The organism is Methanomassiliicoccus sp. (genome assembly GCA_012719175.1).
In the GTDB taxonomy this organism is placed as follows: domain Archaea; phylum Thermoplasmatota; class Thermoplasmata; order Methanomassiliicoccales; family Methanomassiliicoccaceae; genus UBA6.
In genome coordinates this window covers 57,672-100,453 of sequence record JAAYAX010000006.1, presented here as the reverse complement: position 1 = coordinate 100,453, position 42,782 = coordinate 57,672, and the positions used below count along the sequence as shown (strand labels likewise).

The following is a 42,782-nucleotide window of genomic DNA, read 5'->3' as shown; positions in this document are numbered from 1 at the left end:
TGGAGTCGCTCACTCCAACGTTGCTCAGTGGGACATCACCGGTGTTGGTCACGTTGAAGTGATAGGTGATGGTCTCGCCGATCTCCGCTTCCGCGGGACCTTCCTTGACTACGTTGATGCCGGGTGTATAAACGATTATCACACTATCTGCACCGTCATCGTCAACAGTGTCGCCATCGAGGTCGGTTCCACTGATGGACACAGTGTTGGCGAAGGTGTCGCCGGTATTGGGTACGGTGGCATCTAGCCACATGGTCCAGGTCTCTCCGTCCTCCAGGATGTTGTCGCCATCGCCGCCAGCCTTAGTGAAGTCCTCGGCGGTGAGGGTGTAGCCGGCATCGGTCACTGTGGTGATGGTCACCGGGCTGAGGTCGCCGCTTAGGGTCATGACGATCTTCCACTTCATGGCAGATCCGGCCGTGGCCTGATCTATCTCGATGGTGCCATCGGCATTATATGCTACCTTATCGACGATTATTTCGGGTGCATGTAATAGTGGAGCCACGTAGAGGGGCTCACTATCGGCCGCACTGGTCGAGCCAGCATATGTTGAGTCGCCATAGTATACTGCCCTGAACCAATACTGGCCTGCAGTGGCAGGGGTATAGTTTGAGGAAGTTGCCTGACCACTTGAAAGGCCGACTGGGCTACCGAAATTTGTCCATACCCCATCGCCCAACTTGACTTGGAATTGAACAGTGCCTGTAGGTGTTGATGGGCCTGGGTTTCCGGTAACGGTGACGGTATCGTATACGCTCTCGCCCAGTATGACAGAGGCAGTAGGTTGGTCGGTAGCCCTGTTATACAGCTGCGTTGTTGTGATTGAACCGGCCTTTACTGTTACAAAGGCATCATCCTCTGCAGTTAGTGCCCCATAGGCGGTCATTCCCGTCGCGATCGCCACATTTCTGTTGGGATCTACCTGATCGGCCTCTGACGTGGCGATCGCATCGAACGTTATCGTTAAAGATTCACCGGGGCTCAGGTCCCAGAAGGAATCTCCGCCGTCATCCCAGGTTAGGATCTGGCCGGAGCTGACGGTACCAGTGACGGTTGGCTGATAGGGCGATGCGCTTCCGGTAACGAACTGGAATCCAGGCGGGAGCTTATCGATCAGATCTATGTCATTGACGGACGAGCCGGAGCCTGTAGGAACACTGACCACAATGGTGAATGTGGTCTCTCCCCCAACATTCACGTTCTCAGGGTCTGCGTTCTTGTCGACGTTCAGCAGGACGTCAATCCATTCTATCGGCAGGGGAAGGGTAGTATATCCCATGTCCAGGTAGGGGGTCCCTGTCGTCGATTGATAGGGGCTTTCTCCCCACGCTACGGCAACAGGGGCGGTGCTTACAATGTGCATCCCGGTCTGGTCGAAATCTGTGGTATCGTAGACCTCAATACTCTGCAGCCTGTTCAGAGTGTAGGATGTGTCGAATATCCCGTCATTGTTGAAATCGACTTGAACGTAGGTGTTACCATAAATCGCTGTGATGTACGCTGGAGATCCTGTACTAGTCGGCGGTTGATCACTTGTTCCCGGTGCCCAGCTTAGATAGTTCTCTGTACCAAGGAACTCTACTGGGATCAGTGCATAACCCCAGTCCCTATCGTCATCGCCGCTATCACATACGGCTATTCCCCAGACCTCGTTCGTCGCACTGAGATACACTCCTGAGTTAGTAGGCACATAATGGCCCGCGCCATTCTGGTATGACCTTGTTGATTTGGCAGGTATTGTGAACGAGCCAGTTATTCCACCATATTCCTCCCATGTGATTGTCACGGGAGAATCGTTAGGATTGAAGATGTAAAGGTCCGTGGGGATCGTGCTCGAAGACAAGGCCCAACTAGGAACTGGACCATAGTATTCAGTACCCCAATAAGAACGAGGCGTTATCGTGTATCCACGCATCTCAAATTGACTGTCTGGATCACCTGTGATGATCTGCACCTGGATATCGCTGGTACCTACAATCCTGCTCCCGACATCGCTTATGGTCCAGGTGTAGGACTTACCACGATCGATGGTCTGCTGTCCTATTTGAGTTCCTGCGGAATCATAGACGGTTACGACGTTACCATCGGTTGAGGACATTACCTGAGCGCAAACCCTGTAGAAATTGGGGTATGTCCCACCGCCAGTGGATAGCTCTGTCCCTACAGGTATCAGGTATTCTGTTTCCCACGCCTGGATGGGATAAACTTCCCAGGAATCGGCGAACACCGTTCCGGGGCTAGTTGGCCAGGTGGCGATGACCAGTTGGAGTAGGCTTCCCGTTACGAAGATCCTGTCGCCGCCATCGTACTTTGTCTCCGGGGCACCCTCCATTGTTATTTCAATGCGGACCCAATCCAGCCGGATGGTCTCTACTCCCGAACCGTCCTGATCGTGGATCAATCTGGTGCCTATGTCGTTAATTTCTGATGCTGTCCATCCGCCTGTGGACCATGAGGTGACGTCCTTCCAATAGGTTGATTCAGTAGTAGTTAATGATTGTTCATAAGTAGAACCATCGGTAGGCGTTGTACTCCATGCAGAACCGTCCGTAACTTGAAGGAAAATGTCATCGCCTTCACTGCTTGTGGAAGTACGCCAAGCATCAAATCCTACACGTACCTTGGTAATCACTGTATCAGATGGTAGTGATAAACCATAGTAGTAGTCCACGTACTCATTGGCAGCGTTGGACTCTGCGTTAGTACCACTATCTGTATGTGCTCCATCTGGGTTGGTCCATCCTCCTGCGATTCCCGAGTTAGAAGTAGGTGAATAGATCGTCGAGGTCACTGTACCTCGGGGAGATGTGGGCACATCGTTGCTCCTGAAGTAGTGTGTTTCTCCCTTCGAGAGGTCCACTTTCTCATCATAAGTGGTACCGGTCCCCAATCCATTCTCCCAATGATCATAATAAAGAACGGTATTATCTGCGCTAGCAGTGACTCCTACAACATATGTGAAAGGATTGGTTAGAGTCCAACCACCGGAGTCAACGTAAGCAAAATCAGCTGCCGTCTGGGCAGCGGTCATGGGAAGATAGAACTCCTGTGTGCCCGCAGGCAAGGCATTTGTGCTTGTAGACGCAAGTGGTACCAAGGTACTTGCGAGCATTAGCATGCAGACGATCAGCGCTAACAATCTGGACCTATTCATCATTATCCCGTTCCGATCTCCCCCCATTTCTTCAATACCGGACCAATCGTTGTTTAGAGCTTACGCTGCCGACACAACTTCTCCTCCGGCCCCCGTCTCTAATGCGCCCTCCCTTGGTTCATCTTTTCCAATGGGCGCGACAATAAGGACAACCCCTCTACGGTCATCCTTATCATTATAGATATTGATATTGATTCGGTAATGGCTATATATGTATTTATATTTGCAGACTGATTTTTCAATATAAATTTTATTGTATATTTATTAGATGCTGGCACGGTCTGTTAAGAGGGAGTATTTTAAAAAATAAGAATTCATGATTTACTTGGATAATGAAAAATATATTAAAATTTATTATCATAATGTAAATGAATAGGTTTAAACAATTGACAAATGAAAGAGGGCTGGCGAGAGCGAGAAAAGGGATTTTTATAATATAAATTATTAATTAATAAGCTTTTAGAGTGCTAATTCTATATTCGAAAAATTTTGTAGGATAACGATGTTATAGTTCGTAGGTCTGCATCCTCGTATACGATTGTAAATATATTTCATTTCTAATCGGAGAAAGAATAGAAGAAAAATGTCGCTAAAGTCGCGACATTATTCCTTTTTAGAACGCCTCTGCCGCTGCGTGCACCTGTATACCTCGGTTGCTTATGGTGTACGGCTTCACACGGCGGGAGTGGGTCGTCCGCCGCATCTTCATGACCCTTACGGTCAGCTGGACCTCGGCCTTCTCCTTGCTCTCGTCGTAGCGTAACGCTATCACGCCGTCCGCGGCGTACTCCACCAGTCCGTCACGCGAGGAGTTGGGGTTGTCATCATTAACCTCGGCGGTCATGATGCAGGTGGCGCCGGTGCGCTTGATCATCTGGATCAGGGCGAACAGGTTCGACCTCTTCTCGTGGTCAGCATCGAACAGTAGGTTGAGCAGCGATACCGAATCGATGACGATACGCGTGGCCCCGAAGCTCTTTATGAACTCCGGCAGCTCGCTCTTCACCCTGGTGATGGTGGTCTTGGCGTCGGTCGGCTCCAGTTTCACGATGGATAGCTTCTTCTGCTCGATGTACGGCTGCAGCTCCCACCCGAAGGAGCGGGCATTGGCGATGACCGATTCCTGGTCCTCCTCCAGGCTGATGAATATGCCCTTCTCCCCTTCCTTCAGCCCCTGCTGGATGTACTGCAGCGCGAAGGTGGTCTTCCCTGTACCGAAGGAGCCCAGTACCGCCACCGCATGTGATCTGGGGAGACCTCCCTCAAGCATCTCGTCAAGGCCCTCGATCCCGGTCTTTACACGATCCATATAAATCATCCGATCCTTTCCGTATCGATAACCACCAGCCCGCTCTGCGCCGTGACCACGGTGGCGAACCTGGCGATGCGTTCCTTGTCCAGGTGAGGGAGCAAGGATATGAACTTCTCCACGTACATGTAACGCTGCCGCTTGGACGAGTTCTGGTAACGGCTCCACTCAAAGATCAGGGACCCGTCCACCGAGTCCATGATCATCTTCTGCTTGCGCTCCTCGAGCACGTTGTTTGTGAGAACCAGGTACACCACCCCGCCCCACTTCTTGGACACTCTCTGCATGCCCCTCAGCACCGCCACCAGGTCAGCGATCTCGATGTTGGCGCTGACCACCAGGTCGGTGAGGGAGTCGATTATTATCATTGACCCGGGCGCGTTCTCGTCCAGGTAGCTGACCAGGCCCTCCAGCACGTTGTCGTTGACGGGATCGCTGGAGAATAGGGAGGCGGACTCGCCGGCCCAGGACCGCGGCACCAGGGTCTTGCGGAAGTAAGCGGAAGAGAAGTCCTTGAACTGCACCGTCCTCTCGAAGGCATTGAAGAAGTCTTCGTTGAACGCCTCCCTGAGCTCGTCCAGGACCTCGTCCCGGGAGCGGGAGAAAGTGATGTAGCATATCTTGTCCGGCAGCCTGGACTCCCGGCCGGCGCCGAGGACGAAGGCGGCGGTATCCGGCCTCTCCTTCACCATCGACAGCTTGGCCGCCGAGGTCAGCGCGAACTCCATCTGGCCCGCGCCTAGCTCACCTACGAGTAATACCACCGAACCGAGGGGGAATCCTCCCTTGATTATGGAGTCGAAATCGGCCACCCCGGAAGGTATGCTCTTCGCTACTGATCGCATCCCATCCACCTGACTCACGCCATATCAGGCCGTTCTATCTTCAATGTTTGCTCCTGACTTCATGAAGGGCGCGGCATCAGGGTGATTCCCATGCTGTCGTAGCTGAGGACCTTGGGTTCGTCCCTGCCCATGACGGCATAAATCTTCATCCTTACATCCAGGTAGAACTCCTCGGGGACGATTATCAAGGCGGTCAGGCCGTGCTTCAGCGTGTCCGTGTACACCCGCGGCCGGTTAGGCCTTAACCACGATGTGTCCGACTCTATGAACTCGTAGCCTTTGAGCTCGGAGCCCATGCTCACCGCGATCAGCCCCCAGTCATCGTTGATGATGGCCCATTCGGTGGACAGCTCCGGGTTGCTCGACCTGAGCATCGATATCCGATTCGCCACAGCCTTCTCCACACGCTCGCTTGCCACCTTAACGCCTCATGGTCTGACCGATGTTGACGGGACCGATGATTCCATGATTCTAATTAGGATATAATAATAACAAAAGAACAGGCGGGCTCCTGCGAACCTTTCTGATCTTCGTCCGAGGAGCCGTCCCTTGTCTTGAACCTCCATCTATGGAAAAGGGAGAAGAGTTCAGGCACCCGAACCACCTCTGGCCTCATTGAGATGCACAGTTGGAAGGATGTTATCGAACCTGGACAAGGAATTATCAAGGACACCTGCTTCGGCCACAGATCAATAGTTGCTCAGACGTTCGATGAGCATGTTAAGAGCGTGTTCCGCCGCTCCCTTCTTGATCTCCGCCCTATCTCCGGGCAGGACCTTGCGTTCGACCGTCACCTCTCCTCCGAGGTCCACGGCGAAGTAGACCAGACCCACTGGCTTGGTGGGAGTGCCCCCTCCCGGCCCCGCAATGCCGGTCACGGCGACGCCCACGTCCGCACCGATGACGCGCCTCGCTCCAGCCGCCATCTCCCTGGCGGTCCTGTCACTGACCGCACCATGCTCCTCCAATGTCACCTCATCGACGCCCAGGAGTGATGTCTTGGAGGCGTTGCTGTACGTTACCAAGCTGGCGAGAAAGTAGTCGGAGGAACCGGGGACATCGGTTATAAGAGAGGCGATGAGACCGCCGGTGCACGATTCCGCCAGAGCCAAGGTGAGGTTGCGCTCGCGCAGCAGCGTCCCGACCCTCTCCTCGGGCGTCAGATGGTGGCCTCCGGGGCATTGTCCTTCATGATCTCCTGCAGCCTCTCGTCGCCCTTGACCTCGTGGATGGTCTCCGCCACGCCCCGGGGCACGAGCTCCTCCCATTCGCCGCCCTCCACGATGCGTCTCCGCACCTCGGAGCCAGAGTACTCGTCGCGATTGAACATGGGGGCCGTACGCACCTCGTACCCGGCCTCGATGAACAGCCGCCGGGTGAGGGGGTTGTTGGAATAGACAGCATCGAATGGAGGCACCAGGGAGGACACGTGGGCCACCCACACCGCATAGCGGTTTATGTCCACGATGGGCACCAGGAAGAAGTTGTGGAGGCCTTCATCGTGCAAGGCCCGGGAGATCATGAGATGCCTCTCGCCGGCGGTGAAGGGATTCTCGAACGTATGTGACAGCTGCGCGCTCCCTATGCCCACGATCAGGCGGTCGCACTCCTTGGCGATGGCCTTCACCACCTCCAGGTGCCCCCGGTGGAAGGGCTGGAACCTGCCGATGAGCAGGGCACTTACCTCCTTTTTCCTCATATGTGCTCTGGGGTAAGAGCGGTAGCTAGGTTATGAAAATTGTGCAAAAATAGAGGTTGGGGAAGGGTTTTCACTGCGGCGCGGCGCGGGAGGGGGTGAGAAGGGTCGGCTTGCCTCCCTTCTCCACCAGTTTGGACAGCTTCATCAGGAGGCCATCCTTGTTGGTGCCGTTCACCAGGGCTTTCTCCAGCACCTCGTTGAGCGTCTCCACGGGGATGATCTCGATCTTCCCGATGTAGCGCTCCTCGAGTACCACGTCCCTGAGGTTGGACCGAGGTATGAGCACGCGCTTCAGCCCGGCCTCGCAGGCGGCCTCGATCTTGGCGGTGACGCCTCCGACCGGTAGGACCTGACCCCTGACGGACAGGGAGCCGGTCATGGCGAGCGTTTGGTCAACAGGAACGTCCTCGAAGGCCGAGATGACAGCGGTGGCCACGCTGATGGACGCGGAGTCGCCCTCAACTCCCTCGTACGTACCAACGAACTGCACGTGGACGTCATGGTTGGAGATGTCCTCCCCGGTGTACTTCTTGATCAGGGCGGAGACGTTCTGCACGGCCTCCTTGGCTATCTCCCCGAGCTTGCCGGTGGCGATGATGCGACCGCCGGACTTGGTCTGGGCGGGAGTGACCTCGGCGACTATGGGCAGCACGATGCCAGAGTACTCGGACATGGAACTCTCGGTGTTGAGCGCCGCCAGTCCGTTGACTATGCCCACCTCATCGCCCTCGGTGGTGAAGGTCTTGTACTCCTTGCGGGACTCCAGGTAGCGGTCCGCGATCTGCTGCTCCAGGCTGCGGGCGATGCGCTTGGCCTCGACCACCATCTCTGCGGTGACCAGGGGCTGATGCTTCTCCCGGGCGATGTCCCCGGCGACCCTGACCAGGCCGCCCAGCTCACGGAGCCTGAGGGTAAGGCGGCCGTGGCGGCCTGCGCGCCTCTGAGCCTCCTTGACGATCTCGCCCACGGCCTTGCGGTCGAAGTGGGGGATCTTCTTGTCCCTGGCGACCTCCTGGGCCACGAAGCGGATGAGCTTCTTGCGGTTCTCATCGGTGTCCGGCATGGTGGAGCGCATGAACACCTCGTAACCGTACCCGCGGATACGGGAACGGAGCGCGGGGTGCATGCCCTGTATGGCGTCCAGGTTCCCGGCGCACACCAGGATGAAGTCGCAGGGCACGGACTCGGACTTGACCATCGCTCCCGAGGAGCGCTCGCTCTGCCCGGTGATGGAGAACTTGCCCTCCTGGAGCGCGGTGAGCAGGCTCTGCTGGCTCTCGATCCGCAGCATGTTGATCTCGTCGATGAAGAGGACGCCCTTGGAAGCCTTGTGGATGGCGCCGACCTCCAGCCTCTCGTGGGCCGGGGTCTCCAGGCCGCCGCTCTGGAACGGATCATGCTTCACGTCCCCCAGCAGCGCTCCGGCATGGGCGCCGGTGGCGTCGATGAAGGGCGGGGCATCTCCATCCTCGTGGGTGACCAGCAGCTTTGGTACCATGTAGTTCTCGGTACGATTGCCGCTGTACCTTGTCGCCAAGAAGATTATCGCTACCAGTATGATGCCGAAGAATAGGACGTTAGGGTTGTAATTGGTGCTTATGAACGCCGCTATCGTGAGCAGCAGCACCATGATGATGAAGAACGTGAACATGGAGGCCTTCTGCTGCTTCTTGGCCTGGGCCTCCTTCTTTTGGGCGGTGACGATCTCCTTGCCCTTTCCGGCAGGGACCACCCTGACCTTAGGCTCATTGGGATCGTCGGGGTTGTGGTAGGCGATGACGTCCTGCAGCTCGCCCTTGGGCAGGTACTCCGTCATCGACTTGGCGAGCATGGACTTCCCTGTACCGGGCTCCCCGATCAGCATGACATGGCGCTTCTGCTCTGCGGCCTTCTTGATGACCTCCACAGCAGCGTCTTGACCTATGACCTGATCGGCGAGCTTGTCAGGGATTTTAATGTCCGCGGTAGTTTGGAAGCCCTGACCTTCGATCCACAGATCGACGTCGAGTCCGTGCTCCGCGACAGAGGATTGGTCACTGCTCATAATTGTTCTTCTCCTAAGATTCCATTGCAACTCATAACGGTGCCACTAAATAAGTGTTTCCCCGAGTTTAAATAATATGGTATTGAGCCAGTATGTTAAAGCATGACCAGATTGAGATGTAGGTCCATTTTGCATTGTTAATATTTATTAAAGAATATTGTACTTGTTTAGGCGAGGGCCCGTGACGTTCATGGAACAGGCCTCATACATCCGGTAAAAGCATCCTCGGGCCGCCGTTGCAAACGTCTAAATGTCAGCATCCTTTTAGTCGGGACCAGAAGGAAGAAGATGAGGATCAGCGAGCTAGATCTCCCGGAAGGCGTGGCCCAGGTCCTGGCGGAGGACGGCATTGAGGAGCTCTATCCCCCTCAGGCCCAGGCCGCCCCCTTGGCCCTGGACGGGAAGAACTTGATGCTCGCCATACCCACCGCCTCGGGCAAGAGCCTCATCGCTTACCTGGCTGCTTTGAAGCACGTCCTGGAGCGCGGAGGGAAGGTATTGTACATCGTCCCCCTGCGGGCTCTGGCATCGGAGAAGTACGAGGACCTGAAGCGCTTCGAGAAACTGGGGATGAAGGTGGAGATGTCGTCAGGGGACCTGGACTCCCCGGACCCACAGCTGGACAACTTCGACGTGGTGGTGGCCACCTCCGAGAAGGCCGACTCCCTCCTCCGGCACCAGGGCCACTGGCTCCGGCATATAACACTGGTGGTAGCGGACGAGGTGCACCTCCTACACGATCCAGGGAGAGGGCCGACCCTGGAGATCACGCTAGCGAAGTTCCGCCGCTTCAACCCTGACCTGCAGGTCATCGCCCTCTCCGCCACCATCGGCAACTCCAAGGAGGTGGCGGACTGGCTCAACGCAGAGCACATATCATCGACCTGGAGGCCGACCCCTCTCAAGGAGGGCGTGTACTATGACGACAAGGTCCACTTCACGGACAACACCTCCCTGGAGGTCGTAGGAGGCAAGGACCCGGTCTGGCCCCTCATCCGCGATTCCATCAAGGGCGGGGGACAGTGCCTGGTCTTCGTGAGCACACGGAAATCGACGGAGACGCTGGCCACCCGCTATGCGCCCCTTATGAAGGAGGTCATGCCGGAGAAGGTCCTGGAGGGAGAGGACCGCATAGTGGAGGACCAGGGGGAGCCGACCACCGTAGGCCGGAGGCTCAGCGGATGCGTGCGCAAGGGCATCGCCTTCCACAATGCCGGGCTGAGCAACGAGCAGCGACGGTTCGTGGAGTCCAACTTCAAGAAGGGCAATATCAAGTGCATCGTGGCCACTCCTACTCTGGCGGCGGGCATAAACCTCCCGGCGCGGCGGGTGATCATCAGGGACCTTCACCGCTTCGAGAACGGCGGCAATGTGTCCATCCCGGTTCTGGAGATCAAACAGATGTGCGGCCGGGCGGGCCGGCCCCGCTACGACCCGTACGGAGAGGCGATCCTCCTGGCCAAGGACATCGACGAGGGGCGGTTCCTCATGGAGAACTACCTCCTCAACACCGCCGAGGACATTTACTCCAAGTTGGGCAGCGAGCCTGTGCTGCGCTCCCACATCTTGGCCACCATCGCCACGGGAACGGCCTCGTCCCGGGACTCGCTCATGGACTTCATGAACTCCACCTTCTTCGCCCACCAGACCACCATGGCCGGCCTGGAGGACGCCGCCGACAACGTCCTGGAGTTCCTGGAGCGGGAGGGCATGGTGCGCTCCGAGCGCGACCACCTGCAAGCCACCTTCTTCGGCCGCAGGGTTTCCGACCTATATATCGATCCACTGACGGCGGTGAAGTTAAGGGACGCCCTGAAGGCGTTCAAGCCCGGTTCCTCCTACTTCGGACTCCTGCACGCGGTGTGCTCCACCCCCGACATGATGACCATGTATCTCAAAAGGAGCGATTACGAATGGGTGGAGGAGGTCCTCCTGCTCCGAGAGGAGGACCTGCTGATCGATCCCCCGGAGGACCTCACGGAGATGGATTTCTACCTCGCCGAGGTGAAGACGGCGTGCTCGCTGGACGACTGGGTCCAGGAGATGGAGGAGGACGATCTCCTCAAGAAGTACGGCATGGGGCCGGGGGACCTCCGCAACAAGGTCGATGTGGGCGAATGGCTGATCTACTCTATGCGGGAGCTGTCCAACATCTTCAGCAAGGACGCCTACCCCATGCTGACGGAGCTGATGATACGCATCCGCTACGGCGTAAAGCCTGAGCTCCTGGACCTGGTGAGGCTGCGCGGTGTTGGTAGAGCAAGGGCCCGGTCCCTGTTCAACCACGGGGTCATGGACGTGGACCAGGTTCGTAGCATGGACGTGGTCCGCCTCGCCCGTATCCCGAGGATAGGGGACGCCATCGCCAAGAACCTCAAGGACCAGGTGACCACCGGAAAGTTCTCCAAGCTCCCCCGGGCAGAGGTGGAGGAGCAGATGGTGGAGGTCGAGAAGGAGATAAAGAAGGAAGAGAGCAAGGGCTCCAAGCAGAGGAGCCTTCTGGACTTTTAATTTGTTATTGACATTCTATAATTATTAAAAGTGAAAAGCATGGACATCATGGGGAAAGGATGTCCATTAACAATGGAGAAGCGAGATCTCGGAGCGCTAGTGACCGCTGGTCGAAGGGTATGAGGCCAGTTTTGACGGGTTTACTGGTCATCGTGGTGATCATACTTGCAACGGTCTCCGTCGCAATGTTGTCTGGTCGACATGGTTCTTCTTTAGAGAACATCGTTCTCCAATCTGAAGACATGGATGACATCACCGGCCATGAAGAAGGATGGGGCCAGAACTTTTTCGGCATCACCGAATCCGAAGATGGTTACCAGGCATGCCTTTCGAACATGGTGCTAGAGAACGATGTTCATATGTTTGTCACGATTTGGGTCTGGGATGTGCGGAACGGTGTGGGGGCTGCTCAGAAATTCCATGAACTGGTGGCCTCAAATCAAAATTTCGATAACATAACACACCTTGAGATCGGTGATGATTGTGTGTTTCAGGGGGCTTTTGTACCGGTTGATGGTCCGTTCACTGGCGCTGTTCTGTGCTTCCACCAGAGCAGGTATTGTGTGCAGATGGTCTTTTCAGGGGAACTGACCACACAGGACCTCTGCATCGGAGTGGCCCAAGCGCAGGCGTCCAGACTCTAGATCTCCCAGGGGCATTCTCAGGAGATGACCCGCCGCACGTCCTCGGCGGTGGGCTTGGCCTTCAGTATCTCCTCGCACGAGTGCATGACGGTGTCGGGGTCCTTGAGCACGTTCCCGGTGCATATGCACACCACCCTCTCGTCCCTGGACACTATGCCGGAGTCCACTAGTTTCAGCAGCCCGGCTATGGACGCGGCCGAGGCCGGCTCCACCCCAACACCCTCGCTCCTGCCCAGAAGCTTTTGAGCGGCGAGGATCTCCTCGTCGGTCACCGATTCCGCGTACCCCTTGGTATCGAAGATGGCCCGCAGCGCTTTCTTCCCCGAGGCGGGGTTCCCTATGCGGATGGCGGTGGCCACGGTCTCGGGATGCTCCTCGGGAACGAAGTCCCTCTTCCCGGAGCGGAACGCCTCCACTATGGGTGCGGAGCCCGAGGCCTGGATGCCGGTGAGCATGGGGATCCTGTCGATCCATCCCAGGGACCGCCACTCCTTGAAGGCCTTGTACACCGCCCAGATGTTGGCGGCGTTGCCCACCGGGAGGATGATGCGGTCGGGGACCTCGAAGTTCAGCTGGTCCACTATCTCGAAGGCCACGGTCTTCTGCCCTTCGGGGCGATAGGGGTTGACGCTGTTAAGCAGGTACAGCTCCCGCTCCCGCGCCAGCTGCTTCACCACCGCCAGGGCGTCATCGAAGTTCCCGTCAACCATGACCACCTTGGCGCCGTAGAACATGGCCTGCGCCAGCTTCCCCGCGGCGACCTTACCTGAGGGCAGGAGCACCACGCACCGCAGTCCCCCCTTGGCAGCATAGGCCGCCAGGGACGCGGAGGTGTTCCCGGTGGAGGCGCACCCCACGGTCTTACAGCCCAGCTCCAGGGCGCGGGACACGCCCACGGTCATGCCGCGGTCCTTGAACGATCCGGTAGGGTTGGCGCCCTCGTACTTGACGTGCAAGCTCTTGATGCCGACCTTACTCACAAGGTTCCGGCAGTCGTACAGCGGTGTGCCGCCCTCCAGGAGGGAGATGGCCTTGGAGGCGTCGACCGGCAGGAAGGGTGCATAGCGCCAGACCCCCAGAGGCCTCTTCCGGAGGTCGTACGGCCGTATCCCCGCCGCAGCGTCCAGATCCAACTCGATGGTCAGCAGGCCCCCGCACTTGGGGCAGGAGTCCAGGAGGGGGTCCTCTACGTCCGCACCGCACTCGTAGCACCTTACCTTATTCATATCACACCCTCCTGCATCCGTCTCCCCAGGTGGTCACCCAGGTATCGCTGTTGATGCCGTGGCGTCCGTACACGTCCCGTACCGCCGCGGCGATGTCCCTTCCCTCTCTTTGCTCCAGATCGTAGATGGCGATGACGCACGGACCCGACCCGCCCAGGAAGACCCCGGCCGCGCCCGCGTCCTTGGCCGCGCTCTCCGCCTCTTGGAGGTGATGGTTCAGGGGAGCGCGGGCGGGCTCAATGACCACGTCCTTCATGCTCCTCCCTATGAGCTCGACGTCCCCGCGGCACATGCCCAGCACCAGTGAGGAGGCGTTGCCCACCTCGTAGATCATGCTTTTCAGGGGCACCTGTGCCGGCAGCACCTTGCGCGCTTCCTTGGTGCTCACCAGGAAGTCGGGCATGGTGACCACCACTCCCAGGTTCCGCGGGGGATCGACCCTCAGGATCTCGAAGGGATCGTAGGACTTGATTATCGTAAAGCCGCCCATCACCGCCGGACCCACGTTGTCGGCGTGGAAGCTGCCCGAGGTGGTCTGCTCGGCCTTGGCCGCGCTGAAGACCAGCTCTTCCGGCCGGAGGGGTTTGTCCAGCAGGAGGTTGGCCGCGCATGCGCCCCCCGCCGCGGAGGCCCCCGAGGAACCTATGCCCGAGGCTGGGCGGATCCCCTTCTTTATCCTTATGGCCACGCCGAAGTCGGCGTTGGCCCGGGCCAGGACGGACATGGCCGCCACTCCTGCAGAGTTCCTCTCCGCAGCAGTGGTTATGCTTTCGGCCCCCCATCCCTCGACCGCCTCGATGACCACATCGTGGCCGGGGATGCACCTCGCTTCGATCTCATCGAACGGCTCGCGAAGCGCCATGCCGAAGACGTCGAAACCGGAACCTAGATTTGATAGGGTTGCCGGGGACCTCACCGTGACCTTGTCCATTACCATCATACCAACCCCGATGCCCCCTGGACATCGATGTCGGCGCCACCTGCTTTGCCTATTATAAACATTTCCTCTTGGCGGTCCCTTCCCTCCATAAAAGCACGATGTTCGAACGAAGGCCGCTTTCGGTGCCGAAATTTTCATTACCCCGGGCAAAGATTCCCATGCAGAATGGTGAAGATTGACATCCTGGGCGTGAGAGGACAGGTTCAGGACACCAAGGTTTTCATATCCGCCCTCCAGTCCATAGGCGGCGGGGAGGGGCTGGCTCTCGATGCTGACATGATATGCGGCCGGGACCATCTGATATCGGCAACGATGCATGCGAAAAGGGCGTTCGAGAGGGGCGTCAACGCCTCCACCAACCTGGCCATGGAAACGATGTTGTACGCATCCGGGGAAAGGCAGATCTCCAAAGCCACTAGGAAAATGGGGCTCAAGGTCGGGTGCGAGCGCATAGCGCTCGTCCTGTTCAACGTCCAGGACCTACAGAAAGTATTACGCGACCACAGTCTGGACAGGGATGACGCCGTCCTCGAGGCCTCGGTGGAGAAGGCCCTGCGGTTCGGCATCTCCCACGAGGAGCTGAGGGCCGTGCCTGCAGACCGCTTCGAGGACCTGGTCCTGGAGAGGGTGGCCTTCGTCGGCCTGCATAAGTGACCTGGGCCTGTTCCCTCCAGGCCTTCCGACACCGTGAAGGTGTCTTGATAGACCGTATTTGATTAATGCCTGTTGCATATAATCCAGTTCGATTCTCACAGCAAAACGCTTAAGCCTAGACCGTAAAATCATTGGGCTTGGCCCGCACGAGGGACGGGACCGGGATCACGGCTTGACCAGCGATTATCTTAAGCAACTCCAGCTCACCAAGCAGCTGGAGCAGAAGGCGAAGGATGCGGCCAAGTTCCGCAAATCGGCAGAGGACAAGCTCGCCGAGGCCGAGAGAGCGGTAGCTTCGGCCGTCTCCATAGGTATTGATGCTAAAGACGCGCAGAAGGCGCTGACCGATGGGCGCACGGCATTTGGCAAGCGGGACTATAACGCGGCCCTTGCCGCCGCTGAGAGCGCCTGCGCCACGGCCGAGAGGCTGCAGGCGGATATGGTCAACGATGTCCTCACCTCTGCCGGTGGCATGCTGGCCATGATAGAGGATAATGGAGAGGAGCGCCAGCGATTGGAGGAGCTGCTGGAGAGCTCCCGCCGGTCTCTGGAAGAGGGCCGGCCCGGGGAGGCCATGACCGAGGCCCGAGACACCTTGGAATCGGTGAAGGCATACGCTGACCGCCGGATATCGGACATGTTCGCCCAGGTGAAGCGCTCCATAGATCTGGCAGAGAGGGAGGGCATCGCCACCGCGGCCAAGAAGCAGGCGCTGGCCAGGGCCGTCAAGATGCATGGCGACGGCAACCTGGAGGAGTCCCTGAACCGGCTCGCCGCATGCTACAAGGGCGTCCATGAATCCTTCTCCAAGCTCATTGGGGACCGCTCCGCTTCCTTGCTGGAAACGGCGGAGCAGGTGGCAGTGGGCGGGGACATGTCCCCCGTCTCCGGGCCGGTGGCCAGGGCCCAGGAGTGCCTTGCTCACGGGCAGTTCGAGGAGGCCATGTTCCTCCTGGGCGAGGGGCAGAAGGCCTTATCCCCTCTGCTTTCGGTCTCGGTCCAGAACCGGCTCGCCGAGCAGGTGCCGCGTTCCTACTGGCTGCGTGAGCAGGGAGCGAACATAGGCCGGTTCGCCACCGCCAGCAAGAAGGCGACGGAGGCAGCGAAAGCCGGGCAGAGCGAGGAGGCCCTGGAGTGGCTGAGGCGGGCCGAGAAGGCCTTGCGCGACGGGGAGGCCGAGGTGGTCCTGAAGGCCATCGAGGGAATGCGTCCCCGCCTGGTCATCGCCCGGCGGTTCAACCTGGATATCACTCCCCTGCTCACCATGCTGGAGGACTCCCGGCAGGAGACGGCCATGGGCAGAGGCCGGGAGGCCCTGGACCTGGTGCGAGACGCCTCGGAGGAGCTGGACAGGCGCCTGGAGGAGATAGCGGAGATGGAGGCGGTGCTGGACCAGACCAAGGAGGTCTTCCTGGAGGCCAGGGCCATGAAGGTGGTGTCCCCTGAGGCGGGGGAGATGGTACAGGCCGCGCGCGAGGCCGCCCTGGCCGGTCGGCTCGCGGACACCCTCGGAGGGCTCACTCAGGCCCGGGAGGTGATCCTGCGCACGGTGCTGGATGGGTTGGGACCGCAGATTCTAGAGAGCGAGCTGAAAGTGGCCGCAGGGCTGTCCATGGGAGCGCCGGTAGAGGACGACTCCGGGGTGCTGGAGGAGATCGAGGAGGACCTCCGGAACGGTTACCTGAAAGGGATCGCAGAGCGTCTCAGCAGCATCAGCACGGCCCTGGAGGCCGCGCTGATGTCCGCAGCGCGGCTGGCCGTGGTGGAGGCGGAGCAGGTCACCTCATCCAACTATGTGGGTGCCAACCTCTCCGAGGTCCGCGATAAGGTCAAGCAGGCCCGGGAGCTCATAGAACAGAGGGAATGGAAGCCGTCCTTCATGCTCGCCCAGGAGGCCGTGGAGGAGGCCAACGCCATAAAGAGGGCGTCCCTGGTCACCTTGAGGGAGCAGACCCTGTCCCTGCTCAGCATCGGAAGGCAGATTGGGATCGACCCCCAGACCATCGACCTGTGGAGCTCCACCATGAGCTCGGACGATTCCGAGCCCTCGGAGGCCTTGAGGTCGCTGGCGGAGACGTACAACCATGCGCGGGTGCAGGTCAAGGAGGAGCTGGCGCGTAACTTCGCACAACTGCAGAGGGCATCGTCGGCCGCCCACCGCAAGGGGGTCACCACGGAGCACGTGGACCAGCTTGCGGAAGAGGGCACCAGGGCCCTGTCGTCCTTCGAGGTGGAGGTGTCCTTCGCCAAGCTCCAGGCGGCGGAGAAGGAGCTGGAGAAGACCACGGCGCTGCATAACGAGGTCTATGACCTCATCGTGCTCCTCTCCCGCCTCACCAGCGAGATACAGATACCGCCCGGGAGCAAGGTCCAGCCTCTTCTGAAGGAGACCAAGAGGCTGTTCGAGGCCGGGCTCTACGATGGGGCCAGGACCTCAGCCCGCAACTGCTACAGGGAGGCCGAGACCATCGGCGCCCACATCCTGGTCCCCCGCAAGGTGCAGGAGGTTCAGCACCTCCTCCCCGTCGCCAGGCAGATCGACCCGGCCATAGAGGGCGAGGAGGAGATGGAGGTCGCGGCCGGTCTGGCGAAAGAGGGCAAGGCGGCAGAGGCCATGTCCCAACTCAAGGATCTCCAGAAGCGGCTTACCGACCTGATCAATGAGGGCATCCAGTCAGAGATCGGGGAGCTTAAGAGCACGCTCGACCAAGAGGACCTGGGGAGGGATGAGGTCAGCACCATGGCGGTGATCGAGAAGGCCGAGAGCCTCCTGGCCGATCAGAGGTACGCGGACGCCCTCCGTGCGATACGCTTCGCCCGCAGCGAGACCGCACAGGTCGTGAACGTCATGCAGGCCTCACAGCAGGAGCTGGGACGGGTCGACGGGGTCCTGGAGGAGATATCTTCCCTGGGTTTCGAGGTAAGGGAGGCCAGGATGCTGCTGGAGCAGGCCCGCAGATACCGTTCCAGCGGTCGCTTCAACCTCGTGACGGAGATGGCGCGGCGGGCGGAGCACAGCGCCAGCATCGCCTTCTGGGAGCAGACCAGGAATAAGGTGGAGGGCGTGGAGAAGGAGGTCGACGTAACCGGCATCACCGGGATCGACCTCGAAGGTCTGAAAGCAAGGGAGAGGCACACCATCTCCGGGTTCGTGGAGCGCCGCCGCTATGCGGAGGTGCCGGGGGCGATCGAGCGGTACCGCGAGCGCATACAGGGCATGAAGGGGCTGAAGGAGAGCTGCGCATCATCCCTGGACAAGGTCCGGGTGCAGCTGTCCACATTGCCCCCAGGCTCCCTCCTGGTCGCCGAGACCATGAAGCTCCTGACCCAGGCCCAGGAGGCACTGGAAGAGGGTTCGTACGAGGGGTGCTGGTCCATCATCATACCCTGCCAAGCTTCGGCCGATGCTGCGGTCCGCTGGCACCAAGGATGCTCCCGCCGCCTCCAAGAGGTGCGGGCAAGGCTGACCGCCAAGGACGCCGTTAGCGGCGCCCCCATCACCTCCCTCCTGGACTCCGCCGGCAAGGGGCTGGCCGAGGGCAGGTACGAGGACATGAACCGTGACCTGCTGCGGGCGGAGCGGATCTTCGAGAGGGAACGGCGGCATGCCGCCAAGCGGAGCCTCTCCGAACTGGTCAACCTTGCCCGCCTCTATCCATTCCTGGGGCTCACCCTGAAGGACATTCCCGGGGAGGCCCTGCCGCTCCTGGACCGCCACCTCTGCGACCTGGAGGCCGGGGTGGGCGCGAGCGGGGCCATCGCCGCCATGAGGACCAAGGTGAACAAGGCCATCATCGCCAAGGGCAACAAGGCCAAGGCCATCGCCGGCAAGAAGGGCAGCTTGGAGGCGGTCAACGCCCTGCTGAAGGATGCCGAGAGGTACCTGGCCGAAGGGAAGTTGGACCGGGCCGCCTGCCTGGTCCGCGAGGCCGAGGTGCTCTCCGAGGCCACCGTGGCGGAGGTAACGGAGCTTCGGGAGCTGTACCGCCGCTACGAGCAGCTGGAGCCCTTCGCTGAGAGCTTGGGCGCAGACGGCGGATGGTCCCAGGAGTTCCGCGCTTCATTTTCATCCAAGAGCACCGCCGGTGCGCTGAAGCACATGCGGCAGGCGGCGTCCCTGCTCGACCGGGCCACCGCCGACCACATGCCGCGCCTGGAGCTGAGGTCGGCGGAGATCTCCAACACCGGGGCGTCCCCCGCCCTGGGCGTGGTGCTGGACGGAGGCTCCCGTTCCGAGGAGACCGGCCTGGCCGCGGTCCTGTGGCCCCAGGGGTCGGTGCCGCTGCCCACGAAGGACAATGGAGGCAGGGTGTCGCTCAGCTACCGTGTGCTGTTCGTGCCCCAGCCCTTCGCCGCGGAGCTGGAACCGGACAGTTAGAAAAATGGATCAAGAAGGGGTTTGATCACCGCAGGGGCATGAACTTGTACCCATAGTGGATGATGCCCGATGCTCCCTCCTCACCGACCTTGCGGATAGTGGCCTGGACCTTCATGCCTATGGTCACGTCCGCGGGATCGCAGTCGATGATCTGACCGGTGAGGCGGATGCCCTCGTCCATCATTATTATGGCGATGACGTACGGCTTCTGCAGCTCGAACTGCGAGGGGGCGTCATGGACGATGGAGAAGGACAGGACCTCTCCCTTTCCATCCAGATGGAAGTGCTCCATCTTCCCCAAGCTCTTGCGGTGGCATACCGGGCACACCGACCGCGGCGGGAAGTACAGCCGCCCGCAGTTGCCGCACTTCGTCCCGATGAGGTTGTACCGGGACTCGTTCTCCCTCCAGAACCTGGCGACGGTCATTTAGTTCACCCTCCCCAGGATGGTGACGATGGCCGTGGCCCCGGTCCCTCCGACATTGTGGGCAAGGCCGCGCTCGGCCCCGGCGACCTGCCGCTTGCCCGCCTGCCCCCGCAGCTGGTACACCAGCTCCACGACCTGGGCGATGCCGGTGGCCCCGATGGGGTCGCCGCGCGCCTTGAGCCCGCCGGAGGTGTTGACGGCGATCTTCGCTCCCAGCGCGGTCTGCCCCTCGGCCGTGGCCTTGCCCCCTTCCCCCTTGGGGAAGAAGCCCAGGTCCTCCACGGCCAGGATCTCGGAGATGGTGAAGTTGTCATGCACCTCCGCCACCTGGATGCCCGAAGCGTCGGTGTCCGCCTGCTTGAAGGCCCTTTGCGCCGCCACGGTGGTGGCGTCGAAGCGGGTGATGCTCTCGCGGTGCGCCAGCGCCAGCGTGTCCGAGGCCTGCCCGGAGGCGAGCACCTTCACCGGCGTGTCGGTGTACTTCCGCGCCTTGTCCATGCAGCACAGCACCACCGCGGCCGCGCCGTCGGATATGGGTGCGCAGTCGAACATCCCCAGGGGCTCGGCCACCGGAGGGGATTTCAGGACGGCGTCCAGCTTGATCTCCTTCTGGTACTGCGCCTTGGGGTTGAGGGAACCGTGCTTGTGGTTCTTCACCGCCACCATGCCCATCTGCTCCCTGGTGGTGCCGTACTCGTGCATGTGCCGTCGGGCGATGAGGGCGTGCAAGGAGGGGAAGGTGGCCCCGAAGGCCGTCTCCCACTGCTGGTCCGCCGCCGTGGCCTGGATCTCCGTGGACAGCACGTCGCCGACGTCGGTCATCTTCTCGGCCCCGCCGACGACCACTATGTCGTGCATGCCCGAGGCCACTGCCAGATACCCCTGACGGAACGCCAGGGCCCCCGACGCGCCGGCCGCCTCCACCCTGGTGGCGGGGATGTGGTCCCGCGCCAGGCCAGAGTAGTCGGCTATGAGCGCCCCGATGTGCTCCTGCTCGATGAACTTCCCCGCGGACATGTTGCCCACGTACAGCGCGTCTATCTCCTCGCCCGACAGGTTGGCATCCCCCACCGCGGACAGCCCCGCCTGTATGCCCAGGTCACGGAAGGACTGGTCCCACAGCTCCCCGAACTTGGTGTCCCCGATGCCGATGATCGCTACCTCTCTCATTCTGCTCCCTCCTTCATCCTGATCTTGCCCCGATACTTGGCGTAGGTGGCGTAGTCCAGGAACTTCTTCCTCTCCACCAGCTCCTTGACCGTGGGCGCCCTCTCCCGACGCAGCTCCTTTATCTCGTCCGTCACGGTGATGTCGAAGGCGTCCGAGCCCGCCCCGGAACCGTAGGCCACAGCGAAGATGCGCTGCCCCGGCTCGGCAACGTCCAGAACGGACGCCAGACCAAGGGGCACGGCGCCGGAGTAGGTGTTGCCGATGAACGGCGTCAGGAGCCCCACCTCGATCTGCTGTTCGGTGAAACCGAGCTGCTTGGCGACCCTCACCGGGAACTTGCCGTTGGGCTGGTGGAACACCGCGTACTGATAGTCGGTAGGCTTGGTGCCCATGACACCGAAGAGGTTCTTGGCCGCGGCCAGTATGTGCTTGAAGTAGGCCGGCTCGCCGGTGAAGCGGCCACCGTGGGAGGGGTAGCACTGCCCCTCTCGGCGCCAGAAGTCCGGCGTGTCCGTGGTGTAGGAGCAGGTCTTGTTTATCCGGGCGATCACCTTCTCGGAGCCGATGAGGTACGCAGCCCCGCCGGCCGAGGCGGAGAACTCCAGGGCGTCCCCGGGCGCTCCCTGGGAGGTGTCGGCGCCGATGGCCACGCCGTACTTGATCATGCCCGAACCGACCAGGCCCATGCAGGTCTGGATGGCGGCCGTGCCGGCCTTGCAGGCGAACTCATAGTCCGCCACCGTGAGGTTGGGGCCGGCCCCGATGGCCTCGGCCACCACGGTCCCGGTGGGCTTGACCGCATAGGGATGCGACTCCGAGCCGACATAAATCGCACCGATGTCCTGGGGGTTGACCTCGCAGCGCCGCAACATGTTCCTGGCCGCCTCGATGGAGATGGTTATGACGTCCTCGTCAGGCGAGGGGACGGATTTGGAGAGGATCAGCAGGTTCTTGCTCATCTGCTCTCCGTCGGTCCCCCACACCCTGCCTATCTCCTGCGGGGTGATCCTGTACCGGGGCAGGTACGCCCCGTAGCTGACAATGCCTACTTCCATTGCATTCCTCCTAAATGAGCTTCTTGAGACGGTCGATCATGGTGTTGACCGGCATCTCCGTCTTGATAAGCGGTATCCCCTCGAGGGTCGCCAGCTTGATGGCCAGCTCGTCCACGTGCTCCGGGCGGTGGTAACCGACCATGCTCGGCTTCAGCGGATGGGCGCGAATGGCGATCATGGGGGAGCGGCCGAACTTGACCCCGGTGAAGATCAGGGCCCGCTCGCTCGACCATCCATAGATCTTGAGGTAGTCGAACGAGGACAGCGAGGTTATGGCCTTGATGGAGTCGATGATGGTGTAACCGTGAATGTGGCGTTCCAGGGAGATGCCCTCGTTGAGGGTATCGGCCTCGATGATGTCCATGAACTCCGACGCGGCCAGGCTGGTGCGGAACTCGTTGATGCTGATGATGCAGTCGTGCTTCTCCCCGAGGTCGTACTTCTTCAGCACCCTCCCCCCGGAGCGCTCGTCCAGGTCTATGAGCCCGTCGACCATGCGCCGGATGATGGCGATGCCCGGCGATTTTCTGCGTCCAGACTCATAGTCGCTGATGACCGACGGCGATATTCCCAGGTTCCGCGCCATCTCCTGCTGGGAGATGCCGAACTCCTCCCTCCACTTGCGGATGGTCTTCCCCGCGTCCGCAGAGAGCGTGATCTCCCCTGCGATCTTCTCCCGCAGCTGCTCCCTCATCGCGTCCGGGAGTAACTGGCTGTGTATTTATAAGTGTCGTAGGAGCTATACGACAAAAGATGTAAGACTGGATGTTCGGGGCAGGCCGAGGCCTTGTCAAATCTATCAGCCTAACTGTACTGGACATCGTCATCGTGGGATGTGCCGATAAGCGGTCGTGATGCGCACGGTGAGGCTGAAGCTCGTCCTGACGGAGGAGCAGAAGGGCTCGCTGCTCAGGACCATGGAGGAGTACACCCGGGCGTTCGACCACGCGGCGCGGTGGGGGTATGAGCATCACTGCTGGGACAAGCGCAGGCTCCAGTACGAGATATATTATGATACCAGGGCAGCGGTACCCAAGTTGGGCGCTGGACTTATCCAGAGTTCCAAGGACGTTGCCTGTGAGGCGCTGAAGAGATGTAAGTGTAGGGCGGTTCCAAAAAGGAGGACGTATGCTGCTGTGAGGTACCCCTGGAAGGAAGCCAAGGTCTACTTCAGCTCAGGAACGGTGAGCTTATATTCCATTGAAGGAAGAATTCATGCTCCGGTAGTCTTGTACGCCTATCTGGAAAAGTACAAGGACTGGAAGTGTAAAATATCCAATCTGGTCTGGAACAAGATCACCAAGCTGTTCTTTCTCAACGTCGTTGTCGAGAATCGTGAAGTATTAGCTCAGAGCAAAGGTGATATCCTGGGTATAGATCGTGGTTTGAAGAACGTGGCTGTTTGCTCCAATAACATGTTCTTCAATTCCTCTCAGATCAATGCCACAAGGGGAAGGTATGCGAAGAACAAAGCGGAGCTGCAGGCGGTAGGCACTCGCTCGGCGATAAGAAGGTTAAGAAAGCAGTCCGGGCGAGAGAGACGGTTTGTGACCTGCGAGAACCATCGTATCTCTAAGATTATTGCGAGCACGGAGTTTGCGGTGTTCGCCCTGGAGGATCTGGCCAACATCAATATGTGTAGGTGGCTGGACCGGAGGACAAGGGGGAGGCTTCGCAGCTGGGCGTATCATCAGCTGGAGGTCTTTCTTCGATACAAAGCCGAGGAAATGGGAAAGGCGGTCGTCCTTGTCGACCCAACCTGCACATCACAATGGTGTTCCAGGTGCGGGTGGATCGACAAGAAGAGCCGGAAGGGAAACGAGTTCCACTGTGTGAAGTGCGGCTTCCAACTCAACGCTGATCTCAATGCCTCCAGGATCATTGCTCGCCTTGGCAGGTCTGATGCGAGCAGGCTGTTGATCTACCAGCCACATGCAGCGGGCGATGAGGGGGACGTTTCGGGCGTCCATAGCAAATGACCGAACCCAGCTGCGAGCTTAAGTCTGACTTGAGTTGTAGATACTCCAAGCCGCGTTAGAGTGCAGGGATCACTAAGTGCGGTACTGAGATAAGATGGCTCTCATTCACATAAATTCCCAGCTTGACGATAGCTATTTAACATGAGTCATTATTAGCCCATCCTACTCACGGGGCCGTAGGCTAGCTTGGCATAACTAGGGCGTTCGGGACGCCTTGTCTCCGGTTCAAATCCGGACGGCCCCACCATTTTTGAATATCTAATATAAAAAAAATCCAATATTAAAGCTCAGTCCATTGTTATCTAAAAAATGCTCTTGCTAGGCGTCGGTGTTTTGGGGGCGGCCGGGGTGTGGTCCCTGGCATTGTTCAAATATCTAAGATGGATACTGGATACGGAGAAGGGGGAGACTCATACCAATGCTCTGTGAGAACTGTGGGTCCGCCATCGACGATGTTGCGGTTTTTGCGAGAACTGTGTCGTTCGGCCACGTTTGGTGGTCGGGGGAATGGGGGTGAGAGGATAATAGGCAACATCGTCAAGGACCAGAACGGTACGCTGACCTGGGTGTATGAGCTATCGTTCTGGAAGAACCCGGTCATATTGATCACCGTGGCCAAGGTGCTCATGCTCTCCCTGGCCGTGCCCGTGGTGCTGGCCTTCGTCCTGGGCCTGGAGAACGGCATCGCTGAGGCGGGGACCCTGGCGCTCACCGTGCTGGCGATATGCGGCGCCATCCTCGGCGTCCTCCTGGTGGTGGCGTACCTGATGATCGGCATCATCTATGGTGGAAAGTACCAGGTGCTGTTCAGAATGGACGACAAGGGCGTACACCACATCCAGCTGAAGAGGCAGTACGACCGGGCCAAAGCGATGGGTCTGCTCACCGCGCTGGCCGGACTGGCCGGCGGGAACCTCACCGCGGCCGGGGCGGGCCTCCTGGCAGCGAGCCGGCAGAGCATGTACACCAGGTTCTCCGAGGTCCGGTCGATAAGGTTCAGCCCGAAGAGAGATACGATATACCTGAACGGAAGCCTGTCGCGCAACCAGGTGTACGCTCCGATAGAGGACCTCCCCCTCGTCCGGGACCACATCCTGTCCCGCTGCCGCAAGGACGTCAAGGTGCGGTAGACGTCCTGTGCACCTTTATCCTTCCCGGATGGTCACGTTCTCCCCGGCCTCGGGTCTGCAGGTCGAGGAGGTCCTGGATGGCAGCGAGACCGGCCATGAGCATGTGTCGCTCTGAACATCTGGGTGCCTATGAGATGACGGTCAAGGGGTAATGTGACCGGCATCGCCGCCGGATAGCACAGCGTCCTTACCGTCCGTTGAGTGGGCGCAGCCCTGTCCGGCATTTGCCCTGGAGCCGACGAGCCCCTGCTTGATGGCATACGACAGCTCCTCCAGCTGGTACGGCTTGGGCAGTACGCCTACGAAGCCATAGTGCCGGAAGTCGGACATGACCGGATCGTTGGAGTATCCAGAGGAGACCAGGGCCCGGGCCTGGGGGTCGAGCTTCAACAGCAACGCGATCGCCTCCTTGCCTCCTAAGCCCCGGGGGTTGGTCAGGTCCATTATGACCAGATCGTACCTCTTGCCCGAATCGAGGGCCCGCTGGTACTCCTCCAACGCTTCGCTGCCATCGTGAGCCGTCCCCACCTCGTAGCCCAGCGCCCTGATCATCTCGCCCATGACGTCCAGTATGTACTCCTCATCGTCCATCACCAGGACCTTCCCTTCTCCACTGGCCATGGTTATATCGGGTCCAGGCGCCACCTTCGCCGCTCCCTGGGCCACTGGGAGGTAGATGCGGAATACGGTCCCCTTCCCCACTCTCGAGGTGACCTCGATATTGCCGTGGTGCCGGGTGATGGTGGCGTAGACCACCGACAGCCCTATGCCGAAGCCCTTGCTCTTGGTCGTGAAGTAAGGCTCGAAGATCTTCGGGAGCACGTCCTGGGGGATGCCTGTCCCGGTGTCCTTGATCTCGACCAGGATGTACTCACCGGGCGTCAGGCCGTGCGGGGCGCTCACCCCCTCGTGATGACTGGACACCGTGACGTCCACCTGACCGCCGTTGGGCATGGCATCCTTGGCGTTTATGAACAGGTTGGTGAACACCCTCCCCATCTGCCCCTGGTCCACCATGGCCAGCCACTCTCCCGGCGGTATGTGAATTTGACATTGGATGTTGCTGTTCAGGTAGGGATGGTTGGAGGTGACCCGCAGCAGCTCCGGAATGGACACGGGCTTGCATATGGGCGCGCCCCCCTTGGCCAGCGACAGCAGCTCCTGCGCTACCTCCTTGGCCTGGATGATGGTCATCTCCGCCTCCGTCAGCTCCCGGTGGTTCTCGGTGCCCGGCTGGCTGCGCATCTTGATCAGGGACACATATCCCAGCACGCTGGTCAAGAGGTTGTTGAAGTCGTGGGCTATGCCCCCCGCCAGTGTTCCGATGGCCTCCAGCTTCCCGATCCGCTCCTTTATTATCTCGGCCTGCCTCCGCTCGGTTATGTTCCGCCCGATGATGCACATCGCTCTCCTGCCCCCGTACCTGAAGGGGCTGGCCACGACCTCGATGTTCATGACATTGCCGTCTGGAAGGAGGGAAGTGGTCTCGAAGGAGAAGCGGCGGCCGTTCTTGACCTCGCTCTGAATGTCTCCCTTAAAAGAGTGATCGATCATGGATATGGACTGGATGTTCAGGGACGTGACCTCATCAGGAGGGATGCCGAAGTGGGTGCAGAAAGCTTGGTTCGCCTGGAGCAACGAGCCGTCCTCGATGTCCACCACCATGATGGTACCATCGAACTGGTCGAAGATGGCCCGGTAGCGCTCTTCGCTCTCCCTGAGCGCGTCCTGGGTGAGCTTGCTTTCGGTGACATCATGCATAATGATGACACGTCCCATCATGGTTCCCCCGTCCACGACCTCATCGACCTGAGAGTCGTAGTATCTTTTTCCGGAGGGCGACTCCAGCACCATGGTTCGACGGCCCTTGCTGCCGCCGTCCACAAGCTCGGACATGCCCTTCATGTCCTGGAAGAGGGACCGCGCTTCCTTGCCCAGGTCATTATCGCGGAGATCGAAGAGCTGGGAGGCCGCAGGGTTGAGGTCCACCACCTTGCCCTGACGGTCCAGGATGATGGTGGGGTCCGAGGAGATGTCGATGATGACGCTCCGGGCCACGGGCATTATCCTCAGCAGCTGGAACCGGAAGAGGGCGAAGGCCAGGGACAGGCCGGTCACGACGAACAAAATGGGCGTGATGTCCAAGCCCCGGGAGCTGCCGGAGATCACCAGGGCGTTGCCTACGAAGGGGATGGAGAATCCTATCATGACCAGGATGTCCCTCCACTGGTACACCCGCGTTGTCCTGAACAGATGCCACAGAAGGAGAAGAAGGGTGGAGATGACTATGATGTAGGAGTATATGGTATGGATCAGGAAACCTGGCCCATATTGAAGGGCCAGCGTCTGATATCCCATGACCTCGATGACCTCATAGCCGGTGATGAACCACGACGTCAGGCCGTTGGTGGCATTGACCGCTATGCTCAGAGCGGGCAAGGCGAGGAGAGCGGCCAGCCTGCCCCTGGTGACCTGTTCCTGCAGGCCCACGAGATATATTATGGTGACCAGGCAGCTGATCGGCACCACTGCGACTATGCCCAGGACCACCTGGAACAGCGCGAGCATGGTCCCGGGGTCGTCCACCACCCCGCTGAGAGCGAAGAGGAGGCACCAGGCGGCATTTAGGTACATCATCCAGGCGAATGGTCTCCTGGCCGCCACGGTCTGGAACCGGGCGGAGTACAGCCCCAGGGCTGTAAGGATAAGACCGGAGATCACCAGCAGGGCGAGCACAACGCTTATCATGATGTCACTGGCTCGACACCACTATATTTATAGAGCCGTTTATTAAATAATATATATTATTTTAAAGCTCACCTGTCAGGAAATCAATGGTAATAATGACACGAAGATTGCGGGACGATCGCAAAGCTCAGGAATGGCACGGTCGCCCGGCCGCAATTTTTGCTCAGAGGGCGTGTGCCCCTTCCCTCGCCAGAGCCTTCGTTCTCGCCAGCCCCTCTTCCAGCAGCCTTAGGGTCCCGCACCGGCATTCGTGTCGCAGGTGCAGGTCGGTCGCGAACTGCCTCGACATGTCTATCAGGGGCTCGATGCCCCCCAGGCCGTCATCTATGAACAGCACCCGTGAGTACCCGTCGAAGAGCTTACCCAGGTACCAGTCCATATCGATCCCCAGCTCCTCGTAGTTGGGCATCTGCTCCCTCATCTTCCGCTCGAACCACTCCTTGTTCATCTTGGCGAAGTAGGGGGTGTGGTACATGGTGCCGGCACAGACCTTGCGCTCCCTCTCGTACTCCTCCGGGGTGATCAGCACCCCGATGCAGTCGTCGCCCACCAGCTGGACAGTGGGAACCTTCATCTGGCTGGTGATGCCCTCGAGGGAGTTGCAGATGCCGTAGCCCAGGAGGACCGCGTCCACCTTGCCTTCCAGGGAGTTGACCTTATCCACCACCGTCCGCTTCAGGACCTGGGGGAACTCGTGCAGCCCGAACTCCATGTACTCCTTGTACGCAATGTCGGGATCGTCCTTGATCAATTTCTCAAGGCCTCGCTCGAAGGTCTCGCAGGCGATGATGCCGATCTTCATCCAATAACCTCTTTTACACCGCCCTCGCCTCTCGGCCGGGCTTGATCATACTAAGGTCTATGGTAATATTAAAGTATTTCTTAGTAATATAATTCTATTACTGAGATGCGATGAGGAACGAGGAGCTGAGGAAGCAGATCGAGGCCCTGCGCTTCGAGGTAAGGGCGATGGGCGATTCCTTCATGAGCCTGCGCCAGGACGATGTGCGGTCGGCGATGGTGAGGCAGATACGCCCTGTGCTGTTGGAGATGATGGACCGGGAGCTTGACGAGGATGAGTTCCTGGCCATGCCTCGCTCGGAGCTTGTCGTCCTCCGGAGAGACATCATTCGATGGCTGGAAGGTGCTCTGGAAGCGTTCGGTCGGGAGAACAGCACCGGGGGCATGGAGTACCTCCGGGTGCATCGGTCAAGGAAGGTGGTGGAGGACCTGGGCATCGATCGGGCGATCGACCTCATGGCTTCGTTGGAGGCCCAGCTCACCTCATATTTCAACACGTACACGACCGCGCTGCAGGTCGGTAACGCTGGTTCCGCGGAGATGACACCGGCGAGGGAAGCGACCCTTTCCCCTGCTTCCGCCGAGGCCGCCCTGGGGCCGCTGTCCAGCTCCATCCGCATAAGCATACTCCAGCGCCTGTCCGCCGAGGATGACGGCCTCGCCGCCTTGAGCAGGCACCTGAACATGAAGAAGGGGCATCTGCAGTTCCACCTCAAGGTGCTCGTTGATGCCGGTTACATCGACTATGATCGCAAGAGCCGCCTCTACTTCATCAGCGGCCGGGGGAGGGTGGCCCTGGATAGCATCTCGAGGATGCTGGAGGCGCTTGCGGACGCTTGAACCTGCCCATCGGGACGCTCCGGACGGGTCCGTTTTTCATCTCGCTTTCATCTTTTACGGCGCGCTGCCTCGCCATCGATGGTGGCGAGGAGCATGACCAGGCGTTTCCCCTTGAGCCTTAGCTCCTGCTCGGTCACGCTCCCACCCTGAGGGCACAGTCCGTCGATGAAGGCCTCCCCGTCCTGGTCCAGGTTCACCGGGTAGAGGGCGCAGCCCAGCGGCCGGGAGGCGTACTCGCGGCATCGCTTTTGCTCGGGATCGTAGAAGAAGCACCACGTGCCCTCGTTGCGGAGCCGGGGGATGTCATCCACACCGATATAGCTGAAGTCCTGGCGCTGGTATCCCCGACGCTCCAGACGTACGATGTCCGTTTCCGAGAGCTCCATCATGGTCTCGCGGCAGCACTTCTGGCAGTGGGTGCAGCGCATCGCACCCCCCAAGGCTCGGGCAGGTCTTAATCTTAATCGGAACGAAGGAGGCGTGCGTTGATCGCCACCACGATCGTGGAGAGGCTCATGAGCACCGCCCCCACTGCCGGGCTGAGGACGATGCCCTGAGATGCCAGAACCCCTGCGGCCAGGGGTATGGCCACGGCATTGTATCCGGTCGCATAGACGAGGTTCTGCACCATCTTGGAATATGTCCTCCGGGACAGGTCCAACATCCGGGACACGTCCCGCGGGTCGTTGCGGACCAGGATGATGTCCGCAGATCCTATCGCCACATCGGTACCGGCGCCGATGGCCACCCCCACGTCAGCCTGCACCAGGGCGGGGGCATCGTTGATCCCGTCCCCCACCATGGCCACGATGTGACCGTCCTGAAGCTCCTGGATGGCGGCGGCCTTCCCCGCTGGGGGCACAGAGGCGCGGTGATCGTCCATCCCCAGCTCCGCGGACACGGCCTTGGCGACCTCTGCACTGTCCCCTGTGAGCATGACCGTGCGTATGCCTCTCCGCCGCAGATCGGCCACGGCCTCCGCCGACTCGCTCCTGGTCCTGTCCCCCAGGGAGATCGCGGCCAGCGCCCGGTCCCCTCGGGCCAGGACGACGACGGTTCGGCCGTCACGTGAGAGCTTGACGATGTCGGGGATGTTCTTGGTCACCCCCAGCTCCCCCAGGGCCGAGGGGGAGAGCATCATGTGCTCGATCCCTCTCACCGTCGCCCGCGCCCCCTTCCCGGGGATGTTGCGATAGTCCTGCGCCTCTACCACCGTTAGACCGCGCTCCCGGGCGGCGGCCACAATGCCATGGGCGATGGGGTGCTCGGAGGGCGACTCCACCGCCGCGGCGATCATGAGCGCTTCGTTCTCATCGGTCCCTTCCGCCGGGGTCACCGCCACCACGCGGAAGTTGCCCTCGGTCAGGGTCCCGGTCTTGTCGAAGACGACGGTGTCCACGTTCCGGGCCCGCTCGAAGGCGTCCCTCTCCCTTATGATGAAACCGGAGCGTGCCGCCAGGACGGTGGAGATGGCCAGCACCAGGGGGATCGCCAGGCCCAGAGCGTGAGGGCAGCAGATGACCATGACCGTGACCGCCCGCTCCACTGCGTATCCGGAGCTCTGACCCAGCGCTAGCCAACCTCCCAGCGTCGCGGTGCTGCTGACGATGGCGATGATGGTCAGCACCAGGGCGGCCCGGTCCGCGAGGTCCTGGCTATGGGACCGGCTCTCCTGGGCCTTGCGCACCAGTTCGATGACCTGACTGAGATAGGTATCGCTTCCCGTATTCGTCACCACTATGGTGAGGGACCCATCGCCGTTGATGGAGCCACCGATGACCTCCTTGCCGGGGGACTTCAAGATAGGACGTGATTCTCCGGTGAGAAGGGACTCGTTGACATCGCTCTCTCCCTCGACCACCTTCCCATCGGTGGGGACCTTGGACCCGGGGCGGACCAGCACGAGATCGCCGGGCCTCAGGTCCGTTACGGGGACCTTCCTGGTCCCGTCCTTACCGACGAGGTCGGCCTCGGCCGGCAGCACCCGTGCCAGCTCCTCCAGGGCCGTGGATGCTCCCTGCACGGAGCGCATCTCCAGATAATGGCCCAGGAGCATGATGTCTATCAGGGTGGCCAGCTCCCAGAAGAAGGTCGAACCGCGGAGGGTCAGCACCGAGGCCGCACTGTAAATGTACGCCACGCTGATGGCCAGGGCCACCAGGGTCATCATGCCTGGTCGGCGCTTCCTCCCTTCCTCCACCATGCCCGACAGGAACGGCCATCCGCCGTAGAGGAAGACGACCGTGGACAAAAGGAGGAGCGTTAGTTCGGAATAGGGCAGGTCCAAGCGGAAAGAGAGGAGGTCCTGGACCTCCGGGGTGAGAAGGAGGATGGGCACTGTTAGGGCCATGCAGACGAGGAAGCGGGTAAGGAGACCGTGGCCCTTGTTGCCATGAACGCTGGGGACCGGTCCGGGCGCGGGACCGGGATGATGGGCGCCATGATGCTCCATGGTGTTACCATTCTAGCACATGGCACATCAAGCTGTTGACCTCGAGCGCTCAAGGGGCCGTCTCCAACGGCACCTCCTCCACCTCCCGGTCCTCCATGCGGGTGATGACCGGCATGAACGCCGAGCCGAAGGCTGTGATGAGCATTACTATCCCACCTCCTATGAACCAAACCTGTATCCCCACCGCGTCCGACAAGGGGCCGGCCAGCAGCAAGCCCATGGGGCTCATCGCAGTGACCCCCGCCCCCAGGATGGCCAGGACCCGGCCCTGCATGTCCGCGCGGACGCCCCTCTGCATGATGGCCACGATGGTGCCGTTTATGATGGGGAGGGCAAACCCGATGACCAGGCATCCAATGGTGGCGATGATGTATCCGTTCGGCGGCAGGACCCCTATGGTCAGCACCCCCACGCCGCACAGTCCGGTCGCGGCCATGCAGGTCACCACCTTCCTGGAAGAACCTCCCCAGACGCCCAGAACAAGGCCTCCGAGGACCATCCCCAGGCCGGCCATGGACTCCAGGGCTGCGTACTCGAGGACCCCGCCGCCGAAATGCTGGACGGTGAGAAGGGGGAGGAGGGCGAAGGCAGGATTGATGAGGAAGTTGATCAGCATGAAGATCATCATCAGCAGCAGCGCGCCCTTCCACGAGCATAGGTACCGCCATGCGTCCCTGAGCTCGGAGGAGATGGTGGACCTCGTCTCCATTGGGGCCTTCCTCACCTCGGGGATGTACACTGCCAAGAGGGTGACGATGGCTATCAGGGCGGTGATCATGTCCACCGAGAGGACGAGGTACATGGGCAGGGCGGCTATGAGGACCGCTCCCAGGGGGGGCGCGGCGATGGAGGCTATGCCCCTCACCGACTCGTTCAGACCGTTGACGCGGGCCAGGTGGCGCTGGGGGACCATGAGCGAGGTGGAGGCTTGCATGGCGGGCCAGTGGAACCCTGAAAGTATGGAGCGCAGCAGCAGGACCACCATTATGTGGACCACGTCCACGATCCCCAGGGCGAACAACATCATCAGCGCCAGGGTCAGGAGCGCGGTCAGCCCGTCGGCGACGATCATCACCCGACGGCGCTTCCAGCGGTCCACCAGTGCTCCGGCGAAGGGCGTGATGAAAACCTGAGGGGCTATACCCATCACTAAGGCCAAGGTCAAGATCGTGGCCGAGCCTGTCTCCACTGTCAGCCACCAGATCAGGGCGAACTGCACCAACTGGCTTCCCAACAGCGAGAAGGCCTGGCCCGTCCAGACGGTGAAGAACCGCCTGACCCATATGTCCTTCTCCACTATCCTTCCCCCTTCTTCCCCTTATCCTGTTGCCAGGACTAAAAAATGTTTTAAGGTGTGCGCGGCCGTTCCTCCGGCCGTCGCCCCACCCGTCCTTAGATCTTGCCACCACATTCCGAGCAGAAGCGCGCCGCGGGCGGGTTCTGAGCCCCGCACTGAGGGCATTTCGGCATCCCCATGGGAGCGCCGCAGTTGTTGCAGAACTTGCCCTGCCCGGCAGGCTTGCCGCACTTGGGGCAGATAGCCTGGCGCTGGTCGATCTCTCCCGTGAACACCTCGGTCTTATCGGCCTTTTCCTGGATGTCCCTCTTCATCTTGTCCGCGCGGGCCGCCGCCACCTCCACCGATTCCAGCGGGGCATCGTCCACGCACATGGAGGCCTCAGGGTTCCAATCGTTGTCGCAGACCCACTTCTGGCAGCGGGGGCAGCGGTGGAAGTGGCCTCGAGCCTCGTTCTGTGCCAGCTCGAAGGCCTGCTCGTGCTCCTGGTGCCAGGCAGGCGACATTCCGGAGTACTTCTGCGACATGATGTCGCTTCCCACGTCCCCGGCGTGCCCCAGTCCATACTTCCCGGTGATGCTGCCAGCGGCGCTGGCCACCTTACCGATGCTGTCAAAGAACCCTTTCTTCTTGTAGGTCTTGGAAGGTATGAACTGGGTCTTGTACCCCTCGCGGCACTTATCGCAGTAGAAGGTGAACGTGAACCCGGCCTCAGTGCTATCGTCAGAATAGTTGTCGTTGAACGCTATCATCTTGCTCATTTCTTAGCCCCCGAGATTGGTTTTTTGCACTTGGTGCAGATGGGACCGAGGGGTGGCTGCTCGAAGCCGCACTTCTTCTGCTGGCACTTCACCATTAGCCTGGCTTGGCAGTTCTGGCAGTGATCGCCGAAGAACGTCGGTTTCATGCAATACGGGCATACTACGGTCAGGGACTGCCCGCAGGCGGAACACGTTTTCCATCCCTCCTTTATGGGGGAACGGCACTTCGGACATCTCAGCTCGTCCACCGGATTGTGCTTTCCGCAGATGGGACAATCATTGGAGTCTGGCGGCACCAGCTCTCCGCAGTACCGGCACGGTTTCATGTATCCAGGCATTCTACCCCTTGGCTGGGAAATATATCAGACAATTATAAATTGTTGCCATCCCTGCAGTCCTAATCCCCCTCCTCGGGCAGCTCTTGGGTGGAGGTCCAGCGCTCATCACCCTTGGCCTTGGAGTTGAAGGCCAACAGCTCATTGACCTTGGCCGTCCACTCCTCCGGGGAGGTATGGGCCACACGCCCGATGAACAGGTAGCGCAGATCGCGCAGCGAGGGCATGAGGGCGATGGAGTACCGGTACTTAGAGTACTGCGGGGCCTGGAGCTTATCGTCGGCTAGATATATGGGCTGACGTCGGAAGTTGATGTCCCGGAGACCATTTGTCAGAGTGTCCATGCCTCTGTCCGCCGCCTCCCTCTGCTCATCCTTGTCCAGGATCTCGTAGCCGGAACGGGAGGTCACCCGGAAGAAGTAGGTCGCACGCCCGCCGCCAGGACCGGATGTGGCCTCCATGGCCACGGCATTCCCGTCCCTGCCCAGGATGGGGATCATGAACCACATGTAGTCCTCCTCCTGCGTGGGCACCAGGCTGCGCTTGATGCCGATGCGCAGAAGGTCCTTCTCGCCTCGAGACACCAGGTGATCGTACTCCGCCCCCATGCCCTGGGCCCGCAGGCGGGCCTCCAGGGCCTTGAACAGGTCGGGGGAGACGTCCTCGAGGTCCTGTCTTCGGGCCGCCCGGCCCTCCTTCAACAGGCGAGAGGCGGCCGTCACCTGCTCTCCCGTGGCCGCCGGATAGAGGTCCTTTATGACCCCTTGGACGTTGGCCTCCAGCTCTGACATGGCGTCCGATATGCCCTTCCACAGGGGGTCCAGCTCTCGGCCCAGCATGACCATGGACAGACGCTCGCCGCTCTCCAGCTCCATCTTCAGGGCGTGGTTGGCGGCCTCGATGCCCACGACATCACTGTACCTGATCCTCATCAGCGATGCACGCAGGGGCAGCAGGATGAGAGCAGTGTCGTACAGGCGCACCTCGCAGGGTCCCTCGGCACCGCGGAAGGCCGGCTTCAGCTCTCCCCTGACCCCCTGCTTGCGCAGCTTCTCGCCCATCAGCAGATCGCTCATGATCATGGCGTTCCGGGAGGCATGCAGTTCCCTTAAAACGTCATCATGTCCGCGTCCCAGACCGGATATCCTCAGGCGGCTGCCATCGAAGTACAGGATATCCAGCAAGTAGTTGACGCTGGTCACGGCGACTATGTCTCGCAACGGCAGGGACCTTGTTCCGCCGCCCCGGGGACGGACCTCCAGAGCTTCGGGGCCGAGGACCACCTTGGCCTCGCCCTGAGCTGTCACTGTTCCTTTGGGATCTGTGAACGATATGTTGCCTGCCGCTTCCATGGTCGGTCATTGCCCTGTTCCGCTTTTATCATTTGTCGGCTGATGATGCTCCCTCTGCCGTGGAAGACTTTTCATACCTCAGCCAGCAGGTCTCCGGCCTCAGGGAATCAATCAAATACGAGTTACCTGATTACGACCGGGAATGACCATGGTCGATGCTAAAGCGATCGAGAATGCCAAGGAGCACTTCGGCAAGATCCTCGAAGAACAGCTGAAGAGGGTCGAGGCCATGAGGTCCGGACAGGACTGGACCGATTACACCAACCTGCAGAGGGTCAAGATCGGCATCTGTGGAGGGGACGGCATAGGGCCGTACATATCCCGATCTGCCCAGAAGGTCCTAGAAGTGATGCTCCAGGACGAGATAGGTAGCGGCAAGGTGGAGATCAGGGTCATCGAGGGCCTTACCATAGAGAACCGCGTGAAGGTGATGAAGGCCATTCCCGATGAGGTCCTGGCCGAGATCAAGGAATGCCATGTGGTGCTTAAGGGCCCCACCACCACTCCCAAGAAGGGGGATCCCTGGCCGAACATCGAGAGCGCCAATGTGGCCATGAGGCGCGAGCTGGACCTGTTCGCCAACGTCAGGCCGGTGAAGGTCCCGGAGCTGGGAGTGGACTGGATGTTCTTTAGGGAGAACACCGAGGGGAGCTACGTGCTGGGAAGCAAGGGGGTCAATGTCACCGAGGACCTGGCCATCGATTTCTGCGTGGCCACCTCCCAGGGCTCGGACCGAATCATCAGGCTGGCCTTTGACTATGCGGCCAAGAACGGTATCGACAAGGTCAGTGTGGTCACCAAGGCCAACGTCATCAAGACCACGGACGGTAAGTTCCTCAACACCGCCGTTGAAGTGGCCAAGGACTACCCGGGGGTCAAGTGGGACGACTGGTTCATAGATATCATGACCGCGAAGCTCATTGATCCCTACCGCCGCAGCGACTTCAAGGTGATCGTCCTGCCCAACCTCTACGGCGACATACTCACGGACGAGGCCGCCCAGATACAGGGAGGCGTGGGCACTGCGGGCAGCGCTAACATAGGGAAGCGGTACGCCATGTTCGAGGCCATCCACGGCTCCGCCCCCCGAATGGTGGATGAGGGCAGGGCGCAGTATGCCGATCCATCCTCCATGATCAAGGCCACGGCCATGCTTCTCAATCACATAGGCTTCGTGGACAAGGCCAGAAGGTTGGAGATGGCCCTGGAGGTCTGCATCCAGTACGAGAAGAGGAAGGTCATGACGGGGCGTTCCAACGGTGCTACGGGAGACGAGTTCGCGCAGTACGTTCTGGACACCGTCAACGATCCCGACCTGGAGAGCAAGTGGAAGGGGTACCAGCGGAGCAGTTGATATCGTGGGATGGACCTCCCTGCTGCTGGGACTGTCCAGCCTCATAGTAGGCCTGGTGGTGGTCCTGATATCGATCCCCATGGCGAGAGGTAAGGTAGCTATGAACCACACCTACGGCGTCCGGCTGGCCAAGTCCTTCGAGAGCGAGGAGAACTGGGACCGGTTGAACCGCTACGGCGGGCGCCAGCTCATATTCGGGGGCATCGCCCTCATGCTCCTCGGCATCATTTTCTTCTTCCTGGACATGGACAGCAATCCGGATTACGTCATCCTGTTGGGATTGACCCCGCTCCTGCTCCTCATCCCCGCCCTGAGGATAGCATCATACGCGAAGAAGATGTGAGCCTGCCCGCCTCCCTGCTCGAGGATCAGCGGGAGCGGCGGGGGAGGAACCTCCCCGTGCACGCTCTGTACCTCTCGTACTCAGTACCGAAGGCTAGGGGAGAGCTCAGCATCTCCTCCTCGATGTAGGTCCGGCGGAGAGCGATCATAGATGCGATGATGGTCAGGAGAAGGCAGGGGATGCTGAGGAATGTAAGAGCCATGCCGAGCCCCACGATGATGTTGCCAGCGTACACGGGGTGGCGGACCCATCGGAACGGTCCCCGGGTCACCAGCTGCTGCTCCCGGGACACCAGGACCTGAGGGCGCATGGCCCTTCCCATGACCTGGGTCGACCACAGTATGATCATGCCGCTCGATGCCCATAGCACCACCCCCAGCCCCTGCACGAGGCCGGGAACTATCACCGGTAGCTTGGGGGTGAGGTAGAACAGGTCGGGTAGGAGAAGCACACCCAGGCTCCACAGATGGAGCGTCGCGACCACTGCGGGCCATGTCCAGCGCATGACCGGTCCCGGACTCCTGCTGGTAAGAACGTTATCTTCCCGCCGGAGGAAGCCGCTCCATATCGACAGCAACAAGGCCCCCACCATTGTACCCACCAGCATCACCAACGCGATGGCCTGTGCCGTCCCCTCGCTCCACACTCTAGGGTGTAACTCGAACAAGTTGATGAGGAAATGGCCTAACTGGTCCGGGTGACCCTGACACAAGTGCACACGCAAGACGCCCCTGGAGGATGCTTCTGGTACGGCCCATGGAGGTCCAGGTCCCAGTGTGGGCACGCTAAAGGCAAAATACTCCAATGACCTTGTTTTACACGCTTCGTTCCTGAGAGGCTTGGGATGATGAGGATAGGAATACTGGGCTGTGATGCGATCCGACATGAACTGGACATCGTCACCGCCGGCGATCCCGACGTGGTGTACAGAGAGTACCTGGAGTTCGGTCTTCACCTCCATCCGGTGGAACTGAGGAAGGTGATCCTGGAGAGGATCGAGGCCCTACCTGCCGAGGTGGACGTCCTGTTCCTGGGCTATGGACACTGCCAGGCGCTCCAAGGCCTGCCGTCCCAGGTCAAGGTCCCCGTCATCATGCTGGAGCATGAGGACTGCATCGCCACCCTCATGAGCACGGAGAGGTACCACCGCGAGAAGAACAACGGGGGCATCACCTGGTTCTACCCTGCGGGTTGGGCCGAAAAAGGGATGCCGGGATTGGTCCATTTGTTCCACCTGGACTGCCTGGAGCATGAGGGATATGAGCCCGAGTTCTTCCTCAGGATGATGCTGGATGGTTTCTCCCGCATCCTTTTCATCGATACCGGCATCGAATGCGTGGAGCAGTGCAGGAACAACTCTGAGCGGCTTGCGGTCGACCTTGGGCTGAGGCATGAGTCGACCTCCGGGTCGCTTCAGCTCATCAGGGAGGCCTGGGAACTGGTGAAGGCCAGAGGGCTGGAGATAGACAGGTCCAGGAAAGTCAGCTCAGACGATGGTCGACCGGAGACAAGGACCGGTCCCCTGTCCGATCAAGATCCTCCCACGTGAGCCTGCCATTGGCCCGCTCATTTCTCCGAGAGGTGCGTGGAGTAGTACCCCTCGGTGGGCACGAGGTCATGGTCATCGGACCTCCGGACCGGTCTGGTCTCTCCATGGTGCTTCTTGGCGTAAGGGTCCATCCTCTCTCCCGTGACCATGAACACTACTCTGTCACCGATATTGCAGGAGTGGTCGGCGATCCTCTCCAAGTACCTGGCCACCAGGATGTAGTGGATGCCCACCCCTATGTTGCGGGGGTCCTCCATCATATGGGTGAGGCTCTCCCGGAAAATGGAGTCCCACAGGCTGTCGATCTCGTCATCCCTGATGAACAGCCCCCTGGCCATGCCATCGTCCCGGTTCACGAAGGAGCCGATGGCGTCGTTGACCATGCCCATCACCAGCTCTGCCATCAGGGGGACGGCCACCAGCTTCTTCATCCTCTTCCCCCCCTCTCCGTTTCCGGCGAGCTCGGAGATGTCCTGGCCATAGCGGCCGATGCGGTTCAGATCGGTGATGATCTTCAGGCTGGTGGTGACCATCCTGAGGTCCCCGGCCACCGGCTGGTGCAGGGCGACTATCTCCACGCAGTGCTTCTCGATGGCCTGCTCGGTGAGGTAGATCTGATGGTCCAGCTCCTCGACCTTACTGCGGAGGTCCGCATCGTTCTCCAGGAAGGCCTGGACGCCCTTTTTGATCATCTCTCTGGCCAGGTCCCCCATGCGGATGATCTCCTGGTTCAGCGACCTCATCTCCTCATTGAACAGCATCCTGGTGGTCATTCAACCCATCCTCCCTGTAATGTATTGCTCGGTCAAGTCCTTTTCCGGCTTCTCGAACAGGTCCCTGGTACTCCCGTACTCGATGAGCTCGCCCAGATAGAAGAACGCTGTACAGTCGGCCACACGAGCGGCCTGCTGCATGTTGTGAGTGACTATGACCACGGTGTAGTCCTTCTTAAGGTCGATCAGTAGGTCCTCGATCTTGGCCGTGGCGATGGGGTCCAGTGCCGAGCACGGCTCATCGAAGAGTATGATCTCAGGCTCTATAGCCAATGTCCGGGCTATGCACAGCCTCTGCTGCTGCCCCCCAGAGAGATCGTAGGCGCTCTTGTTCAGCCTGTCCTTGACCTCCTCCCATAACGCCGCCCTCCTCAGGGACCTCTCCACGATCCGGTTCAGGTCCTCCTTTCTCCTGGTCCCGTGGATCCGGGGGGCGTAGGCGATATTCTCGAAGATGGTCTTGGGGAAGGGGTTGGGCTTCTGGAACACCATCCCTATCTTCTTCCGGATATCGGTGACATCGACCCTGGGGTCGTAGATATTGGTCCCATCCACATGCACGTCCCCGGTCACCCTGGCCGAGGGTATGAGGTCGTTCATGCGGTTGATGCAGCGGATGAACGTGCTCTTCCCGCAGCCTGAAGGGCCGATGATGGCCGTTATCTTGTTCTTCCCTATCTTCATACTTACGTCCTTCAGGGCATGAGCCTTGTCGAAGTGGACGTTGAGCTGATTTACTGTGATGTCTGTCACCTTGATCACCATCTGTATTTCTTACGGTATTTGTTGCGAAGCATGATCGCCACGAGGTTCATTCCCACGACCAGCATGAGCAGCACCAGAGCAGAGCCGAAGAGGTTCGGGCCTGTGAGCGCGATCCTGGTCTGGGTGGCCAGCGCGTAAATGTGATATGGCAGTGCTTGGAAGGCGGAGAACAGCGAGTCCGGCAGGTTAGGCATGTAGAACGCTGCACCCACCAGTATGATCGGCGCGGTCTCACCCGCCGCCCGAGAGAGGGACAGTATTACCCCTGTCAGGATGCCGGGCATGGCGTACGGCAGGATGTGGTGCCTGACCGTCTGCCACTTGGTGGCTCCCAGCGCCATCGACGCCTCCCTCAGCGAGGGAGGGATGGCGATAAGGGCCTCTCTGGTGGAAGCTATGATGATCGGCAGCACCAGTATGCTAAGCGTCAGACCGGCAGCGATGAGGCTCGCCCCCATGTCCAGCAGGAGCACGAAGAGACCCAGGCCAAGCAGGCCATACACTACCGAAGGCACCCCTGCAAGGTTGTGCACCACTACCCTCCACACCCCCTTCATGAACCTGTTCTTCTGGTACTCCACCAGATACACGGCTGAGAGGATGCCGATGGGGATGGAGATTATCAGCACCAGCACCATCAGGTAGATCGTACCCAGGATCTGGGGGAATATGCCTCCCTGGCTCATGCCCACCCGCGGGGCCTGGGTGAGGAACTCCCAGCTGATGGCGCCGATCCCGTAGAAGACCAGGTAGCCTATCAGGACCGCGATGGCCGCCACCACCATCCACCCGCTTATCCGGAACAGCCCGAAGTAGATGTTCTGCTTCAGCTTGCGGTTCATCGGTACGCCTCCGAGTAGCGGGCGGCGATGAGGTCCGCTATAAAGTTGATCACTAGGGTGAACAGGAACAGGATCATGCCGATGGCGAAGAGCACGTGGTAATGCAAGGAACCTCCCGCGACCTCGCCCACATCAATGGCGATGGCCGAGGTCATCGCCTGCACAGAGTCCAGGATGTTGGCTGTGATCTGCGGAGAGTTGCCGGTGCACATGAGCACCACCATGGTCTCCCCTACAGCCCTGCCTATGGAAAGGATTATGGCGGCCACGATCCCGGACAGGGCTGCGGGCAGGACGATGGCCCTCATGGTCTCCCAGCGGTTCGCTCCCAGGGCGTAGGACGCTTCCCGCAGGCTTCTGGGCACGGCGTTGATGGCATCCTCGGAGAGGCTCACCATGATGGGGATCATCATGATGGCCAGCATGATGGCGCCGTTGAGGGCGTTGGTGCCGCTGCCCACGCCGAATATGTCCCTTATGTAGGGGCTGAGGATGAGCAGACCGAACAATCCGTAGACCACGGAGGGTATGCCGGCGAGGACCTCGATCGCCGGCTTGAGGATGCCGCGCACCCGGGGGTGGGCGATCTCCGATATGTATATCGTGGTCCCGATCCCGATGGGGATGGCGATGAGAGAGGCCGCCAGGCTCACCAGCAGCGTCCCCAGGACCAGAGGCACGATGCCGTATATGTCCGAGCTGGGACGCCAGATCTCGCCGGTCAAAAAGTTCCAGAGGTCGGTCACCTCATTGTTGCCAAAGTTGATGAACGAAGGAAGAGCGTTGGAGACTAGAGTATAGAATACCAGGATCAGCACGAAGAAGGATATCCCGGCAATGATAAGGAGAGTGAAATGAGTGATAAGGTCCATCTTGACCGAACGTGGCTTGTTGAGGAGGCCCCTAAGGGCTGAGGTCATCCCCCTAAGGCCGCCGTTCCTACTCTTGACAGGTTGGTTCTGCAAATTATTCACCTAACTAAGGAATGAATGTAAAGAAAGCCCCTTGGACACTAGGTCCAAGGGTATTGGGCATCAGCCCAGTTTGGAGATCATCTCCTGCTGCACATCGTTGGGGAGAGGGTAGAAGCCTGCATCGGTAACGATCTTCTGACCTCCCTCGGTCGATAGGACATACGCCATCCAGTCCTTCACGGCGCCCGTGGGGACCCCGTTGGTGTACAGGAACAGGTACCTGGCCAGGGAATAGCTCTGGTTCAGGACGGCGCTCTCGTCCAGCGCGTTATAGGCGGTCGAGGTGTCGTTCTTCTGGATGCTCAGGACGTCCACGGAGCTCCCGCCCTGCTTGGCGTACCCAACACCCACGTAGCCGATGGCCCCGGGGTCCTGCTCCACCTGGGACAGGATCTGCTGATTTCCGGTCTGCTGCTTCATGGCTGCAGAGT

Annotated in this window: 37 protein-coding genes and 1 tRNA gene (1 of these 38 only partly in view); 11 read left to right on the top strand and 27 right to left on the bottom strand. The window is 60.1% G+C overall.

The genetic code is table 11. The features are described from left to right. The 7 genes from GXX95_05940 to lonB all read right to left on the bottom strand — a co-directional run. On the bottom strand, positions 1-3,031 hold a 3,031-nt coding region (locus tag GXX95_05940; protein ID NLT37681.1), incomplete at its 3' end, for a DUF11 domain-containing protein. Between the two features lie 736 nt (positions 3,032-3,767). After that, positions 3,768-4,463 carry a KaiC domain-containing protein gene (locus GXX95_05935; protein ID NLT37680.1) on the bottom strand — a complete coding sequence of 232 codons (696 nt, stop codon included), beginning with the start codon at positions 4,461-4,463 and terminating at the stop codon, positions 3,768-3,770. A 5-nt stretch (positions 4,464-4,468) separates the two neighbouring features. Then, entirely contained in the window at positions 4,469-5,308 is an 840-nt protein-coding gene (locus GXX95_05930) for a recombinase RecA (protein NLT37679.1), read from the bottom strand. A 59-nt stretch (positions 5,309-5,367) separates the two neighbouring features. Beyond that, on the bottom strand, positions 5,368-5,727 hold the full coding sequence (locus GXX95_05925; GenBank protein ID NLT37678.1) for a hypothetical protein: 360 nt from the start codon (positions 5,725-5,727) through the stop codon (positions 5,368-5,370). A 270-nt stretch (positions 5,728-5,997) separates the two neighbouring features. Continuing rightward, positions 5,998-6,576 (bottom strand): CinA family protein, encoded by a 579-nt coding sequence (locus GXX95_05920; GenBank protein NLT37677.1) that lies wholly within the window; start codon positions 6,574-6,576, stop codon positions 5,998-6,000. Continuing rightward, positions 6,468-7,007: a nicotinamide-nucleotide adenylyltransferase gene (locus tag GXX95_05915; protein ID NLT37676.1), complete on the bottom strand. Its 540-nt coding sequence runs from the start codon at positions 7,005-7,007 to the stop codon at positions 6,468-6,470. The genes GXX95_05920 and GXX95_05915 overlap by 109 nt, the downstream gene beginning before the upstream one ends. 70 nt (positions 7,008-7,077) lie before the next feature. Beyond that, positions 7,078-9,051 carry an ATP-dependent protease LonB gene (gene lonB, locus GXX95_05910; GenBank protein NLT37675.1) on the bottom strand — a complete coding sequence of 658 codons (1,974 nt, stop codon included), beginning with the start codon at positions 9,049-9,051 and terminating at the stop codon, positions 7,078-7,080. Between the two features lie 288 nt (positions 9,052-9,339). On the opposite strand from lonB, the gene GXX95_05905 reads away from it, so the two are divergent. Beyond that, a complete protein-coding gene (locus tag GXX95_05905) occupies positions 9,340-11,562 on the top strand; it encodes a DEAD/DEAH box helicase (GenBank protein NLT37674.1) in 2,223 nt (740 codons plus the stop codon). A gap of 131 nt (positions 11,563-11,693) precedes the next feature. Further along, positions 11,694-12,206: a hypothetical protein gene (locus tag GXX95_05900; GenBank protein NLT37673.1), complete on the top strand. Its 513-nt coding sequence runs from the start codon at positions 11,694-11,696 to the stop codon at positions 12,204-12,206. A gap of 17 nt (positions 12,207-12,223) precedes the next feature. On the opposite strand, the gene GXX95_05895 is transcribed toward GXX95_05900, so the two are convergent. Together GXX95_05895 and GXX95_05890 are read right to left on the bottom strand one after the other, a co-directional pair. Further along, a complete protein-coding gene (locus tag GXX95_05895; protein NLT37672.1) occupies positions 12,224-13,432 on the bottom strand; it encodes a threonine synthase in 1,209 nt (402 codons plus the stop codon). Between the two features lies 1 nt (position 13,433). Beyond that, positions 13,434-14,369, bottom strand: coding sequence for a homoserine kinase (locus GXX95_05890; GenBank protein NLT37671.1), 936 nt, complete (start codon positions 14,367-14,369; stop codon positions 13,434-13,436). A gap of 168 nt (positions 14,370-14,537) precedes the next feature. On the opposite strand from GXX95_05890, the gene GXX95_05885 reads away from it, so the two are divergent. Beyond that, complete coding sequence (locus GXX95_05885) at positions 14,538-15,026, top strand: hypothetical protein (protein NLT37670.1); 489 nt, start codon at positions 14,538-14,540, stop codon at positions 15,024-15,026. A 172-nt stretch (positions 15,027-15,198) separates the two neighbouring features. Further along, positions 15,199-19,404 carry a hypothetical protein gene (locus GXX95_05880; GenBank protein ID NLT37669.1) on the top strand — a complete coding sequence of 1,402 codons (4,206 nt, stop codon included), beginning with the start codon at positions 15,199-15,201 and terminating at the stop codon, positions 19,402-19,404. Positions 19,405-19,429: 25 nt separating this feature from the next. Here GXX95_05880 and GXX95_05875 read toward each other — a convergent pair whose 3' ends face one another. From GXX95_05875 to GXX95_05860, 4 genes are read right to left on the bottom strand one after another with little or no spacing between them, the layout of a single operon-like run. Further along, the gene (locus GXX95_05875) at positions 19,430-19,831 is read right to left on the bottom strand and encodes a Zn-ribbon domain-containing OB-fold protein (GenBank protein NLT37668.1); all 402 of its coding nucleotides are present in this window, start codon (positions 19,829-19,831) and stop codon (positions 19,430-19,432) included. Further along, the gene (locus tag GXX95_05870) at positions 19,832-21,001 is read right to left on the bottom strand and encodes a thiolase domain-containing protein (protein ID NLT37667.1); all 1,170 of its coding nucleotides are present in this window, start codon (positions 20,999-21,001) and stop codon (positions 19,832-19,834) included. It lies immediately after the preceding gene. Continuing rightward, complete coding sequence (locus GXX95_05865) at positions 20,998-22,056, bottom strand: hydroxymethylglutaryl-CoA synthase (protein NLT37666.1); 1,059 nt, start codon at positions 22,054-22,056, stop codon at positions 20,998-21,000. Before GXX95_05865 ends, GXX95_05870 begins: the two co-directional genes overlap by 4 nt. A 10-nt stretch (positions 22,057-22,066) precedes the next feature. After that, positions 22,067-22,750, bottom strand: a complete 684-nt coding sequence (locus GXX95_05860) for a helix-turn-helix domain-containing protein (GenBank protein ID NLT37665.1) — start codon at positions 22,748-22,750, stop codon at positions 22,067-22,069. Positions 22,751-22,910: 160 nt separating this feature from the next. Here GXX95_05860 and tnpB point away from each other — a divergent pair, with 160 nt between their 5' ends. The 3 genes from tnpB (at position 22,911) to GXX95_05845 (ending at position 25,165) form a co-directional block, all read left to right on the top strand. Beyond that, positions 22,911-24,035 (top strand): IS200/IS605 family element transposase accessory protein TnpB, encoded by a 1,125-nt coding sequence (tnpB, locus tag GXX95_05855; protein NLT37664.1) that lies wholly within the window; start codon positions 22,911-22,913, stop codon positions 24,033-24,035. 170 nt (positions 24,036-24,205) lie between these two features. Continuing rightward, positions 24,206-24,282 (top strand) — tRNA-Pro (locus tag GXX95_05850). A 217-nt stretch (positions 24,283-24,499) separates the two neighbouring features. Then, positions 24,500-25,165: a hypothetical protein gene (locus tag GXX95_05845; protein NLT37663.1), complete on the top strand. Its 666-nt coding sequence runs from the start codon at positions 24,500-24,502 to the stop codon at positions 25,163-25,165. A gap of 141 nt (positions 25,166-25,306) precedes the next feature. On the opposite strand, the gene GXX95_05840 is transcribed toward GXX95_05845, so the two are convergent. Both GXX95_05840 and GXX95_05835 read right to left on the bottom strand, forming a co-directional pair. Further along, entirely contained in the window at positions 25,307-27,913 is a 2,607-nt protein-coding gene (locus tag GXX95_05840) for a PAS domain S-box protein (GenBank protein ID NLT37662.1), read from the bottom strand. 163 nt (positions 27,914-28,076) lie between these two features. Then, positions 28,077-28,715 carry a DUF1638 domain-containing protein gene (locus tag GXX95_05835; GenBank protein NLT37661.1) on the bottom strand — a complete coding sequence of 213 codons (639 nt, stop codon included), beginning with the start codon at positions 28,713-28,715 and terminating at the stop codon, positions 28,077-28,079. Positions 28,716-28,825: 110 nt separating this feature from the next. On the opposite strand from GXX95_05835, the gene GXX95_05830 reads away from it, so the two are divergent. Continuing rightward, the gene (locus tag GXX95_05830) at positions 28,826-29,554 is read left to right on the top strand and encodes a winged helix-turn-helix transcriptional regulator (GenBank protein ID NLT37660.1); all 729 of its coding nucleotides are present in this window, start codon (positions 28,826-28,828) and stop codon (positions 29,552-29,554) included. A 47-nt stretch (positions 29,555-29,601) separates the two neighbouring features. Here GXX95_05830 and GXX95_05825 read toward each other — a convergent pair whose 3' ends face one another. From GXX95_05825 to GXX95_05800, 6 genes are all read right to left on the bottom strand, one after another. Continuing rightward, positions 29,602-29,982 (bottom strand): YkgJ family cysteine cluster protein, encoded by a 381-nt coding sequence (locus tag GXX95_05825; GenBank protein ID NLT37659.1) that lies wholly within the window; start codon positions 29,980-29,982, stop codon positions 29,602-29,604. A gap of 32 nt (positions 29,983-30,014) precedes the next feature. Further along, positions 30,015-32,006, bottom strand: a complete 1,992-nt coding sequence (gene cadA / locus GXX95_05820) for a cadmium-translocating P-type ATPase (GenBank protein NLT37658.1) — start codon at positions 32,004-32,006, stop codon at positions 30,015-30,017. A 49-nt stretch (positions 32,007-32,055) separates the two neighbouring features. Beyond that, positions 32,056-33,303, bottom strand: a complete 1,248-nt coding sequence (locus tag GXX95_05815; GenBank protein ID NLT37657.1) for an MFS transporter — start codon at positions 33,301-33,303, stop codon at positions 32,056-32,058. Positions 33,304-33,398: 95 nt separating this feature from the next. Next, positions 33,399-34,064 carry a zinc ribbon domain-containing protein gene (locus tag GXX95_05810; protein ID NLT37656.1) on the bottom strand — a complete coding sequence of 222 codons (666 nt, stop codon included), beginning with the start codon at positions 34,062-34,064 and terminating at the stop codon, positions 33,399-33,401. Continuing rightward, entirely contained in the window at positions 34,061-34,402 is a 342-nt protein-coding gene (locus tag GXX95_05805; protein ID NLT37655.1) for a hypothetical protein, read from the bottom strand. The genes GXX95_05810 and GXX95_05805 overlap by 4 nt, the downstream gene beginning before the upstream one ends. Positions 34,403-34,461: 59 nt before the next feature. Then, on the bottom strand, positions 34,462-35,751 hold the full coding sequence (locus GXX95_05800) for a hypothetical protein (protein ID NLT37654.1): 1,290 nt from the start codon (positions 35,749-35,751) through the stop codon (positions 34,462-34,464). Positions 35,752-35,899: 148 nt separating this feature from the next. Here GXX95_05800 and GXX95_05795 point away from each other — a divergent pair, with 148 nt between their 5' ends. Then, positions 35,900-37,105 (top strand): isocitrate/isopropylmalate dehydrogenase family protein, encoded by a 1,206-nt coding sequence (locus GXX95_05795; GenBank protein ID NLT37653.1) that lies wholly within the window; start codon positions 35,900-35,902, stop codon positions 37,103-37,105. 4 nt (positions 37,106-37,109) lie between these two features. Next, positions 37,110-37,448 carry an SdpI family protein gene (locus GXX95_05790; protein NLT37652.1) on the top strand — a complete coding sequence of 113 codons (339 nt, stop codon included), beginning with the start codon at positions 37,110-37,112 and terminating at the stop codon, positions 37,446-37,448. Positions 37,449-37,473: 25 nt separating this feature from the next. On the opposite strand, the gene GXX95_05785 is transcribed toward GXX95_05790, so the two are convergent. Beyond that, complete coding sequence (locus GXX95_05785) at positions 37,474-38,115, bottom strand: isoprenylcysteine carboxylmethyltransferase family protein (GenBank protein NLT37651.1); 642 nt, start codon at positions 38,113-38,115, stop codon at positions 37,474-37,476. A 177-nt stretch (positions 38,116-38,292) separates the two neighbouring features. Here GXX95_05785 and GXX95_05780 point away from each other — a divergent pair, with 177 nt between their 5' ends. Next, the gene (locus GXX95_05780; GenBank protein ID NLT37650.1) at positions 38,293-38,997 is read left to right on the top strand and encodes a DUF1638 domain-containing protein; all 705 of its coding nucleotides are present in this window, start codon (positions 38,293-38,295) and stop codon (positions 38,995-38,997) included. A gap of 17 nt (positions 38,998-39,014) precedes the next feature. On the opposite strand, the gene phoU is transcribed toward GXX95_05780, so the two are convergent. The 5 genes from phoU to GXX95_05755 form a co-directional block, all read right to left on the bottom strand. Next, the gene (gene phoU, locus GXX95_05775) at positions 39,015-39,770 is read right to left on the bottom strand and encodes a phosphate signaling complex protein PhoU (protein NLT37649.1); all 756 of its coding nucleotides are present in this window, start codon (positions 39,768-39,770) and stop codon (positions 39,015-39,017) included. Beyond that, entirely contained in the window at positions 39,771-40,535 is a 765-nt protein-coding gene (locus GXX95_05770) for a phosphate ABC transporter ATP-binding protein (protein ID NLT37648.1), read from the bottom strand. After that, positions 40,529-41,377 (bottom strand): phosphate ABC transporter permease PstA, encoded by an 849-nt coding sequence (gene pstA / locus GXX95_05765; protein ID NLT37647.1) that lies wholly within the window; start codon positions 41,375-41,377, stop codon positions 40,529-40,531. The genes GXX95_05770 and pstA overlap by 7 nt, the downstream gene beginning before the upstream one ends. Further along, the gene (gene pstC / locus GXX95_05760) at positions 41,374-42,249 is read right to left on the bottom strand and encodes a phosphate ABC transporter permease subunit PstC (GenBank protein ID NLT37646.1); all 876 of its coding nucleotides are present in this window, start codon (positions 42,247-42,249) and stop codon (positions 41,374-41,376) included. The genes pstA and pstC overlap by 4 nt, the downstream gene beginning before the upstream one ends. Before the next feature lie 162 nt (positions 42,250-42,411). Continuing rightward, positions 42,412-42,782, bottom strand: partial view of a PstS family phosphate ABC transporter substrate-binding protein gene (locus GXX95_05755; protein NLT37645.1) — the 3' portion only. Its footprint extends 559 nt past the window's final position; only the last 371 of its 930 coding nucleotides appear in the window; its start codon lies beyond the right edge, outside the window; it ends in the stop codon at positions 42,412-42,414.

What these genes read in the sequence shown, in the direction of transcription:
- GXX95_05935 (NLT37680.1), bottom strand. Translation starts at nt 4,463, where the DNA reads ATGGATCGTGTAAAGACCGGGATCGAGGGCCTTGACGAGATGCTTGAG.
- GXX95_05930 (NLT37679.1), bottom strand. Translation starts at nt 5,308, where the DNA reads ATGCGATCAGTAGCGAAGAGCATACCTTCCGGGGTGGCCGATTTCGAC.
- GXX95_05920 (NLT37677.1), bottom strand. Translation starts at nt 6,576, where the DNA reads ATGGGAGGAGCTCGTGCCCCGGGGCGTGGCGGAGACCATCCACGAGGT.
- GXX95_05915 (NLT37676.1), bottom strand. Translation starts at nt 7,007, where the DNA reads ATGAGGAAAAAGGAGGTAAGTGCCCTGCTCATCGGCAGGTTCCAGCCC.
- lonB (NLT37675.1), bottom strand. Translation starts at nt 9,051, where the DNA reads ATGAGCAGTGACCAATCCTCTGTCGCGGAGCACGGACTCGACGTCGAT.
- GXX95_05905 (NLT37674.1), top strand. Translation starts at nt 9,340, where the DNA reads ATGAGGATCAGCGAGCTAGATCTCCCGGAAGGCGTGGCCCAGGTCCTG.
- GXX95_05895 (NLT37672.1), bottom strand. Translation starts at nt 13,432, where the DNA reads ATGAATAAGGTAAGGTGCTACGAGTGCGGTGCGGACGTAGAGGACCCC.
- GXX95_05890 (NLT37671.1), bottom strand. Translation starts at nt 14,369, where the DNA reads ATGGTAATGGACAAGGTCACGGTGAGGTCCCCGGCAACCCTATCAAAT.
- GXX95_05885 (NLT37670.1), top strand. Translation starts at nt 14,538, where the DNA reads ATGGTGAAGATTGACATCCTGGGCGTGAGAGGACAGGTTCAGGACACC.
- GXX95_05875 (NLT37668.1), bottom strand. Translation starts at nt 19,831, where the DNA reads ATGACCGTCGCCAGGTTCTGGAGGGAGAACGAGTCCCGGTACAACCTC.
- GXX95_05870 (NLT37667.1), bottom strand. Translation starts at nt 21,001, where the DNA reads ATGAGAGAGGTAGCGATCATCGGCATCGGGGACACCAAGTTCGGGGAG.
- GXX95_05865 (NLT37666.1), bottom strand. Translation starts at nt 22,056, where the DNA reads ATGGAAGTAGGCATTGTCAGCTACGGGGCGTACCTGCCCCGGTACAGG.
- GXX95_05860 (NLT37665.1), bottom strand. Translation starts at nt 22,750, where the DNA reads ATGAGGGAGCAGCTGCGGGAGAAGATCGCAGGGGAGATCACGCTCTCT.
- tnpB (NLT37664.1), top strand. Translation starts at nt 22,911, where the DNA reads ATGCGCACGGTGAGGCTGAAGCTCGTCCTGACGGAGGAGCAGAAGGGC.
- GXX95_05840 (NLT37662.1), bottom strand. Translation starts at nt 27,913, where the DNA reads ATGATAAGCGTTGTGCTCGCCCTGCTGGTGATCTCCGGTCTTATCCTT.
- GXX95_05835 (NLT37661.1), bottom strand. Translation starts at nt 28,715, where the DNA reads ATGAAGATCGGCATCATCGCCTGCGAGACCTTCGAGCGAGGCCTTGAG.
- GXX95_05830 (NLT37660.1), top strand. Translation starts at nt 28,826, where the DNA reads ATGAGGAACGAGGAGCTGAGGAAGCAGATCGAGGCCCTGCGCTTCGAG.
- GXX95_05825 (NLT37659.1), bottom strand. Translation starts at nt 29,982, where the DNA reads ATGCGCTGCACCCACTGCCAGAAGTGCTGCCGCGAGACCATGATGGAG.
- cadA (NLT37658.1), bottom strand. Translation starts at nt 32,006, where the DNA reads ATGGAGCATCATGGCGCCCATCATCCCGGTCCCGCGCCCGGACCGGTC.
- GXX95_05810 (NLT37656.1), bottom strand. Translation starts at nt 34,064, where the DNA reads ATGAGCAAGATGATAGCGTTCAACGACAACTATTCTGACGATAGCACT.
- GXX95_05805 (NLT37655.1), bottom strand. Translation starts at nt 34,402, where the DNA reads ATGCCTGGATACATGAAACCGTGCCGGTACTGCGGAGAGCTGGTGCCG.
- GXX95_05800 (NLT37654.1), bottom strand. Translation starts at nt 35,751, where the DNA reads ATGGAAGCGGCAGGCAACATATCGTTCACAGATCCCAAAGGAACAGTG.
- GXX95_05795 (NLT37653.1), top strand. Translation starts at nt 35,900, where the DNA reads ATGGTCGATGCTAAAGCGATCGAGAATGCCAAGGAGCACTTCGGCAAG.
- GXX95_05780 (NLT37650.1), top strand. Translation starts at nt 38,293, where the DNA reads ATGATGAGGATAGGAATACTGGGCTGTGATGCGATCCGACATGAACTG.
- phoU (NLT37649.1), bottom strand. Translation starts at nt 39,770, where the DNA reads ATGACCACCAGGATGCTGTTCAATGAGGAGATGAGGTCGCTGAACCAG.
- GXX95_05770 (NLT37648.1), bottom strand. Translation starts at nt 40,535, where the DNA reads ATGGTGATCAAGGTGACAGACATCACAGTAAATCAGCTCAACGTCCAC.
- pstA (NLT37647.1), bottom strand. Translation starts at nt 41,377, where the DNA reads ATGAACCGCAAGCTGAAGCAGAACATCTACTTCGGGCTGTTCCGGATA.
- pstC (NLT37646.1), bottom strand. Translation starts at nt 42,249, where the DNA reads ATGGACCTTATCACTCATTTCACTCTCCTTATCATTGCCGGGATATCC.